The sequence below is a fragment of the Streptomyces sp. NPDC016677 genome (genome assembly GCF_055562815.1).
Window position 1 is genome coordinate 1 of the sequence record NZ_JBVHEO010000025.1, and the last position, 55500, is coordinate 55500.

Consider the following 55500-nt stretch of genomic DNA (forward strand, 5'->3'; position numbering starts at 1 on the left):
GCCCGGTTACATTCCGAACCCGGAAGCTAAGCCTTACAGCGCCGATGGTACTGCAGGGGGGACCCTGTGGGAGAGTAGGACGCCGCCGAACAATTCTTAGAGCGCTGGCTCTTGGGCAGACTGCCCGAGGGCCAGCGCTTTTTTGCGTTGAGGTAAGGTCGGGGAGCATTGTTGGCTTATTTCATCCAGGAGGCCCCCGGGTGGAGGTCCAGGAGACCCGTGTCCAGACTGACCGGGTCCTCACCATCCCGAACATCCTCAGCATGGCCCGCCTCGTCGGCGTGCCCCTCTTCCTGTGGCTGATCCTCAGGCCCGAGTTCGGCGGCCCCAAGAGCGACGGCTGGGCGCTGCTGGTCCTGGCCCTCAGCGGAGTCAGCGACTACCTGGACGGCAAGCTCGCCCGGCGCTGGAACCAGATCAGCAGCCTCGGCCGGCTGCTGGATCCCGCGGCCGACCGGCTCTACATCCTCTCCACCCTGGTCGGGCTGACCTGGCGGGAGATTCTGCCGCTCTGGTTGACCGCTGTACTGCTGGCGCGCGAGCTGGTCCTGCTGGTCATGGTGGGCATCCTCAGGCGCCACGGCTATCCGCCGCCGCAGGTGAACTTCCTGGGGAAGGCCGCGACGTTCAACTTGATGTACGCCTTCCCGCTGCTGCTGCTCAGTGACGGCAGTGGATGGATCTCGTCACTCGCTGCTATTTTCGGATGGGCGTTCGCCGGATGGGGTACAACGCTGTATTGGTGGGCAGGAGTCCTCTACATGGTTCAGGTCCGCCGCTTGGTCCGCGCGGACACCATGGCCGATTGAACTCGCCCACTGTGCGGCCGTGACGGCCCCCGATGGCCCGTGCTGGAAAAGTGCGGGACAATCAAGGCGGGTGAAGTCGGTCAGACCGTCGTCTCTTAGAGGAGGACGCTTCCGACATGAAGGCCGTCGTGATGGCCGGAGGCGAAGGCACGCGCCTTCGTCCAATGACCTCGAGCATGCCCAAGCCGCTCCTGCCGGTGGCCAACCGGCCGATCATGGAGCACGTTCTGAGGCTGCTCAAAAGGCATGGGCTCAACGAGACCGTCGTCACCGTTCAGTTCCTGGCCTCCCTGGTCAAGAACTACTTCGGTGACGGTGAAGAGCTCGGAATGGAGCTCACCTATGCCAATGAGGAGAAGCCACTCGGTACCGCCGGAAGCGTCAAGAACGCCGAAGAGGCGTTGAAGGACGATGCCTTCCTCGTCATCTCCGGCGATGCGCTGACCGACTTCGACCTCACCGAGCTCATCAATTTCCACAAGGAGAAGGGCGCGCTGGTCACCGTCTGTCTGACGCGGGTGCCGAATCCGCTTGAATTCGGTATCACCATCGTCGACGAGGACGGGAAGGTCGAGCGCTTCCTGGAGAAGCCGACCTGGGGGCAGGTCTTCTCGGACACCGTGAACACCGGTATCTACGTCATGGAGCCGGAGGTCTTCGACTATGTCGAGGCCGATGTGTCCGTCGACTGGTCCGGCGATGTCTTCCCGCAGCTGATGAAGGAAGGCAAGCCGATCTACGGCTATGTCGCCGAGGGGTACTGGGAGGACGTCGGCACCCACGAGAGCTATGTGAAGGCCCAGGCGGACGTCCTGGAGGGCAAGGTCGACGTCGACATCGACGGCTTCGAGCTGTCGCCCGGAGTGTGGGTGGCCGAGGGCGCCGAAGTGCACCCCGACGCCGTGCTCCGCGGGCCGCTGTACGTCGGTGACTACGCCAAGGTCGAGGCCGGTGCCGAGATCCGGGAACACACCGTCATCGGGTCCAACGTCGTCGTGAAGAGCGGGGCCTTCCTGCACAAGGCCGTCGTGCACGACAACGTGTACGTCGGGCCGCACAGCAACCTGCGTGGCTGTGTCGTCGGCAAGAACACCGACATCATGCGTGCCGCGCGGATCGAGGACGGCGCGGTCATCGGTGACGAGTGCCTGGTCGGTGAAGAATCGATCGTTCAGGGCAATGTGCGGGTCTATCCGTTCAAGACCGTCGAGGCCGGCGCGTTCGTCAACACCTCGGTCATCTGGGAGTCGCGGGGGCAGGCGCATCTTTTCGGTGCGAGAGGCGTGTCCGGCATCCTGAACGTCGAGATCACGCCGGAACTCGCCGTGCGGCTCGCCGGTGCCTACGCGACGACCCTCAAGAAGGGCTCCACCGTCACCACCGCCCGCGACCACTCGCGAGGCGCGCGGGCGCTCAAGCGCGCGGTCATCTCCGCGCTGCAGGCCAGCGCCATCGACGTACGGGACCTGGAGAACGTACCGCTGCCCGTGGCGCGGCAGCAGACCGCGCGGGGAAGCGCCGGCGGCATCATGATCCGGACGACGCCCGGGGTACCGGACTCCGTCGACATCATGTTCTTCGACAGCCAGGGCGCCGACCTGTCCCAGGGCAGCCAGCGGAAGCTGGACCGGGTGTTCGCGCGGCAGGAGTACCGGCGGGCGTTCCCCGGGGAGATCGGTGACCTGCACTTCCCGGCCAGCGTTTTCGACTCGTACACCGGGTCGCTGTTGCGCAATGTCGACACGGCGGGGATCGCGGAGTCGGGGCTGAAGGTCGTCGTCGACGCGTCCAACGGAAGCGCCGGCCTGGTGCTGCCCAGTCTGCTGGGCAAGCTGGGTGTCGACTCGCTGACCATCAATCCCGGCCTCGACGAGTCCCGGCCGACCGAGTCGGCCGACATGCGGCGGTCCGGGCTGGTGCGGCTCGGTGAGATCGTGGCGTCCTCGCGGGCCGCGTTCGGCGTGCGGTTCGACCCGGTCGGTGAGCGGCTGTCGCTCGTCGACGAAAAGGGCCGGATCATCGAGGACGACCGGGCGCTGCTGGTGATGCTGGACCTGATCGCCGCCGAGCGGCGCAGCGGGCGGGTGGCGCTGCCGGTGACCACCACCCGGATCGCCGAGCAGGTGGCGGCGTACCACGGCACCCAGGTGGAGTGGACGACCACCTCGCCCGACGACCTCACGCGTGTGGGCGGCGAGGAAGGCACCATCTTCGGCGGTGACGGCAAGGGCGGGTTCATCGTCCCCGAGTTCAGCAGTGTCTACGACGGCACGGCGGCCTTCGTACGGCTGATCGGGCTGGTGGCGCGGACGCAGCTCACCCTGAGCCAGATCGACGCCCGGATCCCGAAGGCGCACGTCCTCAGGCGGGATCTGGCGACCCCGTGGGCCGTGAAGGGGCTCGTCATGCGGCGCGTCGTGGAGGAGGCGGGAGACCGCTCCGTGGACACCACCGACGGGGTGCGGGTCGTGGAGGCCGACGGGCGCTGGATCATGGTGCTGCCCGACCCGGCCGAGGCGGTCACCCACCTGTGGGCCGAGGGTCCCGACGACGCCTCCGCGCAGGCGCTGCTCGACGAGTGGTCGGCGGTCGTGGACAGCGCGGGCCGGTAAAACACGCAGTACGCGCGCGTGCCGGACAAGTGCCTCCAAGGGGGCCTGTCCGGCACGCCGGTGGGGCCGTTCGGAAGCAGAGGCGGCGGCGTGCGACGATGTGCGGCATGCCGCAGCAACCCCCCGTTCGGAGCACAGCCACGCGGCCCGCGCGCCCGGACGCGTCCATGTCGTTGCTCACCAACGTCATGGACCACAGCCTCGACGACGGTTACGCCGAGGCCGCGGCGCGCAAGCGGGCCGAGGGCACCGGAGGGCTGCCCAAGACGCTCAGGGCCAAGCTGGGCCTGGCCGCCGGGCTGGTGCTCGCCGCCCTGGTGGTGACCGTCGGAGCCGCCCAGGCACGGGTCGCCGCCCCGGCCGCCGCCAAGGAGCGCGAGGAACTGCTCGACCGCATCGACCAGGAGACCTCGGCGGCGGACGGCCTGGAGGACGACGTCGACGCGCTGCGCGCGGACGTGAGCGCGCGCCAGCGTGCGGCGCTCCAGCACACCGGGGACGGCGGACGGGGCGAGCTGGTCGGGATCCTGTCCGGGGCCGTCGCCGTGCGCGGGCCGGGGGTGAAGCTCGTGGTGAACGACGCCAAGGACGCCTCCACGGGCGGTGACGGCGAGCCGCGCGGGACCTCCGGGTTCTCCGACACCGGCCGGGTCCGCGACCGGGACCTGCAACGGGTCGTCAACGGGCTCTGGGCCTCGGGCGCCGAGGCGATCTCCATCAACGGGCAGCGGCTGACCGCGCTCTCCGCGATCAGGGCCGCGGGTGACGCGATACTGGTCGACAACAGGCCGCTGGTGCCTCCCTACACGGTGCTCGCCGTGGGGGACGGAAAGCGGCTCGGCACCCGCTTCGGGAACAGCGCCGACGGGCTGTATCTGAACGTGCTGAAGGAGAACTACGGCATCCGGGCCGGTATCTCCACGGAGGACGACCTCCGGCTGCCGGCCGCGCCGAGTGTGATCGTACGTACCGCACAACCGAAAACCGAGAAGGGCACATCGTGATCGCCGTACTGGGCCTCGTCGTGGGAGTCGTGGCCGGCCTGCTGGTCCGGCCGGAGGTTCCGGCCGCCGTCGAGCCTTATCTGCCGATCGCCGTGGTCGCGGCGCTGGACGCCGTGTTCGGCGGTCTGCGGGCGATGCTCGACGGCATCTTCGACGACAAGGTCTTCGTGGTGTCGTTCCTGTCGAACGTGGTCGTGGCCGCGCTGATCGTCTTCCTGGGCGACAAGTTGGGCGTCGGCGCCCAGCTGTCCACCGGTGTCGTGGTCGTGCTCGGCATCCGGATCTTCTCCAACGCCGCGGCGATCCGCCGGCACGTGTTCCGGGCGTGAGGCCGATGACCGCCGACGACGACGAGCAGCAGGGAAAGACCGGGAGCCGGCTCCGTGCCGAACTGCCTCGGGAGGTGGCGCCGGTCCCTCGGCCGAGCGCGCAGCAGGGACCGGCGGCTCGGCAGGAGGCAGGACCGACCGGCCGGCAGCGACTGGTGCAGGGGTTGTGGCCGCCGCGGGTGACCCGGGCTCAACTGATCGTCGCGCTGCTGCTGTTCGGCCTCGGTTTCGGCCTGGCCGTTCAGGTGGCGTCCAACAGCGACGGGGACAGCGCGCTGCGCGGCGCCCGGCAGGAAGATCTTGTCCGCATCCTCGATGAACTCGATGACCGTACGCAACGTCTTCAGGACGAGAAGCAGGGTCTCGAAGAGCAGCGCGACGAGCTGGAGAACAGCTCCGACCAGGCGGAGGAGGCCCGTAAGCAGACGATCGAGAAGGAGCGGCAACTCGGCGTCCTGGCGGGCACGGTGGCCGCGCAGGGGCCGGGCATCACGATGACGATCGCGGACACGAAGGGGACGGTCGAGGCGGACAGGCTGCTCGACGCGATCCAGGAACTGCGCGCCGCCGGCGCGGAGGCGATCCAGGTCAACGGGGTACGGGTCGTCGCCGGTACCTATCTGACCGACTCCGGTGACGGAGTGAGCGTCGACGGGAACAAGATCGACGCGCCCTATCGTTTCAAGGTCATCGGCAAGCCGCAGGACCTCGAACCCGCGCTGAACATCCCTGGGGGAGTGGTGCAGACTCTGGAGAAGGAACAGGCCACCGCTACTGTTGAGCGGTCGGGCGAGATCGTCGTGGACGCCTTGCGAGCGGCGAAGCGGCCTGACTACGCTCGGTCGTCCTCCGAGTGAACCGGGGGCGCATGGGCGCTGTCCGGCGGGGGCATGAGGTTGCGGGGGGTCGGCGCACCGAATGGGTGGTGCGTGGTGGAAACTGTCTGGTGGAGACGGACGTTGTCAGGATGTCCGGGTCGGCCAGTACGTTCAGTCAGGGTTCGTCCTGCCCCACGGGCGGGTCTGTTTCGGTCAAGGGGAATCGCCCGTGAAGTTGTTTGCGAAGTTGTTCGGCAAGAGCGCGCGAGAGAGCGGCGAGAACGCGACCGCTCGCCATCGCGCGCAGCCCGGCGCGGAGGGCCAGCGTCCACTGTTCCGCGACCAGGTGGGTGGTCAGGGCGCGCCGTCTGTTGACCCTGCGCAGTCCGGCGGCATAGGTTTCGGGCAACCGTCGACCTCAAGTACGGGTTCAGGGTTCGGCCCCGGTCCGTACGCGTCCAACACCCCGGCGGGACAGCCGCCGCAGGAGGATCCGTCCATGTCGGCCCTGGTGTGTACGAGGTGCGGTAACCGCAACGCGGAGAACAGCCGCTTCTGCTCCAACTGCGGCGCGCCGCTGCGGGCCGGGGCGCACCCGGAGCGTCCCTCGGAGACGACGTCCACGATCTCGATCTCCGGCCTGGAGGCCTACGACGCCGAGGTCACCGGACAGACGCAGATGCCGACGCTCTCCCCGGAGGCGCAGGCCGCCGTGGAGGCGCTGCCGCTGGGCTCGGCGCTGCTGGTCGTGCGCCGGGGTCCGAACTCGGGCAGCCGGTTCCTGCTGGACGGGGAGCTGACCACGGCCGGGCGGCACCCGCAGAGCGACATCTTCCTGGACGACGTGACCGTCTCCCGCCGGCACGTGGAGTTCCGCCGGCAGCCGGACGGGTCGTTCACCGTCGCCGACGTGGGCAGCCTCAACGGCACGTACGTCAACCGGGAGCGGATCGACGAGGTCGCGCTGTCCAATGGCGACGAGGTGCAGATCGGCAAGTACCGGCTGGTCTTCTACGCGAGCCAGCGGGGCTACTGAGCCGCCCCGGGCTCCGTCCGGGGAGATCCCCAGGGAAGGGCCATGCTGCAAACACCGAGCGGTGGTGCCGGTCACGGCACCACCGCCACGGATGGACTGATGAGCATCGGCGCGGTGCTGAACGTGCTGCGCGACGAGTTCCCCGACATCACGATCTCGAAGATCCGTTTCCTGGAGTCGGAAGGGCTCGTGGAGCCGCGGCGGACGCCCGCCGGATACCGCAAGTTCAGCGCCCGTGACGTCGAGCGGCTCGGGCATGTCCTGCGGATGCAGCGGGACCACTATCTGCCGCTCAAGGTGATCCGCGAGCACCTGGACGCCATGGAGCGCGGGGAAGCGGTGCCGCTGCCCACGCTGGGGCGGCAGCGCGACGGGGAGGCGGCGCCCGAGCCCTCCGCCGGGGCCGCGCCGGCTCGGATCGGGCGGGAGGAACTGCTCGCCGCCGCCGGGATAGAGGAACGGCAGCTCGACGAGTGGGAGGCGTACGGGCTGATCGCGCCGCTGCCCGACGGAGCCTATGACGCGGAGACGGTGACCGTGGCCACTCTCGTGGTGGAGCTGGGACGGTCCGGGATCGAACCGCGGCACCTGAGGGTGATGAAGGCCGCCGCCGACCGGGAGGCCGGGCTGGTGGACCAGGTGGTGGCCCCGCTCAAGCGCCATCGGAACCCGCAGACCAGGGCACACGCGGAGGCCCGTACCAAGGAGCTGGCGGCGCTCGCGGTGAAGCTGCACGCGGCGCTGGTGCAGACCGCTCTCGGGGTGCGGCTGCCCTGAGGAGGGACCCGGATCGGTCACCCGTTCCCGGCCCGACTACCCAAACGTCCCGGGCACGGCCTAGGGTTGCTGTGTGAACGAGCTCGATGTCGTAGGTGTCCGGGTCGAGATGCCCTCCAACCAACCGATCGTGCTGCTGCGTGAAGTGGGAGGAGACCGTTACCTCCCCATCTGGATCGGTCCCGGGGAGGCGACGGCGATCGCCTTCGCCCAGCAGGGCATGGCTCCCGCACGGCCGCTGACCCACGACCTGTTCAAGGACGTGCTGGAAGCCGTCGGCCAGGAGCTCACCGAAGTGCGCATCACCGACCTGCGGGAAGGTGTCTTCTACGCGGAGCTGGTCTTCGCCAGCGGGGTCGAGGTGAGCGCCCGGCCGTCCGACGCCATAGCGCTGGCGCTGCGCACCGGGACGCCGATCTTCGGCAGTGACACGGTGCTGGACGACGCCGGTATCGCGATCCCGGACGAGCAGGAGGACGAGGTGGAGAAGTTCCGCGAGTTCCTCGACCAGATTTCGCCGGAGGACTTCGGCAGCAGCAATCAGTGACAGCCGTCCGAAAAGGACATTCGGCTAGCCTTTCCCCACGAGAGGGCACGGCAAACCACTCTTAGGGTGATTATCACTCGGCGTGCCGAGTGTGGCGATCGTTGACGCACCCTTGGTGACTGCCTACCTTCGAGGAGGCAGGTCAAGGACGGAGGTCGGCGTGAGAAGCAGCGGCGACGGTACGGTGGGGCGTGTTCCGGCACGCGGTCTCGGGGCGAGCGCTCCGTACCCTCCCGAGGGTTCTCGGATTCGTCCGGGCGGAGGATGCCCGCAGCCCGGCGGTACGGCCGACCACGCCCCGCGGCGGCCCGCGGTGGTGCCGAGCGGCGAAGGGGCGGCGTCCATGGCGTCCGAGCAGATCGGTTACCGGGGGCCCACGGCCTGCGCGGCCGCCGGTATCACCTACCGGCAGCTCGACTACTGGGCCCGTACCGGACTCGTCGAACCGAGCGTGCGGCCGGCCCACGGGTCCGGGACGCAGCGTCTGTACAGCTTCCGTGACGTGGTCGTCCTGAAGATCGTCAAGAGGTTCCTCGACACCGGCGTGTCGCTGCAGAACATCCGGACCACCGTCCAGCACCTCAGGGAGAGCGGGTTCCGCGACCTGGAGCGGATGACGCTCATGAGCGACGGCGCGACGGTCTACGAGTGCACCTCGCCCGACGAGGTGCACGCCCTGCTCCAGGGCGGCCAGGGGATCTTCGGGATCGCCGTCGGCGTGGTGTGGCGGGACGTGGAGGGCGCCCTGTCGCAGCTGCACGGGGAGCGGGTCGACACGGGCGAGACCCTCGTCGGCCACAACCCGGCGGACGAGCTGGCCCGGCGGCGCAACCGGGCGGTCTGAGCCCACGCGGGCGTACCGCGGGCGGGGCCGTTGTCAGTGGCGTAGGGCAGCATCGGAGATGTGAGAACCGCGCCCACGATCCTGCATCTCGACATGGACGCCTTCTACGCCTCGGTGGAGCAGGCGTCGAAGCCGAGCCTGCGCGGGAAAGCCGTCGTGGTGGGCGGGCTGGGGCCGCGTGGCGTGGTGGCGACGGCCTCCTACGAGGCACGGGTCCACGGCGTCCACTCGGCGATGCCCATGGCCCAGGCCCGACGGCTCGCGCCCAACGCCGCCTATCTCGTACCGCGCTTCCAGCTGTACCGGGCGGTCAGCGAGCAGGTGATGGGGCTGCTGCGGGCGCTGTCGCCGCTGGTGGAGCCGCTGAGCCTGGACGAGGCGTTCGTGGACCTGGAGGCCGGCGGGGCCGCCTGGGACGCGGAGTCGGCGCGGCTGACCGGGACACGGCTGCGGGCGGACATCCGGGCCGTCACCGGGCTCACGGGCTCGGTGGGGCTCGCCGCGTCCAAGATGCTCGCCAAGATCGCCTCCGAGGACGCCAAGCCCGACGGGCTGGTGCTGATCGAGCCCGGCACCGAGCGGGACCTGCTCGCGCCGAAGTCGGTGCGGATCCTGCCCGGCGTGGGCCCGGCGACCGGCGATCACCTGCGGCGGGCCGGCATGACCACGGTCGGGGAGCTGGCCGAGGCGGGCGAGGACGAGCTGGTCCGGCTGCTGGGCAAGGCGCACGGACACGCGCTGTACGCGATGGCGCTGGCACACGACGAGCGGCCCGTGGTGGCCGAGCGGGAGGCCAAGTCGGTGTCAGTGGAGGACACCTACGACGTGGACATCCACGACCGCACCCGGGTCGGTCTGGAGGTGCGGCGGCTGGCCGGCCGGTGTGTGCGGCGGCTGCGCGACGCGGGGCTGTCCGGGCGCACCATCGTGCTGAAGGTACGGCGTTACGACTTCTCCACCCTGACCCGGTCCGAGACGCTGCGCGGGCCCACGGACGACCCGGCGGTGGTCGCGGAGGCGGCGGCGCGGCTGCTGGACGCCGTGGACACCACCGGCGGGGTGCGGCTGCTCGGCGTCGGGGTCACCGGGCTGGCCGACTACACGCAGGAGGACCTGTTCGCGCAGGCGGCCGGGGAGCGGGCGGAGGCGGAGGAGCCGGCTCAGCCGTCGGCGCCGGCCGAGGAGACCGACCGGCGCGGGCCCGCCGAGCCCGACCTCCCGCCCGCCGAGCGCCGCTGGCCGTCGGGGCACGACGTACGGCACGCCGTGTACGGGCACGGGTGGGTGCAGGGCAGCGGTCTGGGGCGGGTCACGGTGCGCTTCGAGACGCCGCTGTCGACCCGGCCGGGGCGGGTGCGGACCTTCCGGACCGACGATCCGGAGCTGGAGCCGGCGGAACCGCTGCCGTTGGTGGAGCGAAGACCCTCGGCTGCCGCCGGTCCGGTGGACGCGGTGGGGCCGTCCGGTGCGGGGTGACGGTCGGGCGGCGTGGGCGCGGGCGGCCTCGCCGGCCGTGCCGGAGGAGCGGGAGGAGCAGGGGCGGTCGGCGCCTGCCGGGGCCGGCGGCGCGCGCCGTGGACGCCGCGGAAGGCGCCGAGGTGCCGGGGCGGGTCGGCCGGACGCCCGCGAGCCGCGTTGATCCCGAAGGAGCGGTGCCACTCATCGTCGCTGGTCCCCCGCGCGGGCCAGGCGGGTGGCCGACGCCGCCACGTCCGGCGGCTCGGCGGTGACGGACGCGCCCCGTACCCGTACGCCTCAGGTCGTCTCCTCCTGGCCCGCCAGCTTGCCGAAGTCGCGGTCGGGCAGGGGGGACGGGGCGGCGATGTCGAGGCCGTAGTGGTGGTAGAGCTGGAGTTCCTGTTCCGGGGAGAGGTGGCGGCCGACGCCGAAGTCGGGGGCCTCCTTGATCAGCGCGCGGTCGAAGGGCACCCGCAGCGTGCCGTCGACCAGTTCGCTGGGCTCCAGGGGGACGAAGGCGTCCCGGCCGAAGAGGCCGGTGCGTATGGCCGCCCATTCGGGTACGCCGGTGGCGTCATCGAGGTAGACCTCGTCGACGGTGCCGATCCTCGTGCCGTTGCGGTCGAACGCCTTGCGGCCGATCAGGTTGCGCGGGTCGATGTCGGTACGCACGGGCCCTCCAGGTGGTCGCCAACCATCCGGTACATCATCCGTAAGCACTACAAAAGAGCACATTCGGATGTGCGGCCACTCGAAAGACCGTGCGTGGGCCTCGCTGGTAGGCTGGCGAGCGGCTGCTGACCCCGTGCGGGAGAGTCCTCCGGATACATCGGAGGCGCCGAAGGAGCAAATCCTCCCCGGAATCTCTCAGGCCCACGTACCGCACGGACGAGGTCACTCTGGAAAGCAGAGCGGGTGTCGACGGCTTCCGCTCTCACCGACGGTGAAAGCCGGGACGGCCCGACAGGATCCCGGTGAAGCTCTCAGGTCGAGATGACAGAGGGGGAGGCCGTCGGGGCACCCGTGCCGTGGGTGTCCCTCGCAGGTCGCGTCAGACCAGGAGGCCTCCGCACCATGACAGCCCACCGCACTCCGCTCTCCGAGCTCGAACAGGGAATTCCGTTCGAGCAGCGTCACATCGGCCCCGACCACGAGGCCCGGGCCAAGATGCTCGCCCAGGTCGGGTACGGCTCGCTCGACGAGCTGACGTCCGCCGCCGTGCCGGACGTGATCAAGAGCGCCGGCGCACTGGACCTGCCCCGGGCGCGCACGGAGGCCGAGGTGCTGGCCGAACTGCGCGCGCTGGCCGACCGCAACCAGGTGCTCGACTCGATGATCGGGCTCGGGTACCACGGCACGTTCACGCCGCCCGTGATCCTGCGCAACGTCATGGAGAACCCGGCCTGGTACACCGCGTACACGCCCTACCAGCCGGAGATCTCCCAGGGGCGCCTGGAGGCGCTGCTCAACTTCCAGACCATGGTGGCCGAGCTGACCGGGCTGCCGACCTCCGGGGCCTCGCTGCTCGACGAGGGCACGGCCGCCGCCGAGGCGATGGCGCTGTCGCGGCGGATGGGGAAGAACAAGAAGGGGCTGTTCCTGGTCGACGCGGACGCGCTGCCGCAGACCATCGCCGTGATCCGGACGCGGGCCGAACCGACCGGCGTCGAGGTCGTCGTCGCCGACCTCGCCGAGGGCATCCCGGCTCAGGTCGCGGAGCGGGAGATCAACGGCGTACTGATCCAGTACCCGGGCGCCTCCGGTGCCGTACGCGACATCAAGCCGGTGATCGACCGGGCGCACGAGCTGGGCGCGCTGGTCACCGTCGCCGCCGATCTGCTCGCGCTGACGCTGCTGAAGTCGCCCGGTGAGCTGGGCGCCGACATCGCGGTGGGCACGACCCAGCGGTTCGGGGTGCCGATGGGCTTCGGCGGACCGCACGCCGGCTACATGGCCGTACAGGAGAAGATGGCGCGCAGCCTGCCCGGGCGGCTGGTGGGCGTCTCCGTGGACGCCGACGGGAACCGGGCCTACCGGCTGGCCCTGCAGACCCGCGAGCAGCACATCCGCCGCGAGAAGGCCACCAGCAACATCTGCACCGCGCAGGTGCTGCTCGCCGTCATGGCCGGGATGTACGCCGTGTACCACGGTCCCGAGGGGCTGCGCGGCATCGCCCGGCGCACCCACCGGTACGCCGCCGTCCTCGCCGCGGGGCTCGCGGCGGGCGGTGTCGAGATCGTCCACGGCGACTACTTCGACACGGTCACGGCACGGGTGCCCGGGCGGGCCGCCGAGATCGTCGCCGCGGCCCGGCAGAACGGGGTCAACCTGCGGCTCGTCGACGCCGACCACGTCTCGATGGCCTGCGACGAGACGACCACGCGCGCGCAGATCGGCGGGGTGTGGAACGCGTTCGGGGCCGAGGGCGACATCGAGGCGCTGGACGCGGCGACCGGGGACGCGCTGCCCGAGGGGCTGCTGCGCACCGACGAGTTCCTGACCCACCCCGTCTTCCACCAGCACCGCTCCGAGACCGCGATGCTGCGCTACCTGCGCCGGCTGGCCGACCGGGACTACGCGCTGGACCGCGGCATGATCCCGCTGGGCTCCTGCACCATGAAGCTCAACGCGACGACCGAGATGGAGCCGGTGACCTGGCCCGAGTTCGGGCAGCTGCACCCCTTCGCCCCCGCCGAGCAGGCGCAGGGCTACCTCACGCTCATCCGCGAGCTGGAGGAGCGGCTGGCCGAGGTCACCGGGTACGACAAGGTCTCGCTCCAGCCCAACGCCGGGTCGCAGGGCGAGCTGGCCGGCCTGCTCGCCGTACGCGGATACCACCGCGCCAACGGCGACGAGCAGCGGACCGTCTGCCTGATCCCGTCCTCCGCGCACGGCACCAACGCCGCCAGCGCCGTCATGGCCGGGATGAAGGTCGTCGTCGTCAAGACCGCCGAGGACGGCGAGATCGACGTCGAGGACCTGCGGGCCAAGATCGAGCAGCACCGCGACGAGCTGGCGGTGCTGATGATCACGTATCCGTCCACGCACGGTGTCTTCGAGGCGCACGTCGCCGACATCTGCGCGGCCGTGCACGACGCGGGCGGCCAGGTGTACGTGGACGGCGCCAACCTCAACGCCCTGGTCGGCCTCGCCCGGCCGGGCCACTTCGGCGGCGACGTCTCCCACCTCAACCTGCACAAGACGTTCTGCATCCCGCACGGCGGCGGCGGTCCCGGCGTCGGCCCGGTGGGCGTACGGGAGCACCTCGCGCCGTACCTGCCCAACCATCCGCTCCAGCCCGCGGCCGGCCCGCAGACCGGCGTGGGGCCCATCTCGGCGGCCCCCTGGGGCTCGGCGGGCATCCTGCCCATCTCCTGGGCTTACGTCCGTCTGATGGGCGGCGAGGGGCTCAAGCGGGCCACGCAGGTGGCGGTGCTGTCCGCCAACTACGTCGCCAAGCGCCTGGAGCCGCACTACCCGGTGCTGTACACGGGGCCGCACGGGCTGGTCGCGCACGAGTGCGTCATCGACCTGCGGCCGCTGACCAAGGCGACCGGCGTGAGTGTCGACGACGTCGCCAAGCGGCTGATCGACTACGGCTTCCACGCGCCGACGATGTCGTTCCCGGTGGCCGGGACGCTGATGATCGAGCCGACGGAGTCCGAGGACCTGACCGAGCTGGACCGTTTCTGCGACGCGATGATCGCCATCCGCGCGGAGATCGAGAAGGTCGGCTCGGGCGAGTGGCCCGCGGACGACAACCCGCTGCGGGGCGCCCCGCACACCGCCGCCGCGCTGGCCGGCGAGTGGGAGCACGCGTACGCCCGCGAGGAGGCCGTCTTCCCGGCCGGGGTGTCGGCCGCCGACAAGTACTGGCCGCCGGTGCGCCGCATCGACCAGGCCTTCGGTGACCGGAACCTGGTCTGCTCCTGCCCGCCGCTGGAGGCGTACGAGGACTGAGCAGGACACGAGAAGGGGCCCCGCCGACCGGCGGGGCCCCTTCTGTTTGCGTCACGCCGGGAGTTGCGTCAGGCCGGAAGTTCCGTCAGGCCGGGAGCGTAAAGGTTCGCGGTATGAGTCGAATGTTTCGCCTCTCCGGGTGGCTCGGCTCCGACGAGGACAGATTCGTTGTGTACAAGGGGTTGCCACCGATTACGCGTGGTCCTTAGGGTGCGGCAGCAACGCAGCTTTCTGGATTGTCTCCGAAACTTTCGCACTCAAGGAGCACATCATGGGCGACCCGGCACTGTCCCGCCGCGGGTTCCTGGCGGCCTCGGCCGCGGCCGGTCTGGGCATGACGGCACTGAGCGGCTGCGGCGGTGACTCGGACGAAGGGGCGTCCGGGACCACCACCATCGAGTGGTGGAACATCTCCACGACCCAGCCGACGAAGGACGTCTGGGCGGCCCTCGCCAAGAAGTTCGAGGCACAGAACCCCAACGTCAAGATTAAGATCGTCCAGCTGGAGAACGACGCCTACAAGTCGAAGATGACGGCGCTCATCGCCTCCGGGAAGCTCCCGGACATCTTCCACACCTGGGGCGGCGGAGTCCTCAAGCAGCAGGTCGACGCGGGGCTCGTCGAGGATCTCACCGACCGCACCAAGGAGTGGTCCGACGGCATGCTCCCGGTCGCGAAGGAGCCGTACCTGATCGACGACAGGCTCTACGGCATCCCGTTCGACAGCGGCATGGTCGGCTTCTGGTACAACAAGGCGCTCTTCAAGAAGGCCGGCATCACCGCGCCGCCCACCACCTGGAGCGGCTTCCTGGACGCCGTACGGGCGCTGAAGTCGGAGAACATCACGCCCATCGCCCTGGCCGGCAAGGAGAAGTGGCCCGGCATGTACTACTGGGCCTACCTCGCGATGCGGGTCGGCGGTGCCGAGGCCGTGCAGAAGGCCGCCGACGACAAGGACTTCACCGGCGCCGCGTTCGTCCAGGCCGGGCAGCACCTGAAGGAACTGGCCGGGCTCCGGCCGTTCCAGAAGGGCTTCCTCGGCGCCGCCTACTCCGCCCCCAACGGGCAGGCCGCCGCCGTCGGCAACGGCAAGGCGGCGATGGAGCTGATGGGTCAGTGGGCCCCGGTGGTGCAGGCCGACTCGGGCAAGGGGCTCGGGGACGACCTCGGCTTCTTCCCGTTCCCGGCGGTCGAGGGCGGCAAGGGTGCCCTCACCGAGGTGTTCGGCGGGGCCAACGGGCACGCCCTGCGCAGGGACGCCCCGCAGGCGGCCGTCGACTTCCTGAAGTTCTTCGCCTCCGCGGCCACCGACCGGGAGCTGGTCACCAAGACCGGTGTCCTGCCCGTGGTCCCGGCCGCCGAGAGCGCCCTGACCGACGCCGACCTGAAGGCCGTACAGCAGCAGTTGAAGGGGGCCACGGGCTTCCAGCTCTACCTCGACCAGGCCTACGCGCCCGCCGTCGGCCAGGAGGTCAACGACAGCGTCGCCGCGCTCATCGCCGGCTCCAAGTCCCCCGAGCAGGTCGCCGAGTCGGTCACCAAGGTCGCGAAGGAAGAGCAGTAACCACCGATGACCTCCACGATCCTGCCGGACAAGCGGACCGGCCCCGGTGCCGACCTGCCGCCCTCGCCGCCCGCCGCGGCCCGGGCGCGGACCCGGCGCCGTATCACGCACTGGCTCACCGCGGTCGGCTTCCAACTGCCCGCCCTGGTGCTGTTCCTGGTCCTCGTCGTGCTGCCGATCCTGTTCGCGCTGTACGCCGCCTTCTTCAGGTGGGGCGGCTTCGGCATGCCCTCGGACTACATCGGCACCGACAACTTCACCCGCCTCTTCGACGACCCGGTCTTCCTCGGCGACCTGTGGCGCTGCCTGGTCCTGGTGGTCCTCTCCCTGGCGCTGCAACTGCCGTTCGCGCTGGCCATGGCGGTCCTGCTGAACCAGCGGATGCGCGGCCGGGCGGTGTACCGGATGCTGTTCTTCGCGCCGTACGTGCTGTCCGAGGCCATCACCGGTGTGCTGTTCGGCATGATCTTCGCGCCGGACGACGGCCTCGCCGACCGGGTGCTGGGCGGCGTCGGCCTGGACGGTGTCGGCGGGGAGTGGTTCGCCGACCCGTCGACGGTGATGGCGACCCTCTTCCTCGTCATGACGTGGAAGTACTTCGGCTTCCACATGATGCTCTACCTGGCCGGTCTGCAGTCCATCCCGAAGGAGTTGACGGAGGCCGCGCTCATCGACGGGGCGGGCGCCTGGCAGCGCTTCCGCAACGTCACCCTGCCGCTGCTGGCGCCCACTCTGCGCATCAGCGTGTTCCTGTCCGTCATCGGTGCCATCCAGCTGTTCGACCTGGTGTGGGTGGTCACCCAGGGCGGACCCGACCACCACTCCGAGACCATGGCCGTGACCCTGTTCCAGTTCGGGTTCAAGCGCTACCAGGTCGGCTACGCCAGCGCGATCAGCGTGGTCATGTTCGGCATCAGCCTCGTCTTCGCCCTCGCCTACCAGCGGTTCGTGCTCCGGCGCGACCTCCAGGGGGCCACCACGACCATGAGGGGAGACGGCAAGTGAGCGCCAAGTCCCGGGGGCGGACCCTGCCCCTGCACCTCGTCCTGACCCTCGTCGGCGCCGTCATGGCCGTACCGCTGCTGTACGCCGTGCTGTCCGGGTTCAAGTCCTCGGACCAGCTCTCCGACAACCCGGTGGGGCTGCCGAGCCCGTGGGAGGTCTCCAACTACACGGACATCCTCGGCTCAGGCTCCTTCTGGCGGCTGGTCGGCAACAGCACGCTGATCGCGGTGGCGACCACCGTCCTCGTGGTCGCGGTCTCCGCGCTCGCCGCGTTCTCCTTCGCCCGGTTCGCCTTCCGCGGCCGGGAGGCGCTGTTCACGCTGTTCACGATGGGGCTGATGTTCCCCTTCGCGGTGGCGGCGCTGCCGCTGTTCCTGCTGCTGCGCTCGATGGGCCTGCTGGACAACCCGCTCGGTGTCATCCTGCCGCAGGCCGCCTTCGGGCTGCCGATGACCATCATCATCCTGCGCGGCTTCTTCCGGGAGATCCCCGGGGAGCTGGAGGAGGCGGCCACCCTGGACGGCTGCGGGCCGTTCGGATTCTTCTGGCGGGTGCTGCTGCCGATGGCCCGGCCGGCGCTGGGGACGGTGTCCGTGCTGGCCGTGGTCACCAGCTGGAACAACTTCTTCCTGCCGCTGCTGGTCTTCACCGACTCCACCTGGTGGACCATTCCGATCGGTGTCCAGCAGTTCCAGGGCCAGTACTCCGCGGACACCGCCCGGGTCTTCGCCTACCTGGTGCTGGCGATGGTGCCCGCCCTCGCCTTCTACTCGGTGGCCGAGCGGCAGCTCGTCGGCGGGCTCACGGCCGGGGCCACGAAGGGGTGAGGAGGCGGTCAGGCGGCCGTCATCACCTGGCCGGCGCCGAGCGGGCGGTGCGGGGCGATGATCTGGCCGTCCGGCAGGAGTTCGCCGGTGTCCTCGAAGAAGAGGACGCCGTTGCACAGCAGGCTCCAGCCCTGCTCCGGGTGGTGCGCCACGAGACGGGCGGATTCCCGGTCGGCGGAGTCGGCTGACGGACACGGTGGCTGGTGCTGGCACATGGCGGGGTTCTTTCGCTCCGGAGTGATGGGTGGGTGTGCTGTCGTCTCTGTTCCGCGGTGTGATACGTGGTTCATGGCCTCCCCCGTCGCACAAGTCGGTCCGGACCCAGTGTTGCCCCACGGGCGTCGATCCGCAGGTATTTCGCGGCACCGTCTCTCACAGGTTGAGGACGCGTCACCCGCCCGGACGGTTCAGTCCAACTCCGGTCTCCGCGCGGTGGGTTCGCCGGGCCGGGACGGGCTGCTCCCGTTGGGCGCCGGGTCTCGCGAGCGCGGGTGACCCCGCCGCCCTGTACTCGGGCGGCGGGGTCACGTGGCGTTCGGTTCCGGTGGGGATCAGGCGGGGGAGCGGAGCAGGGGCGTCGGCGTGGCCCGGTGGGTCAGGACCGGGAGCAGGTCCGCGACCCGGTGCGGCCGGTGCGCCGCGATGCCGGGCGGTGCCGGTGCCAGCGGCACCAGCAGGTCGGCGGCGTCCGGGTGGCCGACGGCGGCGTCGGCCGTGTGGTCGCCGTGCAGCCACAGGGTGAGCATGTACAGGCCGGGCACCGACAGCAGCCGCGGCTGGAACGGCTGGGCCACCGGCTCGGCCTGGCGCAGCGCGCGTTCGGTCGCGGTGACGTAGGGGCCCTCGAAGAAGTGCGAGAAGGCCCAGCCGTCCGGGGTCAGCATGGTGTCCGCCGCGGCCACCACGCCCTCCCCGCTGCGGATGAGGAAGCGCCACCCGGCGAGCCGGACGGCCGGCACGCCCTCGGCGGTGACGTGGTCCAGGACGTGCACGGGCAGCGGCAGCTCGGGGGTGACCGGGCCGCGGGCACCGAGCAGGGACGGGGTGCGGGCCTCGCGGACCGCGGTGGGCGAGGAGAGCGCGGTGAGGACGGTGCGCAGGGCGGGCGCGGGAGCCGGGGGGACATGCAGCGGCATGGTGGGTCGCCTCTCAATCGAAGGCACGGTGGCGCGAGGGCGGGGCAGGGCGGCGTGGGGGCCGGGCGGACGACGCTGTCAGCTCGCAGGGGCAGAGAGACGAGGCCGGGTCCGAACGCCGGCGAGCGGGGGTGAGGGCTGCTGTACGTCGCCTCGGCGATCTCGACCGTAGGCGCCAGCTCTCTGCCGTGTCCGCAGAGTTTATACGACAGGTGTTCAGGGTGTGTTTCGGCTAGCGCTTTCCGGCAAGACGAACAAGAGCGCATCCGGTCGGCGATATGCGGAGGTTACCCTGATTTCGAACGGCCTGAACGCCGATGACCTCGGAGAATATCCGGGAAGTGGTCGGCCAATTGTCGTCGGGCTTTTCCACGAGTTCCCGCAGTCCGAAACCGTGTGTACGGCATGCCCGGTGAATGTGCCTCCGGTCACATCGCGCCAGCGTAGCGGCTCGCGGGTCCGCGCGGGGACGTTATCGATCGCATCGGCTGGGCATCATCAATCCTGACCGGCACCCACCGGCGGCCGGACCCGGCCGCTGATCCGAGGAGGACGCTTCCATGGGGGAGAAGGTCGCGGCAGGCCAGGTGGACCTGTCCGATCGCCAGCACTACCGCGACAAGCTCCGCCGCTGTCTGACGGGTTTGGAGCGACTCCTGGCGGAGAAGCGGTTCGACCGTCCGAAGAACCTGATGGGGCTGGAGATCGAACTGAATCTCGTCGGTGCCGACGGGATGCCTAAAATGTTGAACGGGCAGGTTCTGGAACGCATCGCGAGCCGGGACTTCCAAACAGAACTCGCCATGTTCAACCTGGAGGTCAACATAGCTCCACACCGGTTGGAGGGCCGGGTATTCGACCGGCTCGCCGAGGAAATCAGCACCTCCTTGGCATATGCCGACCGAAAGGCCGGAGAGCTGGACGCGGGAATCGCGATGATCGGCATTCTGCCGACCCTGGACCGGGACGACCTGGTCTCCTCCAACCTCTCCGACGTGGACCGCTACGCCCTGCTCAACGACCAGATCGTGGCCGCCCGCGGCGAGGACTTCCACCTGGAGATCGACGGCGTCGAACGCCTCAGCTGCACCTCGAAGTCCATCGCCCCCGAGGCCGCCTGCACGTCGGTGCAACTGCACCTCCAGGTGACGCCGGAACGTTTCGCCGGCGTGTGGAACGCCGCGCAGGCCGTCACCGCCGCGCAGATCGCCGTCGGGGCCAACGCGCCCTTCCTGTTCGGCCGCGAGCTGTGGCGGGAGTCCCGCCCGCCGCTGTTCCAGCAGTCCACCGACACCCGCCCGCCCGAGCTCCAGGCGCAGGGCGTGCGTCCACGCACCTGGTTCGGGGAGCGGTGGGTGACCTCGGCGTACGACCTGTTCGAGGAGAACCTGCGCTACTACCCGGCCCTGCTGCCGATCTGCGACGACGAGGACCCCCTCGACGTCCTCGACGCGGGCGGCGTGCCGTCCCTCGCCGAGCTGGTGCTGCACAACGGCACCGTCTACCGCTGGAACCGCCCCGTCTACGGCGTCGCCGACGGCCTCCCGCACCTGCGGGTGGAGAACCGGGTCCTGCCCGCGGGCCCCACCGTCACCGACGTCATCGCCAACGCGGCGTTCTACTACGGTGTCGTCCGCGCCCTCGCCGACGAGCCGCGGCCGGTGTGGACGCGGCTGCCGTTCGAGGCCGCCGCCGCCAACTTCGACGCCGCCTGCCGGTACGGCATCGAGGCGCGCTTCCAGTGGCCCAGGCGCGGTCGGCTGGGGGGTGTCGGCGAGGTCGACGCGGCCGCCCTGGTCCGGGACGAGCTGCTGCCGCTGGCCGAGGCGGGACTGGACGCGTGGGGCGTCGAGCCCGCCGACCGCGACTTCTACCTGGGCGTGATCGACGAGCGGTGCCGGCGCCGGGTCAACGGCGCCGCCTGGCAGGCGGCCACCTTCCACCGGGCGCTGGAGGCGGGGATGTCCCGCGAGGCCGCGCTGGCCGCGACCACCCGGCGCTACGTCGAGCTGACGCACAAGGGGGACCCGGTCCACCTGTGGCCGATCGGGCGGCCGTAGGGGCGACCTCGGCGGGGACGGCCCGGGTCGTTCCGGCCTGCGCCCGCCGAGGTCTGCCTCATGCTGGTGGCGCCCGTGCCCGCCGGTGTCCGCCTCATGCTGGTCGGGCCCGCCCCCGCCGGTGTCCGCCTCATACTGATCGGGCAAGCTTGACGTCCCGGTTGAGGCAGGTGTGCATGGCGGAGGCGGGCCCGGTGGTCGATTCCATCCCTCAGGAGCGGCTCTCGCGACGGAGTCTGCGGGACGAGACGCTGCTCGTCCTGGCTCTCTCGCTGGGCGCGAGCGGGGTCTCCGCCCTGATCAGCTTCATCGGTTCGGTCACCCGGCCGGGCGGCCTGAAGGACCAGGCGGCCACCCTCAACGCCTCCGCCGCGCCCGGCCGCCCCTGGCTGGACCTCGCCTGGCAGCTGTTCGGCATCGCCACCGCGCTGGTGCCGGTCGCCCTCGTCGCCCACCTGCTGCTGCGGGAGGGGCGGAGCCTGCGCGCCCTGGGCTTCGACCGCACCAGGCCGGGCCCCGACCTGCTGCGCGGTGCCGTGATCGCGGCCGTCATCGGCAGCAGCGGCATCGCCTTCTACCTGGCCGCCCGGGGCCTCGGCTTCAACCTCACCGTGGTGCCCGAGGCACTGCCCGAGGTGTGGTGGAAGTACCCGGTGCTGATCCTCTCCGCCCTCCAGAACTCGATCCTCGAAGAGGTCGTCGTCGTCGGCTATCTGCTGCGCAGGCTCGACCAACTGGGCTGGACGCCCCGGGCGTCGCTGGTCGGCAGTTCGGTGCTGCGCGGCTCGTACCACCTGTACCAGGGCGTCGGCGGCTTCATCGGCAACATGGTGATGGGCGTGGTGTTCGTCTGCCTGTACCGGCGCTGGGGCCGGGTGGGGCCCCTGGTGGTGGCGCACTCGCTGCTCGACATCGGGGCCTTCGTGGGCTACGCGCTGCTGGCCGGGAAGGTGAGCTGGCTGCCGACGGCGTGACGGCCGGGCAGCCGGCCCCGCTCGGGTGTCACCAGGCGAGCAGGTCGCCCTCGATCACCGTCACCGCGCGCCCGCTCAGCAGGGTGCGGTCGCCGCGCGGTTCCACGTGGACCAGGCCGGAGCGCGGTGACGCCTGGAGTCCGGTGAGGGCGGGGCGGCCCAGGCGCTCGCACCAGTAGGGGGCCAGCGCGGTGTGCGCGCTGCCGGTGACCGGGTCCTCGTCGATGCCGACGTTGGGGAAGAAGCAGCGGGAGACGAAGTCGTAGCCGCGCGCGGGGTCCTCGGCGCGGGCGGTCGCGATGACGCCGCGCTCGGAATGGGCCGCCAGCGCCCTGTGGTCCGGTGTCAGCTCGCGGACCGTCTGCTCGTCGGCGAGTTCGACCAGCAGGTCACCGACGTTCGGACCGGTGTCGAGGACCGCGCGGGGCTCGGCGCCGAGGGCCTCGGCCAGACCCGCCGGAACCTCGGCCGGGGTCAGCGGCGCGGTCGGGAAGTCCAGGGTGACCGAGCCGTCCGCGCCGGGCGTGGCGACCAGGACGCCGCTGCGGGTGGCGAACCGGACGGGCCCTTGATGGGCGCCGGTGGTGTGCAGGACGTGGGCGGTGGCGAGCGTGGCGTGGCCGCACAGGGCGACCTCGGTGGCCGGAGTGAACCAGCGCAGCGCCCAGTCGGCCGCGCCGCCCTCGGGCAGCGGGTGGGCGAAGGCCGTCTCGGCGTGGTTCACCTCCAGGGCGATCTTCTGGAGCAGGTCGTCGTCCCGGAAGGCGTCGAGGAGCAGGACTCCGGCGGGGTTGCCCGCGAAGGGCCGGTCGGTGAAGGCGTCGACGATTCGGATGCGCATGTCCCGACGCTACGGGAGCGCGAAAAGCGCAGGCCAAGGCCAATGCGCGACCGGTGGACCGGGTTTCGGGCCGCTGCCCGGCCGGCCAGGTGCTCGGTGAGGGGTTGCCGCATCCAGTCTTCCGATATATCGTTGAGGCATCGCGACAGATCAACGATGGAATGGAGTGGTGGCGATGCGTACCCACGGATACGAGCGTGGACACGGTGGACGGGGCGAGGGCGGTCCCTTCGGGCACGGCGGCTTCGACGGGCGCCGCGCGGCCTTCGGCCCCTTCGGGCCGGGCGGTCACGGCGGCCCCGGACCCTTCGGACCGGGCTTCGGTCCCGGGCCCTGGGGTGGCCGAGGGCGGGGCGGTCCCCGGGGCAGGGCGCGGCGCGGCGACGTACGCGCGTCGATCCTGGCCCTGCTCAAGGACCGGCCGATGCACGGCTACGAGATGATCCAGGAGATCGCCGAGCGCAGCGGCGGGGCGTGGAAGCCCAGCCCCGGCTCGGTGTACCCCACCCTCCAGCTGCTGGAGGACGAGGGGCTGATCGCCAGCGAGAGCGAGGGCGGCAAGAAGCTGTTCGCCCTCACGGAGTCCGGCCGCGCCGCCGCCGAGGAAGGGCCCGAGGCCCCCTGGGAAGAGGCGTCGCGCGGGGTCGACTGGGAGGCGCTGAACGACATCCGGCAGGCCGGCTTCGGCCTCATGGAGGCGTTCGGCCAGGTCTGGAAGACCGGCAGCAAGGAACAGCGGGAGAAGGCGCTCGACGTCATCAACGAGTCCCGCAAGAAGCTGTACCGGATCCTCGCCGACGAGGACTGACAGCGAGGATGTGCGGCGCCCCGCGGACGACTCCGCGGGGCGCTCTCGTTCGGGGCAAGAGGACGCGCCGGTCGGGGAGCGAACGGCTTGATCTCATCCGTGAGGAGGAGATCACGGCCCTCGGCGTCCACTTTGCGTGGGACGTCGAAATGCTCCCCGCCGAGGATGACCCGGTGCCAGGGGGACTGATGGGGTGGAGTGGTGCAACCCCGTATCCCCCGGCCGTCGGCCGGTGAGCAAGACGTCCGGCGGCCCGACCACACCGGCCACGATGACCGGCTCGGCCCCGGACTGGTATCGGTGGTCTCCGGCGCGCGCCGCAGGGCGGTACGGGACGGGGACCGGCAGATCGACACGGCGCATCTGCTCCACTCGCTCCTGGAGTACGACCTCGAGGTGGGCGCCGTGCTGGGCGACGGGCCGCAGCTGGCCCGGCTGCTCGGCTATCTGGTGCAGCGCAGCATCGGCTACGGCCTGCGCTGGCAGGGCACCGTCGAGGACTCCGGAGCCGTGCCCGTCGTCAAGGAGGCCGCGGGCTTCTCGCCCGCGGCCGCCGCCGCGGTCGACCGGGCCTGTGAGCGCGCGGTACGGCGCGGCGCCGCCCGGGCCGGTGGGGTGGACCTGCTCGCCGCCCTCGTCGCGGACCCGGGCACGCGGGCCGTCGAGGTGCTCGGCCGGGCCGGCGTCGACCCTCAGGCCTTGCTCGCCCGCGCCGAGGGTCACGCGGAGCCGGGGCACAGGCGCTGAGTCCGCCCCAGTCCCTCTTCGGCTCCGGATACCGTCCCGCGGTTCTCCGTGGTCCGTGCTTCGGCTCCGGATGCCGTCCCGCGGTTCTCCGTGGTCCGTGCTTCGGCTCCGGATGCCGTCCCGCGGTTCTCCGTGGTCCGTGCTTCGGCTCCGGATGCCGTCCTCCGGCTCTCCGTGGTCCGTGCTTCGGCTCCGTGGTCCGTCCTTCGGTGCGGTCGGCGTCCGGTCCGCGAGACAGGTGTCATCGGGGGTGACGGTCATGTCCTGCCCTGTCATCATGTGCCGGTGCACACGACTGACAGCGCCCGGGGCGGCCGGGGCGGCAAGGGCGTCGGGCTCGGCGTCGCGCTCGTCTCCGCCCTCGCCTTCGGCGGATCCGGTGTCGCGGCCAAGCCGCTGATCGAGGCGGGCCTCGACCCGCTCCACGTGGTGTGGCTGCGGGTGACCGGCGCGGCCCTGGTGATGCTGCCGCTCGCCGTGCGACACCGCGCGCTGCTGCGCCGCCGTCCCGGTCTGCTCGCCGGCTTCGGTCTGCTCGCCGTGGCCGGTGTCCAGGCCTGCTACTTCGCCGCGATCTCCCGCATCCCCGTCGGCGTGGCCCTGCTGGTCGAGTACCTGGCGCCCGCCCTGGTGCTCGGCTGGGTGCGGTTCGTGCAGCGGCGGCCGGTGACCCGGGCCGCCGCGCTCGGTGTGGTCCTCGCCGTCGGCGGCCTCGCCTGTGTCGTGGAGGTCTGGGCGGGGCTGGGGTTCGACGCCCTCGGTCTGCTGCTCGCGCTGGGCGCCGCCTGCTGCCAGGTCGGTTACTTCGTCCTGTCCGACCAGGGCAGCGACGCGGGCGACGACACGCCCGACCCGCTCGGGGTGATCGCCTACGGCCTGCTGACCGGCGCGGCCGTGCTCACCGTCGTGGCCCGGCCCTGGGGCATGGACTGGCAGGTGCTCGCGCACACCGTGCCGGTCGACGGCACACCGGTCGCCGCCGCGCTGCTGCTGGCCTGGATCGTGCTGATCGCCACGGTGCTCGCCTACGTCTCCGGCATCGTCGCCGTACGTCGGCTGTCGCCGCAGGTCGCGGGCGTCGTGGCCTGCCTGGAGGCGGTCATCGCGACCGTCCTGGCCTGGGTGCTGCTCGGTGAGCGCCTCTCCGCCCCGCAGATCGCCGGCGGCGCGGTGGTCCTGGTGGGCGCCTTCATCGCCCAGGCGTCGGCACCCGCCACGGGATCGGCGGAGCCGGTGGCGGCGGGCGGCCCGGGACGGGAGTTGTCCCGCCGGGGACCGGTCGCCTAATCTGCCGATCATGCATTCGGACGCCCTCGTTCTTCCGCCTCCGGCCGCCTGAGGCGGGTCCACCGGTGAGCAGCCCGGCGCGTAGCCGCCGGGCGCGGCGGTGCTGCCCGCGGACGAGGTCCGTAGGGCCCTGACGGTTCGTTCCCGCCGTTCCAGAGGCCCTTGCCGAACTTCCGCGCTCATCGCGCGACTGCGGAGTGAATCATCGTGTCGAATGCACAGTCAGGCCTGCCCGTCGGGCGCGGCCTCCTCTTCCTGATCGTCGCCGGCGTCGCCTGGGGCACCGCGGGCGCCGCCGCCTCGCTGGTCTACCGGGTCAGCGACCTGGGTCCCGTCGCCCTGTCCTTCTGGCGCTGCGCGGCCGGCCTCGCGCTGCTGCTCGCCGCCCGGCTGCCGCGCCGCCTGGCACGGGCGGCCCGCCATCGGCGACGGCCGGCCGGCCGCCGGGCAGGGTCCGTCGGCCCTCGGCCACGGTGCGCCGGCCGCCCGGCACGGCCCGCCGTGCCCGAGTCGCTGGGCCGCAAGGTGCTGCGGACCGCCGCCACCGGCGTCGGCCTCGCCGTCTTCCAGACCGCCTACTTCGCCGCCGTGCGGTCCACCGGACTGGCCGTGGCGACCGTCGTCACCCTCGGCGCCGGTCCGGTGCTGATCGCGCTGGGCGCCCGGCTCGCCCTCGGGGAGCGCCTGGGCCGGGGCGGCGTCGGCGCGGTCGCCGGGGCGCTGGCCGGGCTCGCGGTGCTCGTCCTGGGCGGGGGCGCCGCGACCGTACGCCCCTGGGGTGTGGTCCTGGCGCTGCTGTCCGCGGCCGGGTACTCGGTGATGACCCTGCTGACCCGCTGGTGGGGCCGGGAGGGCGGGGCGGACGCCGCGGCCACGTCGGCCGGCGCGTTCGCCGTCACCAGCCTGTGCCTGCTGCCGTTCGCCCTGGCCGAGGGGCTGGTGCCGCAGACCGCGGAGCCGGGGCGGCTGCTGTGGCTGCTGGCCTACGTCGCGGCCGTGCCCACCGCCCTCGCCTACGGCCTGTACTTCGCGGGGGCGGCCGTGGTCCGGTCCGCCACCGTGTCCGTGATCATGCTCCTGGAGCCGGTCGCCGCGGCGGTGCTGGCCGTCACCCTGCTCGGTGAGCACCTCACGCCGGCCACCTCGGCCGGCACGCTGCTGCTGCTCGGGTCGGTCACCGGCCTCGCGGTCGCGGAGGCGCGTCAGGCGCGGGGGCGGCCGGCGCTCGTCTGACCGGGACAGGGGCCCTTCCCACGGGGAGGGCCCCTGGGAGGGAGGCCCCGGCGGACGCTGTCACGGCGCGCAGAGGTAGTCCGGCAGCGCGGTGCCGGGGGCCAGACCGGGGTCGGCGACCGGGGCGTCGTAGCCCTTGCGCAGGGGGAGGAGTCCGGCCCAGTGGGGGAGGGCGAGGTCCTCGGGCTCGTCGTTCACGCCGCCGGAGCGGGCCTTGGCGGAGACCTCGCGCAGGTCGAGGCGGAGGACGGCGGTGGCCGCCAGTTCCTTCCGGTTCGCGGGCCGGGAGTCACGGGAGCGACCCGCCACGACATGGTCGACCAGGGCGTCGAGGGCGGTGCGCTTCTCCTCGGGGTCCGTGACGTCGTACGCGGTGCCGTGCACCACCACCGACCGGTAGTTGACCGAGTGGTGGAAGGCGGAGCGGGCCAGCACCAGCGCGTCCACGTGCGTGACCGTGAGGCACACCGGCAGCCCCGGGTCCGCCTGCCCGGCCATGCGCAGTGGGCGCGAGCCCGTCGAGCCGTGCACGTAGAGCCGCTCACCGACCCGGCCGTACAGCGTCGGCAGCACCACCGGGGCGCCGTCCCGGACGAAGCCGAGGTGGCAGACGTACCCCTCGTCGAGGATCGAGTGCACCACGTCCCGGTCGTACGAGGCGCGGCCCGGGGAGCGGGTGGGGACGGTGCGGTCGGTCGCGGGGTAGGCGGTGGTGGGCTGTGACGTGAGGCCTGTGGTCTCTGTGGTGGTCGTGGGCCCTGTGGTCTCTGTGGGCCCTGTGGTCCCCGTGGTCTCCTGCATGGCGGTCTCCATTGCACTAGTGCATAATGGGCTTTGTGCTAGGAGACTATCCGATCAGTGGGCGGCGCGCAGCCGACATTTCCGCGAGCGTCGAGCGCGCGGTGGGCGCGGGGAAACTGGAGCCGGGACAACCGCTGCCTCCGATGCGGGAGTTGGCCGAGCGGCTCGGGGTGAACCCGAACACCGTGGCCGCCGCGTACCGCACCCTGCGCGAGCGCGGGGTGATCGAGACGGCCGGGCGCCGGGGCAGCCGGGTGCGGGCGAAACCGGCCACCACGGGGCGCGAGTTCCTCCGAGTGGAGGTACCCGAGGGCGTCCGTGACGTGTCCGACGGCAACCCGGACCCGGCGCTGCTGCCCGCGCTCGCCCCGGTGTTCGCCGCCGCGGCCGAGCGCAACGACCGGGAACCCGTGCTGTACGGGCACGAGCCGGCCGAACCGGAGCTGGTCCGCCTGGCGCGGGCCGAACTGGACGCCGACGGCGTCCCCGGCGGCCCGGTGGCCGTGACGTCCGGCTCGCTGGACGCCATGGAACGGGTGCTGGCCGCACACCTGAAACCCGGGGACGCCGTCGCCGTCGAGGACCCGGGCTGGGGCAGCCTCCTCGACCTCGTCCCGGCGCTCGGGCTGCGCACGGTGCCGGTCGGCGTCGACGACGAGGGGCCGCTGCCCGCCGACGTGCGCCGCGCGCTGACGTCCGGCGCCCGCGCCCTGGTCGTCACGGACCGGGCGCAGAACCCGACCGGCGCCGCGCTGAGCGCTCCACGCGCGCGTGCCCTGCGCTCCGTGCTCCGCGAGCACCCGCAGACCCTGCTGATCGAGGACGACCACGGCCACCGGATCGTCGACCTGCCGCTGTGCCCGCTCGCCGGTACGACGCGCCGCTGGGCCTTCGTCCGCTCGGCCGCCAAGGCGTACGGACCCGACCTCAGGCTCGCCGTCCTCACCGGCGACGCGGTCACGCTCGACCGGGTGCGCGGGCGCCAGCGGCTCGGCCCCGGCTGGGTCAGCCGGATCACCCAGCGCGCCGTGGCCCGGCTGTGGGCCGACGGCGCGGTGGACCCGGCGGAGGTGGCCGCGGCCTACGGGCGGCGTCGGGAGGCGCTGCTCGACGCGCTCGCCCGGCGGGGCGTCCCGGCGCACGGCCGCAGCGGTATGAACGTGTGGATCCCGGTGCCGGACGAGACCGGCGTCGTCGCCCGGCTGCTGGGCGCCGGGTGGGCGGTCGCGCCGGGGGCGCGGTTCCGGATGAGCGCGCCCCCGGGGGTGCGGGTCACGGTCTCGACGCTGGCGGAGGGGGAGGCGGTGGTGCTGGCCGACGCGGTGGCCGGGGCGCTCGGCCCCGGCCCGGCGCGGAGTTATGTGTAGCGCGGGTGCGTGGTGACTGGGCGCGCGGCTCCCCGCGCTCTCGCGGGCGCGGTCTACGGTGGTGTCAGTTTGCGGAAGTCCCAGGAGACCGTCTGCCGCGGGGTGAGGCGGAGCCAGGCGTGGCGGCCGTCGTGGGGCAACTCGTCGACACCGAAGTACTTGCGGGCGAACAGCGTCTCCGGCAGATCCAGTTCGGCGCACAGCTCACCCGTGCGGGGCACCTCGCCCACGGACTCGACGCCGCCCGACAACTCCACGCCGCGCAGTTCGTCGTACTCCTCCCCGGTGTCGATCACGACCGCCACCCGCGGGTCGCGGCGCAGATCGGCCCAGCGCCTGCTGCGCACCACCGAGTACAGCCACAGTGAGCCGCCGTCCCAGACGAACCACAGGGTGCTCACGTGCGGGGCGCCGTCGGCCGACACCGTGGCGACCCGGCAGGTGCGCTGGGTGGTCAGGAACGCGTCCAGCTCACCGGGCGTCATCATGATCCGGCGGCCCCGGCGCTGTGTCACGGTCATGCGGCTCCCTCTCGTCCCGGGTGGTGCTGTGCCGGCCGTCCTGGTCACACCAGTGAGATCGACTCCCCGTCGACGGCGATCTCCACGGCGGGCAGCGGCTCGCGCGCGGGGCCGCTTTGCACACTGCCGTCCGTGATGGAGAAGTTGCTGTTGTGGCAGGGGCAGTTGATGACGCCGTCGGCGACATCCTTCACGGCGCATCCCTGGTGCGTACAGGTCGCCGAGAACGCCTTGAACTCACCGGCCGAGGGCTGCGTCACGACCACCTTCTGCTCGGCGAAGACCACGCCGCCGCCCTCGGGGATGTCGGAAGCCGTGGCGAGGGCCTGTGCGGTGGCACCCTCGGCGGGGGAGGACGCAGGGCCGGTCGCGTCCGGTGCGCCGCCGGAATCCGAGCCGGTGCCGGAGCCTGTGCTGGAGCCGGAGCCCGTGTCGGAGTCGGAGCAGGCGGACAGCGCGACGGCGAGTCCGGCCGCTCCGGCCGCCGCCACGACGGTGCGCCGGGCCGGTCCTGCCGAGGGGTGAAGCGAAGCGCGGGTCATACTGACGTTCCCTTCCGGGGGACGACGGTGGGTGATCTGCCGTGGGGTACGGCCGTGGGGCACGTGCTGTTCAGACCGTGCCGAGATGCTGGCGCCCGCGCGGTAGGACCGGCGTGAGCCACAGCTGTCGTCGAGCTGTCGGGCGGCCCCGGTGGCCGGTCGTGCCGCCGGTAGCCTGGGGCGATGCTCAAGGAAGTCATCGCGACCCGTTACATCACGCCGCTGCGTGAGGGCGGTTCGCTGCCGGGACTCGTCGAGGCCGACGACTTCGGGACGTACGTCCTGAAGTTCCGCTCGGCCGGCCAGGGCCGCAAGACGCTCGTCGCCGAGGTCGTCTGCGGGGAACTGGCCCGCCGGCTGGGCCTGCGGGTGCCCCGCCTGGTGACCGTCGGCCTCGACCCGGTGCTGGGGCTCGGCGAACCCGACCCGCAGGTGCAGGAGCTGCTCAGGTCCAGCGGCGGCACCAACCTCGGCATGGAGTTCCTCTCCGGCGCCCTCGGCTTCGACCCGCTCGCCTTCGCGGTGAGCCCCGAGGAGGCCGGGCGGATCGTCTGGTTCGACGCGCTGGTCAACAACGTCGACCGCTCCTGGCGCAACCCCAACCTGCTGCGCCACCGGGGCGACCTCTGGCTCATCGACCACGGCGCCACGATGATCTGGCACCACAACTGGCCCGGCGCCGAAGCCTCCGCCGCCCGCCCCTACGACGCCGCGGACCACGCCCTGGCCTCCTTCGCGCCGGATGTCCGCGCAGCCGCCGCGCAGCTCGCGCCCCGCGTCACCGAGGACCTCCTCGCCGAGGTCACCGCCGAGATCCCCGACGCCTGGCTGGACGGCGAACCCGGCTTCGACGCGCCGGACGAGCTGCGGCGGGCCTACGCGCGGCCCCTGCTCGCACGGGCCGCCACCGTCCACGAGCGGATCACCGGGATCGAGGGGGAGAAGTGAGCGAGCGTCACATCCACATGGCCGGCAGCGTCGTCGAACGGCACATCATCCGGGGCGGTGAGACCAACGAGCGGGACGTCTACGAGTACGTCCTCCTGCGCGTCGTCCCCCGCGTCGAGCGCGGCGAACGCGTCAATGCCGGGGTGCTGCTGTACTGCCGCGCCAAGGCGTTCGTCGCCGCGCGCACCCACCTGGACGAGGCCCGGCTGCTCGCCCTCGATCCCCGGGCGGACGTCGAAGGGGTGCGCGCCGCCCTGCGCGCCGTGGAGGCCGTGTGCGCCGGCGGCACCTCGGCCGGACAGGCCGCCGGCGACGACCCCGGCCGCCGCTTCCGCTGGCTGATCGCCCCCCGCTCCACCGTCGTCCAGCCCGGTCCGGTCCACACGGGCCTCACGGCGGACCCGGCGGCGGAGATCGAACGGCTGCTTGAGCTGCTGGTGCGCTGAGCGGCCGGTGGGCCGGGGCGCACGGGGGTGATGGATCACACCGGCACGGTGTCCCGTTGACACCGCGTGCCAGGGCTTCTAGCGTCACGTCTGCCGAAGGTACTAAGCGGTCGCTCACCCGCACGAGGGCGCGGCCGCCGCAGCCGCATCCCCAGGACGAGGAGAAGCAGCATGTCCACCACTGAGCAGCGGGTCGCCGTAGTCACCGGTGCCGCGCGCGGCATCGGTGCCGCCACCGCCGTACGCCTGGCCGCCGAAGGCCACGCCGTCGCCGTGATCGACCTCGACGAGGCCGCCTGCAAGGACACCGTGGAGAAGATCACCGCGGCCGGCGGCAAGGCCCTCGCGGTCGGCTGCGACGTCTCCGACGAGGCCCGGGTCGAGGCGGCCGTCACCCGGATCGCCGAGGAGCTGGGCGCGCCGGTGATCCTCGTCAACAACGCGGGCGTGCTGCGCGACAACCTGCTGTTCAAGATGAGCGTCTCCGACTGGGACACCGTCATGAACGTGCATCTGCGCGGCGCCTTCCTGATGTCCCGCGCCTGCCAGAAGTACATGGTGGACGCCAAGTTCGGCCGCATCGTCAACCTGTCCTCCTCCTCCGCCCTCGGCAACCGCGGCCAGGTCAACTACTCCGCCGCCAAGGCCGGTATGCAGGGCTTCACCAAGACCCTCGCCAAGGAACTGGGCAAGTTCGGCGTCACCGCCAACGCCGTCGCCCCCGGCTTCATCGCCACCGACATGACCGCCGCGACCGCCGAGCGCGTCGGCATGGGCTTCGAGGACTTCAAGGCAGCCGCCGCCACTCAGATCCCGGTGCAGCGCGTCGGCGAGCCCGACGACATCGCCAACGCCGTCGCCTTCTTCACCGGCGAGGCGGCCGGCTTCGTCTCCGGCCAGGTGCTGTACGTGGCCGGCGGACCGCTCGACTAGGGAAGCTGGGGACAGACGGACATGACTGAACTCTCGGGCAAGGTCGCGCTGGTCACCGGTGCCAGCCGCGGCATCGGCTACGGCGTCGCCGAGGCCCTGGTCGCGCGCGGCGACCGGGTCTGCATCACCGGACGCAACGAGGACGCCCTGAAGGAGGCGGTCGAGAAGCTCGGCGCGGACCGGGTCATCGGCGTCGCGGGCAAGGCGCACGACGAGGCCCACCAGGCCGTCGCCGTCGAGCGGGTGATGGAGGCCTTCGGCCGGGTCGACTACCTGGTCAACAATGCCGGGACCAACCCGGTGTTCGGGCCGATCGCCGACCTCGACCTGAACGTCGCGCGCAAGGTCTACGAGACCAACGTGATCTCCGCGCTCGGCTTCGCCCAGAAGACCTGGCACGCCTGGCAGAAGGAGAACGGCGGCGCGATCGTCAACATCGCCTCCGTGGCGGGCATCGCGCCCTCGCCCTTCATCGCCGCGTACGGGGTCAGCAAGGCCGCGCTGATCAACCTGACCGGTCAGCTCGCGCACGAGTTCGCGCCCAAGGTGCGGGTCAACGCGATCGCCCCGGCCGTGGTGAAGACCAAGTTCGCCGCCGCGCTGTACGAGGGCCGCGAGGAGGAGGCCGCAGCGGGCTACCCGCTGGGCCGCCTCGGCGTGCCCTCCGACGTCGGCGGCGCCGCCGCGTTCCTCACCTCGGAGCAGTCCGCCTGGGTCACCGGGCAGACGCTGGTGCTCGACGGCGGCATCTTCCTCAACGCGGGCGTGAGCTGAGCGCCGGCGGGGGCGTTCTCCGGTAGCGGACGGCGCCCTCGCCGCGCGGACGCCTGCCTCTTCCGCGCGGGACACCTGCTTCTCCGTGCCGGAACACCTGCCCTCTCCGTGCCGGAGCATCTGCCTTCTCCGCGCCGGGACGGCCGGTTCCCCGCGCGGGACGGCCGATTCCTCGCGCGGAATGATCTCCTCCAGGACATGACAACGTAGTCACCCGTCGAAACGATCAAAACGCCTGTTCAAAGCGGGTCCGGAGGGGCAGCCGCTGCGATATGGTCGCCCGAGTTCGGCACCGCCACACGGGGGATCGATGAACGTGCGCGTGTTCAACCGGAACCGGAACCGACGCCTGTGGTGCGTGGCCGCGGGCGCGTCCCTGTCCTTGGCGGCCGCAGGATGCGGCATCCTCTCGCCCGACGACCCGGACCGGGACGAGCCGATCGTCGTCGGCACCACCAGCGCGCCCAGCACGCTGGACCCCGCCGCCTCCTGGGACGGCTCCTGGGAACTGTTCCGCAACGTCTACCAGACCCTGCTGAGCTACCCCAACGGCGCGACCACGCCCCGCCCCGACGCCGCGCGGAACTGCGCGTTCACCGACAGTTCGAACCAGGTGTACCGCTGCGAACTGCGTACCGGACTGACCTTCTCGGACGGGGACCCGCTCGACGCGGCGGCCGTCAAGTACTCGATCGACCGGATCAGGACCATCGACGTCGACGGTGGGCCGGCCGGACTGCTGGGCAGCCTGGAGCGGGTCCAGGCACCGAGCGAGCACGAGGTCGTCTTCCACCTGAACAAACCGGACGCCACCTTCCCGTTCGTGCTCGCCACCCCCGCGATGTCCCTCGTCGACCCCGACACCTACCCGGCCCGGGCGGTGCGCCGGGACGGTGAGGTCGTCGGGTCCGGGCCGTACGTCCTGAAGTCCTTCGAGGACGGCGAGCGGGCCGAACTCGTCCGCAACGACCGGTACGAGGGCTACGCGGAACGCCGGAACGACGCGGTGACCATCGAGTACTTCGACACCTCCCAGGCCATGGTGAAGGCGCTGCGGGCCGGACGCATCCAGGTGACCTTCCGCGGTCTCGCGGCGGACGACGTCATCGACCTGGAGAGCGGCACCGCCGAGGAGGAGGACCTCCAGCTGTTCGAGGGGACCGGGGCCGACATCAGCTACCTCGTCTTCGACCCCGACGACCCCTGGACGGGCCGCAAGCCCGTACGGCGGGCCGTCGCCCAGCTCATCGACCGGGCGGCGATCGCCCACGATGTCTACCGGGACACCGTCGACCCGCTGTACTCGATGGTGCCGCAGGGCGTGACCGGGCACACCACCGGCTTCTTCGACGAGTTCGGCGACCCCAGCGCCGACAAGGCCCGCGCCATCCTCACCCGGGCCGGCATCGACGAACCCGTCCCCCTCACCCTCTGGTACACCACCGACCGCTACGGCTCCGAGACCGCCCTGGAGTTCAAGGCGCTCGAACGCCAGCTGGAGGCCTCGGGCCTGTTCACGGTCACGCTCAAGAGCCGCCCGTGGAAGACGTACGTCGCCGGCTACCAGAAGGGTGAGTACCAGGTCTTCGGCCGGGGCTGGTTCCCCGACTTCCCGGACGCCGAGAACTTCATCGCCCCGTTCGTCGGGGAGCAGAACGCCCTGGGCACGCCCTACCGCGTCCCCGCGATCACCGACGACCTGCTGCCGCGCTCCCGCCGGGCGAGCGACCGGGCCGAGGTGGTGGAGGAGTTCGAGGAGGCGCAGCGCGTCCTCGTCGACGACGCCCGGCTGCTGCCGCTGTGGCAGGGCCGGCAGTACGTGGCGGCCAGCGAGGACATCTCCGGCGCGGAACGGGCGCTCGACCCGTCGACGATCATGATGGTGTGGGAGCTGCACCGCAAGACGAGCTGGTAGACCCGGCTCCCGGCCTCCCCGGCACCGGTTGTCAGTGGTCGCCTGTAGGTTCTGAGGTGCTGGAGCGACCGCACACCGTAAGGAAGTTGACGTGACCGACATCGCCATGCTGCCCGAGTCCTGGCGCGAGGTGCTCGGCGGCGAGCTGGAGCAGCCCTACTTCAAGGAGCTGACGGAGTTCGTCGAGGAGGAGCGGGCGAACGGTCCCGTCTACCCTCCGCGCGAGGAGGTCTTCGCCGCCCTGGAGGCCACGCCGTACGACCAGGTGAAGGTGCTGGTCCTCGGGCAGGACCCGTACCACGGCGAGGGGCAGGGGCACGGCCTGTGCTTCTCGGTCCGCCCGGGCGTGAAGATCCCGCCGTCCCTGCGGAACATCTACAAGGAGCTGCACGCGGAGCTGGACGTCCCGATCCCGGACAACGGCTATCTGATGCCGTGGGCGAGGCAGGGCGTCCTGCTGCTCAACGCGGTGCTCACGGTCCGGGCGGGCGAGGCCAACTCGCACAAGGGCCGCGGCTGGGAGCTGTTCACGGACGCGGTGATCCGCGCGGTGGCCGACCGGCCCGACCCGGCCGTGTTCGTGCTGTGGGGCAACTACGCGCAGAAGAAGCTGCCGCTGATCGACGAGGAGCGGCACGTGGTGGTCAAGGGCGCGCACCCGTCCCCGCTGTCGGCGAAGAAGTTCTTCGGCTCCCGGCCGTTCACGCAGATCAACGAGGCGGTCGCGGCGCAGGGCCACGAGCCGATCGACTGGACCATTCCCGACCTGGGCTGATCTGGCCGCGTCTGCGGGGTGATCGGCGGGCTGGGGCCTAACGTCGTCGGCAACAGCCGGATGAGTGGCGCGGAGTACGCGGAGGACGCGGTGGCCCAGGGACAGGAGCGGACGGCACCGGACGCCGTACCGACCCGGATCGCGCAGGTCGTCATGTTGCATCACGCGGGCGACCGCGAGGAGGCCCGGCACCGGTACCTCGGCCTGTGGGCGGAGATCGGCGAACACGGGGACCCGCTGCACCGCTGCACCCTGGCCCACTACCTCGCCGACACCCAGGACGACCCGGCGGACGAACTGGCCTGGGACCTGCGGGCCCTGTCCGCCGCGGAGGAACTCACCGCCGGGTGCCCGGCGGACCACGAGGGCGCGCTCGCCGCGCGTTCCCTCTATCCCTCCCTGCACCTGAACCTGGCGGCCGACTACGACCGCCTCGGCCGCCCCGAGGCCGCCCGGCTGCACCTGTGGCGGGCCCGCCGCGCGGCCCAGTCACTGGGGGACGACCGCTATGCCGCGGGCGTCCGTGCGGAGATCGGCCGACTGGAGCGCAGCCTGGGGGAGGGCGGTTCCTCGCCGGACGGCCCCTGGGGGCCACCGCGGCAGCGGCCCTGAGCCGGGAGGCGGAGGTGTGCGGGGACGGGGGCGGGGAGGCGGGGTGGCTCCCGGCCAGTGCCGGTGGTTTCAGCGGCCGTACGTCTGCCGGCAGATGGACGCCTCGGGGCTGTCCGGCTGCCAGCGACCGTACGTCCGGCCGAGGGCGCACACGTCCGCGCCCTCGCCGCGTTGTCCGGGGGCGGCCGAGGGGGCTTCGGGGAGCGCCGGGGCGGGCCGAGGGGGCCGGGCCGGTCGCGGCCGGGCCTTCGGCGGGGCGGCCGGCGGGGGCCGTCGGGGCGGGGCGGCGGACGGTGCCGGGCCGCGTACCGCGTCGTTCCGCCCGGAACGTGGCCCGGCCGGTCCGTCCGGTCCCCTACGTCCGTCGGTCTCCTCCCGCCCCACCGCCGCGCCGGTCTCCTCCGCCCCGCCCGGCTCTTCCGGTCGTGAGGAGGGGCCGGTCGACTCCAGCGACTCACGGGCCGGGGCCTCGACGGGCGGGGGCCGCCGGGAGCCGTCCGGGCGCGGGGCGGAGGGGCGGGCCTCGCCCGCCGCCGTGCCGGGGGCGGGCGGACGCTGGACCGTCACACAGCCGGTCACGGCCGTGACGGCGGCGGTTATGGCCGCGGTCATCAGGAGCGTCGCGGTCGTCGTCGTTCGCTGCACCCGCGCCACTCTGCTGGCCGCCCGCTCCCCGCGGCGCCGGACCGGCCCAGGATGCCCCGCACGGGTGATGCCCGGCCCGCACACGCGGCCCCGGCCCCGCAGCGGCTGACGCGACCGGCCGCCTGCGGCCTCCGTCATCCTGCGGCCTCCGTCCGCCCCGTCTGGCGCGTGGCCGCCGTCCGCCCTCGCCCTCCGCTGGTCCCTTCCCGCCCGCCGCTGCCCCCCGCCCGCGCCCCGCCCGCCGCCCCCGTATGCTGCCGAGCGCACCCGGGTCGGCGACCATGGGGCGACCAGCAGAACAACCCCCTTGAGGAGAACGCCCGTGAAGGTCGGCTGCATCGGACTCGGTGACATCGCGCGCAAGGCGTACCTCCCCGTGCTCGCCTTCCAGCCCGGCGTCGAACTGCACCTGCACACCCGGACCCCGGCGACCCTCACCCGCGTCGCCGACGGACTGCGCGTTCCGCCGGCCCAGCGCCACGCCGACCTCGACGCGCTGCTCGCCCAGGACCTCGACGCCGCCTTCGTGCACGCCCCGACCGAGGTCCACCCCGGGATCGTGACCCGGCTCCTCCAGGCCGGTGTCCCGACCTACGTCGACAAGCCCCTCGCCTACGAACTGGCCGACTCCGAGCGGCTGGTGGCCCTCGCCGAGGAACGGAACACCAGTCTCGCCGTCGGCTTCAACCGGCGCCACGCCCCCGGCTACACCCAGTGCGCCGAACATCCCCGCGAGCTGATCCTCCTGCAGAAGAACCGCATAGGGCTGCCGGAGGAGCCGCGCACGATGATCCTCGACGACTTCATCCACGTCGTCGACACCCTGCGCTTCCTCGTCCCGGGCGAGGTCGACGACATCACCGTGCGGGCCCGCGTCCGGGACGGTCTGCTCCACCACGTCGTGCTGCAGCTCGCCGGCGACGGCTTCACCGCGCTCGGCGTCATGAACCGGCTCAGCGGCTCCGCCGAGGAGGTCCTCGAAGTCTCCGGGCAGGACACCAAGCGCCAGGTGGTCAACCTCGCCGAGGTGATCGACCACAAGGGCCAGCCGACGGTGCGGCGGCGCGGCGACTGGGTGCCGGTCGCCCGGCAGCGCGGCATCGAACAGGCGGTGCTCGCCTTCCTCGACGCGGTCCGCGCGGGCAAGGTGCTCAGTGCCCGGGACGCGCTGCTGACCCATGAGCTGTGCGAGCGGGTGGTACGCGAGGTCCAGGAGCGCTCCGCCTGAACCGCAGCGTCCGTACGCCCTCGACGGCACCCCAGACGACGAGGACGGCGAGCGCCCCGTACGGCGGCCAGTCGCCGAGGCGGACGTAGGGCGTGGTGCCGTGCGCGAGCGGCACGTCGTACACCTGGGCGCCGCTCGTGCCGGTGCCGAGCCGCGGCCCGGTCCGCGCGCCGCTCGCGTCGTACACGGCGGAGACCCCGGTGAGGGTGGCGTGCACCATCGGCCGCCCGGTCTCGGCGGCGCGCAGCGCGGCCAGCGACGCGTGCTGCGCGGGCGCCCAGCTCTCCTGGAACGTCGACGTCGACGACTGGGCGAGCAGCACCTCGGCACCGTCCTCGGCGAGATGGCGGCTCATGTCGGGGAACGCGCTCTCGAAGCAGACCATCGGACCGACCCGCAGGCCGTCCCCGGCCTCCATCACGACCTGCGAGCCGCCCCGTCTGCGGTCCTCGCCCGCCGCCTCGCCGACGGAGGTGGCCCAGCCGAGCAGCGAGCGGGCCGGGACGTACTCGCCGAACGGGACGAGCCGCATCTTGTCGTAGCGCGCGCCGGTCGGTCCGTCCGGGCCGACCAGGACGGAACTCTTGAAGATGCCGGGCCGGTCCGAACGCCGCGCGTCCACGTTGACCAGGACATCGGCACCGGTCTGCCGGGAGAGCGCCGCGAGCCGCCCGGCCAGGTCGGGCCGCTCGCCCAGGTCGAAGCCGACGCTGCTCTCGCCCCACACCACCAGGTCGACGTCCTGCCCGGCCAGGCGCCGGGTCAGCTCCTCCTCGCGGTCGAAGCGGCGGGCGGGGCTGCCGGTGCCGGCCACCACCCCGGGCTGTACGACGCCGATCCGCACCCGGCCGTCGGCACCCGACGAGGAGGCGGGCGGCGGCGACCACACCCAGGCCGCGGAGCCGGCGGCGGCCGTGGCGAGGAGCCCGGCCACGGCGGTCACCCGGGCCCGCCGCACGGCGACCAGCACGACGACGGCGGCGTTGACGGCCACGATCAGGAAGCTGACCAGCCACACCCCGCCGACCGAGGCCAGCCGCAGCGCCGGCGCGACCTGCCACTGGCTCGCGCCGAGCACGCCCCACGGCCCGCCGAGCCCTTGCCAGGAACGGACCAGTTCGATCGCCAGCCACCCCGACGGCACCACCACGAGCGCCGCCGCCACCCGGCCCGGCCCGGGTGTCCCGCCCAGCAGCCGGCGCACGAGCCATCCCCACGGGGCCCACAGCGCGCCGAGCAGCGCGGCGATGACGAAGGTGAACACGTGCAGGTTCGGCAGCAGCCAGTGGTGCATCGCCAGCATGAACCCGAACCCGCCGCACCAGCCGTCGTACACCGCCCGCCGCCCGGTCGGCGCCGCGCGCACCAGCAGCAGCCAGGGGACCAGGGCGAACCAGGCCCACCACCACAGCGACGGCGCGGGGAAGGCGAGGACCGGCAGGGCGCCCGCGAGCACCGCGAGGAGGGAGCGGTGCCAGGGGGTGGTGATCCAGTGGCCGAGGGTCTTCATGGGCGCCTCCCTACCCCGCGGTGCCTCCAGTGTGCGCCGTCGCGGTGAACCGGTCAGCAGGAGACCCGTTCAGTTGATCACACCGGGGCCGTGGCCGCCGTTCGTCACTAGGATGATCGATGATCGATCAAAAATCTCGGTAGGAGGTACTCGTGGCGCGTCCCATCACGGTGGTCACCGGCGGCAGCCGGGGCATCGGCGCGGCGACCTGTCTGCGGCTGGCGGCGGACGGGCACGACGTGGCCGTGGGCTACGTCCGGGACCCGGCCGCCGCCCAAGCGGTGGCGGACGGGGTGCGGGAGGCCGGCGGGCGGGCCGTCACCGTGCGGGCGGACACCTCGGAGGAGGCGGACGTCGAACGGCTCTTCGCCGAGGCCGAGACGCGGCTCGGGCCGGTGACGGGGCTGGTGAACAACGCGGCGGTGACCGGTCGCCTGGGCAAGCTCGCCGACAGCGACACCGCCGATCTGCGCCGGGTCCTCGACGTCAACCTGCTGGGCACCCTGCTGTGCGCGCGCCGCGCGGCGCAGCTGATGTCCGCCCGGGGCGGCGGCGCGATCGTGAACGTCTCCTCGGGTGCGGCGACCCTCGGCAGCCCCGGTGAGTACGTGCACTACGCGGCGAGCAAGGCGGGAGTCGACGCCCTCACGGTGGGCCTGTCCAAGGAGCTGGGCCCGGAGGGCATCCGCGTCAACGCGGTCGCGCCCGGCCTCGTCGACACCGACATGCACGCGGCGATGGGTGCCCCGGACCGGGTGCGGCGGATGGCCCCGGGCATCCCGCTGCGCCGGGCCGGTCGGGCGGAGGAGATCGCCGCGGCCGTCGCCTGGCTGCTGTCGCCGGACGCCTCGTACACGACGGGCGCGGTGCTGCGGGTGGCGGGCGGACGCTGAGACGCTCCCGTCACGGGACAGGGACAGGGACAGGGACAGGGACAGGGACAGGGACAGGGACGGGGACAGGGACAGGGGCGGAGACGGAGCGAGGCCCTGCCTGGGGCCCCGCCCGGCGCCCACCTCGTGCCCATGAGGCAGGCACCGGCCGGCGGGACGGCGAGATCGCCGCCCAGGCCGGCGGCGCGGCAGTCCGGGCAAGGGGCTCGCCCTCACGCCGCCTCGATCACCTCGCCGCGCATCGCCGCCGCCCACTCCACCACCAGCAACTCGTACTCCTCGCGCTCCTGGGCCGACAGCGACCCGCCCGCGCGCTGCCACAGGGCGCGTATCCGCTCGTTCAACTCGGCGGCGGAGCACGCGGAATCGAGGATCGGGGCATCGGGGAACATGCCGACAAGCCTAGGGGCAAGCACTGACAGTCCGCTACCGGACGACTACGGAGGCCCGAGTGGCCCTAGTGGGCCGGCTCGCCCGCGTCCGGGCTCAGTACGCCCATGCTGACCAGCACGATGAGCACGATGCCGAGGGCGACGCGGTAGTAGACGAAGGGCATGAAGCTCTTGGTGGAGATGAACTTCATGAACCAGGCGATCACGGCATATCCGACACCGAACGCGATGACCGTGGCGAAGATCGTCGGGCCCCAGGAGATGTGGTCGCTCTCCAGCGCGTCCTTCAGCTCGAACAGACCCGAGGCGAGCACGGCGGGGACGGCGAGCAGGAAGGAGTAGCGGGCCGCGGCCTCGCGCCGGTAGCCCATGAACAGGCCGCCGCTGATGGTGGCGCCGGAGCGGGAGACGCCCGGGATGAGCGCCGCGGCCTGGCAGAGCCCGAAGATCAGACCGTCCTTGACGCCGAGGTCGGTCAGCTCCTTGCGCTGCTTGGCCACCCGGTGCCGGCCGCCGCTCTCGTCGCGCGCCGCCAGCCGGTCCGCGACGCCGATCACGATGCCGACGACCACCAGCATGGTGGCGGTGATCCGCAGGTCACGGAAGGGGCCCTCGATCTGGTCCTTGAGGGTCACGCCGAGCACACCGATCGGGATCGAGCCGACGATCACCAGCCAGCCCATGCGCGCGTTGTGGTCCTTGCGCATCTCCTTGTCGGCCAGCGACTTGCTCCACGCCCCGATGATCGACGCGATGTCCTTGCGGAAATAGATCAGCACGGCGGCCTCCGTGCCGATCTGCGTGATCGCCGTGAAGGCCGCTCCGGGGTCGTGCCAGCCGGAGAACGCCGCGGTCAGCCGCAGGTGCGCGCTGGAGGACACGGGGAGGAACTCGGTCAGCCCCTGGACGAGTCCGAGGATGAGGGATTCAAACCAAGACATGAGGTACGGAGTCCAAGTGCCGATCGTGAACGGGCGACGACGGACACACCTGGCCGACGCCTGTGATGATCAGGATCGAGGGGTGTCGAGGGCAGCGTAGCGCCCCCGGATGACAGCCCGGGCACAGGGCCCGGTCAGGGCCCGGTCAGTACTCGGTCGGTACCCGGTCGTCCCGGTCAGCGGGCGCGCAGCCGGTTCCGCTTGCGCCAGGCCACCACGGCACCGGCGAGGCCGGGCACCGCGATGCAGGCCAGGGCGATCAGGAAGGCGGGGGAGGTCGGCGTGGAGGCCCGGGCGCCGGCGACGACGTACGCGGCGGTGTTCGGGATCGACCCGAGCGCCGTCGCCAGCAGGAACGCCGGGAGGCTCATCCGGGAGACCGCGGCGCAGTAGTTCGCCGCCGCGAACGGAACGCCCGGGAACAGCCGGGCCGCCAGCATCGACCGGAAGCCGTGCCGGCTGAGCTGCCCGTCCGCGGCCTTGAGCCACTTGCCGCGCAGCAGCGGGCGCAGCGCCTCCTGACCTAGGACGCGCCCCAGGCAGAAGGCGATCCCGGCCCCGAGCACCGTGCCGGCCAGCGCCGCGCCGAGGCCCAGCGAGGAGCCCAGCAGCGCGCCGGCCGCCAGGTTGAGCAGTGGACGGGGCACGAAGGCGACGGTGCACAGTCCGTACGCGACCGCGTACGCCAGCGCCGCCGCGGCCCCGCCCAGGTGCGGTGGCCAACCGTGCACCAGCAGCTTCTGCGGCTGGAACAGCAGCACCGCCGAGGCGGCCGAGACCAGGAGCAGGACGAGCAGCGACAGCCGGGACCAGGGCGACAGCAGGATTCTCGTCGCGCGGGCGGAGATCCCGGTCCGAGCGGCCGGGGCGGATGTGGCGGTGGTGGCCCGGGGAGAGGCCGTGGCGGTGCCCCCAGAGCGGGTGGTGGCATCGAGCATCCGGTGACACTAACCGACGAATCCGTGTGATCGCCGTATGGTGCGTGTCATGACTGTCACAGGCGGGCGAACTCCGGCCGTGCCGAGCAGTCCGCTCGCCGACCGCGTCCTGGAGCGGCTCACCGCCGTGTACCCGGCCGACGCCGACCCGGAGCGGGCCTCGCCGATGCGCGCGTACATGCGGGACGTGGCCCCCTTCCTGGGCCTGACCAGCCCGGTTCGGCGCGCACTGTCCCGTACCGTACTGCGGGACGTGCCGCGCCCCGGCGAGGCGGACTGCGCCGCGATCGCGCTGCGCTGCTGGCGGCTGCCGGAGCGGGAGTACCACTACTTCGCCGTGGATCTGCTCCGCCGTCATGTGTCGGTACTCACCCCCGGTTTCCTGCCGGTGGTCCGGCATCTGGTCACCACCGTCCCCTGGTGGGACACCGTGGACCTGCTCGCCGCGCACGTCGTCGGCGGCCTGGTGGCGGCCGGTCCGCGGCTCGGGGCGGAGATGGACGCCTGGATCGAGGACGACGACCGGTGGCTGGTCCGCGCGGCCCTGCTGCACCAGCTCCGGTACAAGGAACGCACCGACACCGCCCGCCTCTTCGCCCACTGCCTGCGCCGCGCGGACCACGCCGACTTCTTCGTCCGCAAGGCGATCGGCTGGTCCCTGCGCGAGTACGCCAAGACCGACCCGGAGGCCGTACGCGGCTTCGTGGCCGCGCACCGGGAACGGCTCGCTCCGCTGTCCGTACGGGAGGCACTGCGGGCCGTCGGCCCCTGAGCCGCACCGGATTGTCGAACTCCCGTGCCGTAAAAAACCATTCGACGTGGGGCAAAGCGTCGGCGATGATCGGCGTCATGTTCCGGTACGCCTTCCACCTCGTCGCCTCCGCGGTCGCGGATGCCCCGAAGGCTGCCGTCCCCTTCTTCCCGGGGTCCTTCCCGGCCACCGCCGGCGGCGCCCGAGGCTGACCCTCTCCGGATCGTCCGGCGGACCCCGCAGGGGGAGGGTCGGCGCGACACCGGGGTCCCCACCTTTCCTTCGAGCGAGGCTTCGAGGTACCGCCATGTCCAAGACGGCGTACGTCCGCACCAAACCGCATCTCAACATCGGCACCATGGGCCATGTCGACCACGGCAAGACCACCCTGACCGCCGCCATCACCAAGGTCCTCGCCGAGCGCGGCTCCACCTCCTTCGTGCCGTTCGACCGCATCGACCGCGCCCCGGAGGAGGCGGCGCGCGGCATCACCATCAACATCGCGCACGTCGAGTACGAGACCGACACCCGCCACTACGCGCACGTCGACATGCCGGGCCACGCCGACTACGTCAAGAACATGGTCACCGGCGCCGCCCAGCTCGACGGGGCGATCCTCGTCGTCTCCGCGCTGGACGGGATCATGCCGCAGACCGCCGAACACGTGCTGCTGGCCCGGCAGGTGGGCGTCGACCACATCGTGGTCGCGCTCAACAAGGCCGACGCCGGGGACGAGGAACTGGCCGACCTGGTGGAGCTGGAGGTCCGCGAACTGCTCACCGCCCACGGCTACGGCGGCGACACCGCGCCCGTCGTACGGGTCTCCGGGCTGAAGGCGCTGGCCGGCGACCCCCGCTGGACGGCGTCCGTGGAGGCGCTGCTCGACGCGGTGGACACGTATGTGCCGATGCCGGAGCGGTATCTGGACGCGCCCTTTCTGCTGCCGGTGGAGAACGTGCTCACCATCACCGGGCGGGGGACGGTCGTCACCGGAGCCGTCGAGCGCGGCACCGTGCGGGTCGGCGACCGGGTCGAGGTGCTCGGGGCCGGCGTCGAGACGGTGGTCACCGGCCTGGAGACCTTCGGCAAACCGATGGCGGAGGCGCAGGCCGGGGACAACGTGGCGCTGCTGCTGCGGGGCGTCCCCCGGGACGCGGTCCGGCGGGGGCACGTGGCGGCGGCGCCGGGGAGCGTGGTGCCGCGGCGGACCTTCACGGCGCGGGTGTACGTGCTGCCGGCCCGGGAGGGCGGGCGGTCGACGCCGGTCGCGACCGGGTACCGGCCGCAGTTCTACATCCGTACGGCCGACGTGGTGGGGAACGTCGACCTCGGCGAGGCGGGCGTGGCCCGGCCCGGGGAGACGGTGACGATGACCGTGGAGCTGGGGCGGGAGGTGCCGTTGGAGCCGGGGCTCGGGTTCGCCGTCCGGGAGGGCGGACGGACGGTCGGGGCCGGGACCGTGGCCGGGGTCGCGTGAGGTGCGCGGGACAGGGACCGTGAGTGGTGTCGCGTGAGGCGTGCGGGGTCGCGTCGCACGCGGGCGCTGCTGAAGGCGCGCCTCACCCAGGCACAATGAACGCGCCTCGCCCAGGCGGCACGATGACTGCGCCTCGCCCAGGCGGCACGATGAGTGCGCCTCACCCAGGCACAATGAAGAGGTGAACGAAGCCATACCCGTCTCCCGCGTCACCGGCCAAGGCACCGTCAAGCTCATGCCGGACGTCGACCGGGAGCGGGCGTGGCTGCTCACGGTCGACGGGGCGCCGCAGTCGTACGTCGACCTGGACGAGCCCGAGCACCTGGAGTTCGAGTACGCGCGGCGGCTCGGGCACGTGCTGGACACCGTGGCCGAGCCGGGCCGGCCGCTGGACGCGCTGCACCTCGGCGGGGGCGCGCTCACCCTGCCCCGGTACCTGGCGGCGACCCGGCCCGGCTCCCGGCAGGACGTGGTGGAGTTCGACCGCGGACTGCTGGAGCTGGTCGCCGAGTGTCTGCCGCTCCCGGACGGCGCCCGGATCGCCCGGCACGCGGCCGACGCCCGCGCATGGCTGTCGGCCGCCCCGGCGGACTCGGCGGACGTGCTGGTCGCCGACGTCTTCGGCGGCTCCCGGGTGCCCGCGCACCTGACCTCCGCGGGGTACGCCGAGGAGGCCGCGCGGGTGCTGCGGGCCGACGGCGTCTACCTGGCCAACCTCGCCGACGCCGCGCCGTTCGCCTTCCTCCGCTCCCAGCTGGCCACCTTCGGGGCCCTGTTCGCGGAGCTGGTGCTGATCGCCGAGCCGGGCGTGCTGCGCGGGCGCCGTTTCGGCAACGCGGTGCTGGCCGCCGCCCACCGGCCGCTGGACGTGGCCGCGCTGGCCCGGCGCACCGCGGCCGACGCCTTCCCGGCGCGGGTGGAACACGGGCCGGCGTTGCGGAGGTTCATCGGTGACGCGCGTCCGGTGCGGGACGCGGACGCGGTGCCGTCACCCGAGCCCCCCGACGGGGCGTTCGGCATCGGCTGATCCGGCGTCGGCGCCGGCGGCCGGTGTGCCCAGGGTCACCGGTTCCGTCCGGCGGCGCAGATCGCGTACCTCCGGGACGAACAGCACGGCGGTCGTGACCACCACGACCAGCGCCGCGCAGCCCCACAGCGACTCCGGCCGCCCGAACGCGGCCTCCGCGGGACCCGCCAGGGCGGTCGCCGCCGGCACCAGCGCGACCGAGCCGAACCAGTCGTACGCCGAGATCCGTGACAGCTTCTCCTCGGCCACCTCCTGGTGCAGCGCGGTCATCCAGCTCACGCCGAACACCTCGACGGACAGGCCGGTCACGAACATCACCGCGCACAGCGCGCCGGCCGGCACCGGGACGGCCAGCGCGGCGGCGGGCAGGGACAGCGGGAAGACGCACAGGGTGCCGGCGAGCAGCAGGCGGCGCGGTTTCCAGCGGGTCATCAGCAGCGCGCCGCCGACCGTGCCGGCGCCGAAGCAGGCCAGCGCCAGGCCCCACGGCCCGGCCCCGCCCAGGTGGTCGCGGGCGACCAGCGGGCCGTAGACCGCCTCGGCGGCGCCGACCACCGCGTTGGCGATCGAGAACTGCACCACGATGCCCCACAGCCACGGCCGTCCGCTGAACTCCCGCCAGCCCTCCCGCAGATCGGCGAGGAGGCCGTCGCCCGGAGTGCGCGGCGGGATGTGCTTCACGTCCAGCAGCGCGCGCAGCGCCGCCGCGCACGCGAACGCCGCCGCGTCCGCCGCGAGCACCCAGCCGGGCCCGATCGCGGCGACCATCGCCCCGCCCAGCGCGGCGCCGCCCAGGCCAGCGCCGTGCATCGCCATCCGGAACACCGCGAAGGCCCGGGCGGCGTGTTCGCCCTTGACCGAGGCCATCAGCATGCCCTCCGCCGCCGGGGCGAAGAACGCCTGGCCGGTGCCGCCGAGCCCGGACAGCAGCATCATCTGCCACAGCCGCGGCTCCCCGGCGAGGACGAGCACCGCGAACGCCGCCTGCGACAGGCAGTTGAGCGTGTTGGCGGCGACCATCACCCGGTGCCGCGGCAGCCGGTCGGCCAGGGCGCCGCCGATCAGCAGGAAGAGCACCAGCGGAACGGTGCGGGCGGCGGCCACCAGGCCCACGTCGCCGCCGTCGCCGCCCGCCTCCAGCACGGCGAAGGCGGCGGCGATCAGCGCGCCGTTGCTGCCGAGGCTGGTCACCACGGTGGCGGCGGTCAGCAGGGAGTAGTTGCGGCTCGCCCAGTCGGGGGACCAGGCGGCGCGGCGGCGGGGACGCGAGACGTACGGCACCTGGCGACTATCGCCGGGGCGGGGCCTTTTCGCCAATGCCGCGTACCGGCGTCCCGCGCCGGCGCCTCGCCGGGCCCGCCCTCGCGGGCCTGCTCGGCGGGGTCTGGCCCTCGAAGCTACTTACGGGTAACTTGTTGTCCATGAGCGCAGACCAGATGTCGATCGGCGAGATGCTCGCCGCCACGGTGCCGATGGTGCGGACCCTGAACCTGGAGTACCTGGAGACCGGTCCGGACCAGGCCGTGCTGGCCCTCCCGGACCAGAGCGAGTACCGCAACCACGTCGGCGGCCCGCACGCCGGGGCGATGTTCACCCTCGGCGAGTCGGCCAGCGGGGCCGTCGTCCTGGCCGCGTTCGGCGACCAGCTCTCGCGTGCCGTACCGCTGCCCGTGCACGCCGAGATCGCGTTCAAGAAGATCGCCCTGGGCCCGGTCACGGCCACCGCGAGGCTCGGGCGGCCCGCCGCCGAGGTGGTCGCGGAACTGGATGAGGGGCTCCGTCCCGAGTTCCCGGTGACCGTGGCCATCCGGCGCGAGGACGGTGCCGTCACCGGGGAGATGACCGTGACCTGGACGCTGCGGCCGAGCGGCTGAGGCGCGGCACGCGGCACCGTTCGAGGGCCCGGCCGGGTGGTGCCTGGCCGGGCCCTCGGTTCATGGGGGCGTCAAGCGGCGAGACGGTTCCCGGCGTCGCGGGTGCCCGTTCCGTCCCCGGCGTTCTCCAGCCCGGCCACGAACTCCTTCAGCCAGGACGTGAACGCCGGTCCCAGATCGGGCCGTTCACAGGCCAGCCGTACCACCGTGCGCAGGTACTCGCCCTTGTCGCCGGTGTCGTAGCGCGGTCCGTCGAAGACCACCCCGTGCACCGTGCCGTCCGCGGCGAGTTCCTGGAGGGCGTCGGTGAGCTGGATCTCCCCGCCCCGGCCCGGCGGGGTGCGCTCCAGGACCCCGAAGACGGCCGGGTCCAGGACATAGCGGCCGATGACCGCGTACCGGCTCGGCGCCCGCTCGGGTGCGGGCTTCTCCACCAGCCCGGTGACCCGGATCACCCCGTCCTCCCCGGCGGGCGCGACGGCGGCGCAGCCGTAGAGGCGGATCTGATCCGCCGGCACCTCCATCAGGGCGACGACGCTTCCCCCGCGCCGGCCCTGGACGTCGAGCATCCGGCTGAGCAGCGTCTCGCGCGGGTCGATCAGGTCGTCGCCGAGCAGCACGGCGAACGGCTGGTCACCGACGTGCCGGCGGGCGCACAGGACCGCGTGGCCGAGGCCCAGGGGTTCGCCCTGCCGGATGTGGTGGACGGCCGCGAGCCGCGCCGGATCGCGGACCGCGTCCAGTCGTAGGGTGTCGCCCTTCGCCGCGAGGATCTGCTCCAGTTCGAGGGCGTTGTCGAAGTGGTCCTCGATGGCCCGCTTGTGCCGTCCGGTGATCATCAGTACGTCGTCCAGACCGGCCGCCGCGGCCTCCTCGACGACGTACTGGATGGCCGGTTTGTCGACGACCGGCAGCATCTCCTTCGGGGTGGCCTTCGTGGCGGGCAGGAACCGCGTGCCGAGCCCGGCGGCCGGCACGACCGCCTTGCGCACGGCACGGGCGGGACCGGTCGTGGTCGGAGTGGGGGAGGCGATCATGCGGTCATGCTGACCCGGCCGGATGGGAACCGGCCCGGAGCCGCCTCTCAATGACCTGTGGGTGCGGCCGGGCGCATGGTTCGGGAGGGCGACGGCCGGGTGCGTTGCCGGAGGGGTGATGCGGGCGGTTGCCGGCGAGGGGTGATGCGGGCGGTTGCCGGCGAGGGGTGATGCGGGCGGTTGCCGGCGAGGGGTGATGCGGGCGGTTGTCGGCGAGGGGCGATGCGGGCGGTTCCGCTGGGGTCGATCCGGGCGGGTTGTCCGCGCCGCGCCGGGGCGCCTGACGGCGTGTCAGCCGCCCCCTGACGCATAGTGCCTGCGTGCACACACCCGAGGAGCCCCGGACCGTGACCCGCGCCGCCTCCCGGCGGTCCGCCCTGCGCCTGCTGGCCGGCGCCGCCGTCACCGCGACGGCCGCCGGCGCGGGGGGACCCGCTCACGCCGGTCCCGGCGTCACCGCGACGGCGGCCGGTACCGGGAAACGGACCCACGCCGCCCCCGGCACCCGCGTCGACGGCCTGGTCGCCCGGCTCACCCTCCCCGAGAAGATCTCCCTGCTGCACGGAGCGTCCGACCCGCACCCCCTGGGCCAGGCCGGCCACGTCCCCGGCGTCCCCCGCCTCGGCATCCCGCCGCTGCGCCTGGCCGACGGCCCGGCCGGCGTCCGGGTCACCGCCCACGCCACCGCGCTCCCCGCCCCCGTCCTGCTGGCCGCCGCCTTCGACCCCGGCCTCGCCCGCCGCTACGGCCAGGTCATCGGCCGGGAGGGCCGCGCCCTCGGCCAGGACGTGCTGCTCTCCCCGATGGTCAACCTGATCCGCACCCCTTGCGCGGGCCGCAACTTCGAGACGTTCGCCGAGGACCCGCTGCTCGCCGCCGACCTGGTCGCCGCCGAGATCGAGGGCATCCAGGGCGGGGGCCTGATCGCCACCGTCAAGCACTTCGCGCTGAACAACCAGGAGAAGGACCGCGAGACGGTCGACGTCCGCGTCGGCGAACGCACCCTCCACGAGGTCTACCTGCGCGCCTTCGAGGCCGCCGTCGCCGCCCGTACCGGCGCCGTGATGGCCGCCTACAACAAGGTCGGCGGCACCCACGCCGGCGAGAACGCGGACCTGCTCACCGGCGTGCTGCGCGAGCGCTGGGGCTTCGACGGCCTGGTGATGAGCGACTGGTCCGCCACCCACTCCACCGCCGCCGCCCTCGCCGCCGGCCTCGACCTGGAGATGCCGGACGGCACGCACTACGGCGCCCCGCTGCTGAAGGCCGTGACGGACGGCACCGTCCCCGAGGCGCACGTCGACCGCGCCGTACGCCGCGTCCTGACCGTCATGGACCGCTTCGGCCTCCTCGACGCCGACCCGCCGCCGCGCCCCGCCCGCGACGCCGCCGCCGGTGCCGCCGTCGCCCGCGAGGTCGCCGAGGCGGGCGCCACCCTGCTGCGCAACGAACGCGGCACCCTGCCCCTCACACCCGGCCGCACCGTCGCCGTGATCGGCCCCACCGGCGACCGTCCGCTGGTCGGCGGCGGGGGCAGCGCCCATGTCGTCCCCGACCGCGCCGACCGCCCCCTGGACGCCATCGGCGCCCGCGCGGCGCGGGTCACGTACGCGCTGGGCGAGGACGTCTTCGGCAAGCGCCTGCCCGCCGACGCCCTCGCCCCCGCAGTCGACACCGAGTCCCGGCACGTGCCCGCCGGCGGGACCTGGACCTACGACGGGACGCTCACCGTCCCCGAGGCCGACGAGTGGACCTTCCTCCTGCACTGCTCCGCCGAGCCCACCCGCCGCCCCGAGGTCCGGCTCGGCGACGAGAACCTCTTCCCGCTCGCCCCCGGCTACACCGAGTACTTCGCCGGCGGCCTGGTCACCGTCGCGCCCGACGGCCTGGCCGTGCGCCGCCGCACACTGCGGCTGACCGCGGGCCGGCACCGGCTGCGGATCACCGCGGCGGGCGGGAAGGACGGGCAGACGTTCCGGCTGCGCCGGATCACCGGCGCGACCCGCGCGGCCGACGTCGCCGAGGCCGTGCGCGCCGCCCGCGCCGCCGACGACGTGGTCCTGTTCGCCTACGAGGACGCCACCGAGGGCCAGGACCGCACCGCCCTCGCCCTCCCCGGCGGCCAGGACCGGCTGATCGACGCCGTGACCCGGGCCAACCCCCGCACCACCGTGGTCCTCAACACCTCCTCGGCCGTCACGATGCCGTGGCTGGCGCGGACCGGCGCCGTGCTCCAGATGTACTACCCGGGCCAGGAGGGCGCCGCCGCCACCGCCGCCGTCCTGTACGGCGAGTGCGACCCCGGCGGCCGGCTCACCCAGACCTTCCCGGCCGACGGCGACCGCCACCCGGTCGCCGGGGACCCGCGCCGCTACCCGGGCACGGACGGCACCGTCGAGTACGCCGAGGGCCTCCACGTCGGCCACCGCTGGTACGACGCCCGGGGCGTGCGCCCGCTCTTCCCCTTCGGGCACGGGCTGTCGTACACCTCGTTCGCCTACACGGACCCGGAGGCGCGGCCGGTGCGGGGCGGAGGGCTCGACGTCTCCTTCACCGTCCGCAACACCGGGCGCCGGGACGGCGTGACGGTGGCGCAGGTGTACCTGGGGCCCTCGCCCGACCTGCGGCTCGACCAGCCGGTACGGGTCCTGGCGGGGTACCGGCGGCTCGCCCTGCGGGCGGGGGAACGGCGCCGGGCGACGGTCCGCGTCACCTCCCGCACGCTCTCCTGCTGGGACCCGCGCCGCCGCGACTGGGTGCTCGGCACCGGGCGGCGCGCGGTGTGGATCGGGGCGTCCTCGGCGGACCTGCGGCTGCGCACCGGCGCGGACGCGGGTGCCCTCGCGTGACCCAGTAGGCTTCCCGGGACAGCAGGAGCAGAAACCGCGAGGAGCCCGCAGTGCACGTCCAGGAATGGCTCGACACCGTGCCCGCGGCGGCCGTCTACGCCGTGGTGGGACTGGTCATCGGTCTGGAGAGCCTGGGCATCCCGCTGCCCGGCGAGATCATCCTGGTGTCGGCGGCCCTGCTGTCGTCCCAGCACGGCGGCATCGACCCGGTGATCCTCGGCGCCTGCGCCGTGGCCGGCGCGGTGATCGGCGACTCCATCGGCTACGCCATCGGCCGCAAGGGCGGACGGCCGCTGCTGGCCTGGCTGGGCCGCAAGTTCCCCCGGCACTTCAGCGAGGGCCACGTCGCCACCGCCGAACGGTCCTTCACCAAGTGGGGCATGTGGGCGGTCTTCTTCGGCCGTTTCATCGCCCTGCTGCGCATCTTCGCGGGGCCGCTGGCCGGGGTGCTGCACATGCCCTACTGGAAGTTCCTGACCGCCAACGTCCTCGGCGGCATCGTCTGGGCCGGCGGCACCACCGCCGTCATCTACTACGTCGGTGTCGTCGCCGAGTCCTGGCTCAAGCGCTTCTCCTGGCTGGGCCTGGTGGCGGCGGTGCTCATCGGCGTGGTCTCCATGCTGGTGCTGAAGCGGAAGGCGAAGAAGGCGGAGCCTGTTCCCGCCGCCGAGTAGACGTGCCTCAGGAGCGCGGGGCCGTAGCGGCGTCCGGCTCCGCCGCGTGGGCGCGACCGGCCGCGACGAGCGCGCGGACGCCCGGGACGGTCAGTCCCCGTACGCTCCCCGGTGCGCCTTCGCCAACTCCGCGTAACCGGTGCCGTTGAGCGTGACGCCCGCACGCTCCTCCTGGGTCAGCGCGCGCTTCACCTTCGCCGGCACCCCCGCGACCAGCGACCCCGGCGGCACCACCATGCCCTGCGGGACCAGCGCCTGGGCCGCGACCAGCGACCCCGCCCCGATCACCGCCCCGTTGAGCACGGTCGCCCCCATCCCGACCAGGCAGTCGTCCTCGACGGTGGCCCCGTGCACCACGGCGTTGTGCCCGATGGACACCCGCTCCCCGACAGTGACCGGGAAGCCGGGGTCGGCGTGGAGCGTGCAGTTGTCCTGGACGTTGCTGTCCGCCCCGACCGTGATCCGCTCCACGTCACCGCGCAGCACCGCCCCGTACCAGACGCTCGCCCCCGCGCGCAGCGTCACCTCCCCGATCACCGAGGCCGTGGGCGCCACAAACGCCTCCGCGTCCACCTCGGGTACCCTGCCGCCGATGCCCGTGATCAGTGCCTGGTGTGTCATCGTCGCCTCCTGGTCGGTGATGTCACCGGCACGGTAGTCCACCCGGTGGGGTGAAGATCACAGTCCTCCCCGGTCAAGGCCGCGCGGCGCGCTGAGTACCGTGAGCGGGTGCCGAAGCGCGAGAACACCCCTCCGTCCCGGCGGCGCCGCCTCGCCCAGCGGGCCGTCCACGCCGTCTGGGCCTGGGCGCAGCGCACCGGTTCGGTCACCGCCGAGCACCCCGGCCGGTTCCGCTTCGGCGCCCTCGGCCACGGCACCCGGCTGGCCTTCCCGCTCGGCACGGTCTTCGGCGAACCCTGGATCCACCTCGGCGCCCACTGCGTCATCGGCGAGCAGGTCACGCTGACGGCCGGTCTCATGCCCGACCTGGACCTGGGCCCGGAGCCGATCCTGCGCGTCGGCGACGGCGTCGTCCTCGGCCGGGGCACCCACGTCATCGCCGACACCACCGTCACCATCGGCAGCGACTGCTACTTCGGCCCGTACGTCTACGTCACCTCCACCAACCACTCCTACGACGATCCCCACCAGCCCATCGGCAAGCAGTGGCCCCGGATGGAGCCCGTCGAGATCGGCCCCGGCTGCTGGATCGGCACCGGCGCGGTGATCCTGCCGGGCGCGCGGATCGGCCGGAACGTGGTGGTGGCCGCCGGCGCGGTGGTCCGGGGCACGGTCCCCGACCACGCCGTGGTGGCGGGCGCCCCCGCCCGCGTCGTACGGCGCTGGACGCCCGACGGCGGCTGGCAGCCGCCGCTGCGCACGCCGGCCCCGGTGCCGATCCCGGACGGGGTCACACCGGAGCAGTTGCGGGCGCTGTCGGACCTCGGCGAGGAGGCCGTCGCCCACCTCGCGCGCCTGGACGCGGAGTCCTGACAGGCCCGGCCGCGCAGTACAGTTCACTGAACGATCTGGTACAGCCACGCATCACCCTGGACGGAACGTGTCGGACCTCGACCTGCTGACCCAGTCCCTCGCGCGCAACGTCAGGCGCTGGCGCACCGAACGCGGCTTCACCCTGGACGCCCTCGCCGGACGGGCCGGGGTCAGCCGCGGCATGCTGATCCAGATCGAACAGGCCCGCACCAACCCGAGCCTCGGCACCGTCGTCAAGATCGGCGACGCGCTCGGCGTCAGCATCACCACACTCCTCGACCGCGAGCAGGGCCCCCGGATCCGGATCGTCCCCGCCGAGCAGGCGGTACGGCTCTGGCACACCGAGGGCGGCAGCTACAGCCGCCTCCTCGCCGGGACCGAGGCGCCGGGTCCGCTGGAGATGTGGGACTGGCTGCTGATGCCGGGCGAGCGCAGCACCTCCGACCCGCACCCGGCGGGCACGGTCGAGCTGGTGCACATCACCACCGGGGAGCTGACGATCACCGTGGACGGCACGGATCACCGGGTGCCGGCCGGGGCCAGCGCCTCTTACGCGGCGGACACCCCGCACACGTACGCCAACACCGGCACCGTACCGATGCGGATGATCCTGGCCGTCTCGGTGCCGCCGCCCCGCTGAGCCCCTTGTTACCGTGCGGGCATGCAGCCACCCATCGGACACTTCGACCGTGCCGTCCCCGCCCCCGACTGCCTCGACGAGCTGACCCGCCCGGTCGCCGACGCGGTACGCCACTGGCACGGCGCCGTCCCCGCCGAACAGATCCTCTACGTCGACACCGACCCGGAGTGGGCCGACACCGCCACCTTCGTCGAGCACTACGGCCGCGAGCTGCTGGAGCAGTCCGCCAACTGCGTCGTCGTCAGCGGCAAGCGGGGCGGCGGGACCACCCTCGCCGCGTGCCTCGTCCTGTCCACCACCCGGGTCGACGTCAATGGCGCGGTCCGCCGCCGGCTCGGCGCCCGCAAGGCGTCCTTCGCGCCGATGGACACCGCGACCGGCGAGACCGGCATGGAGTACGGCGGCATCACACCGGTCGGCCTGCCCGGCGACTGGCCGGTCCTGGTGGACTCCGCCGTCGTCGACCTGCCGTACGTCCTGGTCGGCAGCGGACGGCGGCGCGGGAAGCTGCTGGTACCGGGGAAGGCGCTCGCGGAACTGCCGGGAGCGGTCGTGCTGGAGGGTCTCGGCGTCGCCTGACGGCCGTCGGCCCGCGTTCGTCCGACGGTCGTCAGACGGTGGTCCGCGTCCCGAGGTACGGCTCGGCGAACGCCGCCGCGGCGACGGGGGAGTCGAACAGGCGGCGCAGCCGGGCGAGCACGGTGGCAGCCCGGTACAGGTCGCCGGGCGACGTGCCGTGGTACACCCCCGACAGCCGCTCCGAGAACTCCTGGCAGTCCCAGACCAGCCGCAGGCAGGTGTCGGAGTAGCGGGCGAGGAT

Annotated in this window: 54 protein-coding genes, 1 rRNA gene, 1 pseudogene and 1 riboswitch (1 of these 57 only partly in view); of the genes and pseudogenes, 40 read left to right on the forward strand and 16 right to left on the reverse strand. The window is 72.7% G+C overall.

Annotation, left to right across the window (positions count from 1 at the left end; all coding sequences use genetic code 11):
* The 11 genes from rrf to ACZ3IG_RS34895 form a co-directional block, all read left to right on the forward strand.
* Positions 1-91: ribosomal RNA gene (gene rrf, locus ACZ3IG_RS34845) — 5S ribosomal RNA — on the forward strand; the annotation flags it as partial.
* Positions 92-200: 109 nt separating this feature from the next.
* Positions 201-809, forward strand: coding sequence for a CDP-alcohol phosphatidyltransferase family protein (locus ACZ3IG_RS34850; protein ID WP_403544566.1), 609 nt, complete (start codon positions 201-203; stop codon positions 807-809).
* 116 nt (positions 810-925) lie between these two features.
* Entirely contained in the window at positions 926-3421 is a 2496-nt protein-coding gene (locus ACZ3IG_RS34855; RefSeq protein WP_467437177.1) for a sugar phosphate nucleotidyltransferase, read from the forward strand.
* 107 nt (positions 3422-3528) lie between these two features.
* A complete protein-coding gene (locus ACZ3IG_RS34860; protein WP_467437178.1) occupies positions 3529-4425 on the forward strand; it encodes a DUF881 domain-containing protein in 897 nt (298 codons plus the stop codon).
* A complete protein-coding gene (locus ACZ3IG_RS34865) occupies positions 4422-4754 on the forward strand; it encodes a small basic family protein (protein WP_003977440.1) in 333 nt (110 codons plus the stop codon). Before ACZ3IG_RS34860 ends, ACZ3IG_RS34865 begins: the two co-directional genes overlap by 4 nt.
* Before the next feature lie 5 nt (positions 4755-4759).
* Entirely contained in the window at positions 4760-5611 is an 852-nt protein-coding gene (locus ACZ3IG_RS34870) for a DUF881 domain-containing protein (protein ID WP_467437179.1), read from the forward strand.
* 61 nt (positions 5612-5672) lie between these two features.
* Positions 5673-6608 carry an FHA domain-containing protein gene (locus ACZ3IG_RS34875; RefSeq protein WP_467437180.1) on the forward strand — a complete coding sequence of 312 codons (936 nt, stop codon included), beginning with the start codon at positions 5673-5675 and terminating at the stop codon, positions 6606-6608.
* Positions 6609-6650: 42 nt separating this feature from the next.
* Positions 6651-7385 carry a transcriptional regulator FtsR gene (gene ftsR / locus ACZ3IG_RS34880; RefSeq protein ID WP_467437181.1) on the forward strand — a complete coding sequence of 245 codons (735 nt, stop codon included), beginning with the start codon at positions 6651-6653 and terminating at the stop codon, positions 7383-7385.
* Positions 7386-7458: 73 nt separating this feature from the next.
* On the forward strand, positions 7459-7932 hold the full coding sequence (locus ACZ3IG_RS34885; protein WP_188183535.1) for a bifunctional nuclease family protein: 474 nt from the start codon (positions 7459-7461) through the stop codon (positions 7930-7932).
* 160 nt (positions 7933-8092) lie between these two features.
* Positions 8093-8776 (forward strand): MerR family transcriptional regulator, encoded by a 684-nt coding sequence (locus tag ACZ3IG_RS34890; protein WP_467437183.1) that lies wholly within the window; start codon positions 8093-8095, stop codon positions 8774-8776.
* 60 nt (positions 8777-8836) lie between these two features.
* Positions 8837-10252 carry a DNA polymerase IV gene (locus tag ACZ3IG_RS34895; RefSeq protein ID WP_467437184.1) on the forward strand — a complete coding sequence of 472 codons (1416 nt, stop codon included), beginning with the start codon at positions 8837-8839 and terminating at the stop codon, positions 10250-10252.
* A 279-nt stretch (positions 10253-10531) separates the two neighbouring features.
* Here the strand turns inward: ACZ3IG_RS34895 and ACZ3IG_RS34900 are convergent, their stop codons facing one another.
* Positions 10532-10906: a PRC-barrel domain-containing protein gene (locus tag ACZ3IG_RS34900; protein WP_467437185.1), complete on the reverse strand. Its 375-nt coding sequence runs from the start codon at positions 10904-10906 to the stop codon at positions 10532-10534.
* Between the two features lie 126 nt (positions 10907-11032).
* A riboswitch (glycine riboswitch) is annotated at positions 11033-11127 on the forward strand.
* 181 nt (positions 11128-11308) lie between these two features.
* Here ACZ3IG_RS34900 and gcvP point away from each other — a divergent pair.
* The 4 genes from gcvP to ACZ3IG_RS34920 all read left to right on the forward strand — a co-directional run bounded on the left by gcvP (position 11309) and on the right by ACZ3IG_RS34920 (position 17590).
* Positions 11309-14194 carry an aminomethyl-transferring glycine dehydrogenase gene (gene gcvP / locus ACZ3IG_RS34905; protein ID WP_467437186.1) on the forward strand — a complete coding sequence of 962 codons (2886 nt, stop codon included), beginning with the start codon at positions 11309-11311 and terminating at the stop codon, positions 14192-14194.
* Positions 14195-14465: 271 nt separating this feature from the next.
* Positions 14466-15758 (forward strand): extracellular solute-binding protein, encoded by a 1293-nt coding sequence (locus tag ACZ3IG_RS34910; protein ID WP_467437187.1) that lies wholly within the window; start codon positions 14466-14468, stop codon positions 15756-15758.
* 6 nt (positions 15759-15764) lie between these two features.
* Positions 15765-16763 carry a carbohydrate ABC transporter permease gene (locus ACZ3IG_RS34915; protein ID WP_467437189.1) on the forward strand — a complete coding sequence of 333 codons (999 nt, stop codon included), beginning with the start codon at positions 15765-15767 and terminating at the stop codon, positions 16761-16763.
* A gap of 62 nt (positions 16764-16825) precedes the next feature.
* Entirely contained in the window at positions 16826-17590 is a 765-nt protein-coding gene (locus ACZ3IG_RS34920) for a carbohydrate ABC transporter permease (RefSeq protein WP_467437240.1), read from the forward strand.
* A gap of 8 nt (positions 17591-17598) precedes the next feature.
* On the opposite strand, the gene ACZ3IG_RS34925 is transcribed toward ACZ3IG_RS34920, so the two are convergent.
* A complete protein-coding gene (locus ACZ3IG_RS34925; protein WP_467437190.1) occupies positions 17599-17805 on the reverse strand; it encodes a DUF5999 family protein in 207 nt (68 codons plus the stop codon).
* A gap of 336 nt (positions 17806-18141) precedes the next feature.
* Positions 18142-18726 (reverse strand): hypothetical protein, encoded by a 585-nt coding sequence (locus tag ACZ3IG_RS34930; protein WP_467437191.1) that lies wholly within the window; start codon positions 18724-18726, stop codon positions 18142-18144.
* Positions 18727-19286: 560 nt separating this feature from the next.
* On the opposite strand from ACZ3IG_RS34930, the gene ACZ3IG_RS34935 reads away from it, so the two are divergent.
* Together ACZ3IG_RS34935 and ACZ3IG_RS34940 are read left to right on the forward strand one after the other, a co-directional pair.
* Entirely contained in the window at positions 19287-20786 is a 1500-nt protein-coding gene (locus ACZ3IG_RS34935) for a glutamate-cysteine ligase family protein (protein ID WP_467437193.1), read from the forward strand.
* 176 nt (positions 20787-20962) lie between these two features.
* Positions 20963-21760: a CPBP family intramembrane glutamic endopeptidase gene (locus ACZ3IG_RS34940; protein ID WP_467437194.1), complete on the forward strand. Its 798-nt coding sequence runs from the start codon at positions 20963-20965 to the stop codon at positions 21758-21760.
* Positions 21761-21788: 28 nt separating this feature from the next.
* Here the strand turns inward: ACZ3IG_RS34940 and ACZ3IG_RS34945 are convergent, their stop codons facing one another.
* The gene (locus ACZ3IG_RS34945) at positions 21789-22601 is read right to left on the reverse strand and encodes a PhzF family phenazine biosynthesis protein (protein ID WP_467437195.1); all 813 of its coding nucleotides are present in this window, start codon (positions 22599-22601) and stop codon (positions 21789-21791) included.
* A gap of 175 nt (positions 22602-22776) precedes the next feature.
* Here ACZ3IG_RS34945 and ACZ3IG_RS34950 point away from each other — a divergent pair, with 175 nt between their 5' ends.
* From ACZ3IG_RS34950 to ACZ3IG_RS34965, 4 genes are all read left to right on the forward strand, one after another.
* Positions 22777-23409 (forward strand): PadR family transcriptional regulator, encoded by a 633-nt coding sequence (locus ACZ3IG_RS34950; protein WP_467437197.1) that lies wholly within the window; start codon positions 22777-22779, stop codon positions 23407-23409.
* Between the two features lie 201 nt (positions 23410-23610).
* Positions 23611-24156, forward strand: coding sequence for a Clp protease N-terminal domain-containing protein (locus ACZ3IG_RS34955; RefSeq protein ID WP_467437198.1), 546 nt, complete (start codon positions 23611-23613; stop codon positions 24154-24156).
* 279 nt (positions 24157-24435) lie between these two features.
* Positions 24436-25443, forward strand: coding sequence for an EamA family transporter (locus ACZ3IG_RS34960; RefSeq protein WP_467437199.1), 1008 nt, complete (start codon positions 24436-24438; stop codon positions 25441-25443).
* Positions 25444-25650: 207 nt separating this feature from the next.
* Positions 25651-26676, forward strand: coding sequence for a DMT family transporter (locus ACZ3IG_RS34965; RefSeq protein WP_467437201.1), 1026 nt, complete (start codon positions 25651-25653; stop codon positions 26674-26676).
* A 60-nt stretch (positions 26677-26736) separates the two neighbouring features.
* On the opposite strand, the gene ACZ3IG_RS34970 is transcribed toward ACZ3IG_RS34965, so the two are convergent.
* Positions 26737-27477 carry a pyridoxamine 5'-phosphate oxidase family protein gene (locus ACZ3IG_RS34970; RefSeq protein ID WP_467437202.1) on the reverse strand — a complete coding sequence of 247 codons (741 nt, stop codon included), beginning with the start codon at positions 27475-27477 and terminating at the stop codon, positions 26737-26739.
* 35 nt (positions 27478-27512) lie between these two features.
* Between ACZ3IG_RS34970 and ACZ3IG_RS34975 the strand changes: the two genes are divergently transcribed.
* Positions 27513-28844, forward strand: a complete 1332-nt coding sequence (locus ACZ3IG_RS34975; protein WP_467437203.1) for an aminotransferase class I/II-fold pyridoxal phosphate-dependent enzyme — start codon at positions 27513-27515, stop codon at positions 28842-28844.
* Between the two features lie 53 nt (positions 28845-28897).
* Here the strand turns inward: ACZ3IG_RS34975 and ACZ3IG_RS34980 are convergent, their stop codons facing one another.
* Both ACZ3IG_RS34980 and ACZ3IG_RS34985 read right to left on the reverse strand, forming a co-directional pair.
* Complete coding sequence (locus ACZ3IG_RS34980) at positions 28898-29365, reverse strand: pyridoxamine 5'-phosphate oxidase family protein (protein ID WP_467437205.1); 468 nt, start codon at positions 29363-29365, stop codon at positions 28898-28900.
* 44 nt (positions 29366-29409) lie between these two features.
* Positions 29410-29907, reverse strand: coding sequence for a Rieske (2Fe-2S) protein (locus tag ACZ3IG_RS34985; protein ID WP_467437206.1), 498 nt, complete (start codon positions 29905-29907; stop codon positions 29410-29412).
* 183 nt (positions 29908-30090) lie between these two features.
* On the opposite strand from ACZ3IG_RS34985, the gene ACZ3IG_RS34990 reads away from it, so the two are divergent.
* The 7 genes from ACZ3IG_RS34990 (at position 30091) to ACZ3IG_RS35020 (ending at position 36310) form a co-directional block, all read left to right on the forward strand.
* Positions 30091-30855 carry a HipA family kinase gene (locus ACZ3IG_RS34990; RefSeq protein WP_467437208.1) on the forward strand — a complete coding sequence of 255 codons (765 nt, stop codon included), beginning with the start codon at positions 30091-30093 and terminating at the stop codon, positions 30853-30855.
* Positions 30852-31301: a DUF3037 domain-containing protein gene (locus ACZ3IG_RS34995; protein ID WP_467437209.1), complete on the forward strand. Its 450-nt coding sequence runs from the start codon at positions 30852-30854 to the stop codon at positions 31299-31301. Before ACZ3IG_RS34990 ends, ACZ3IG_RS34995 begins: the two co-directional genes overlap by 4 nt.
* A 171-nt stretch (positions 31302-31472) precedes the next feature.
* On the forward strand, positions 31473-32234 hold the full coding sequence (gene fabG, locus ACZ3IG_RS35000; RefSeq protein WP_215168830.1) for a 3-oxoacyl-ACP reductase FabG: 762 nt from the start codon (positions 31473-31475) through the stop codon (positions 32232-32234).
* A gap of 21 nt (positions 32235-32255) precedes the next feature.
* Positions 32256-33008, forward strand: coding sequence for an SDR family oxidoreductase (locus tag ACZ3IG_RS35005; RefSeq protein ID WP_403544610.1), 753 nt, complete (start codon positions 32256-32258; stop codon positions 33006-33008).
* A 310-nt stretch (positions 33009-33318) separates the two neighbouring features.
* Positions 33319-34923, forward strand: a complete 1605-nt coding sequence (locus tag ACZ3IG_RS35010; RefSeq protein WP_467437210.1) for an ABC transporter substrate-binding protein — start codon at positions 33319-33321, stop codon at positions 34921-34923.
* Between the two features lie 91 nt (positions 34924-35014).
* Positions 35015-35698 (forward strand): uracil-DNA glycosylase, encoded by a 684-nt coding sequence (ung, locus tag ACZ3IG_RS35015; RefSeq protein WP_467437211.1) that lies wholly within the window; start codon positions 35015-35017, stop codon positions 35696-35698.
* A gap of 60 nt (positions 35699-35758) precedes the next feature.
* Complete coding sequence (locus ACZ3IG_RS35020) at positions 35759-36310, forward strand: hypothetical protein (RefSeq protein ID WP_467437212.1); 552 nt, start codon at positions 35759-35761, stop codon at positions 36308-36310.
* A 69-nt stretch (positions 36311-36379) separates the two neighbouring features.
* On the opposite strand, the gene ACZ3IG_RS35025 is transcribed toward ACZ3IG_RS35020, so the two are convergent.
* On the reverse strand, positions 36380-36922 hold the full coding sequence (locus ACZ3IG_RS35025; RefSeq protein ID WP_467437213.1) for a hypothetical protein: 543 nt from the start codon (positions 36920-36922) through the stop codon (positions 36380-36382).
* A 355-nt stretch (positions 36923-37277) separates the two neighbouring features.
* Between ACZ3IG_RS35025 and ACZ3IG_RS35030 the strand changes: the two genes are divergently transcribed.
* A complete protein-coding gene (locus ACZ3IG_RS35030; RefSeq protein WP_467437214.1) occupies positions 37278-38183 on the forward strand; it encodes a Gfo/Idh/MocA family protein in 906 nt (301 codons plus the stop codon).
* Here ACZ3IG_RS35030 and lnt read toward each other — a convergent pair.
* On the reverse strand, positions 38107-39693 hold the full coding sequence (gene lnt / locus ACZ3IG_RS35035; RefSeq protein ID WP_467437215.1) for an apolipoprotein N-acyltransferase: 1587 nt from the start codon (positions 39691-39693) through the stop codon (positions 38107-38109). The genes ACZ3IG_RS35030 and lnt overlap by 77 nt on opposite strands.
* 152 nt (positions 39694-39845) lie before the next feature.
* On the opposite strand from lnt, the gene ACZ3IG_RS35040 reads away from it, so the two are divergent.
* Positions 39846-40586 carry an SDR family NAD(P)-dependent oxidoreductase gene (locus tag ACZ3IG_RS35040; protein WP_467437216.1) on the forward strand — a complete coding sequence of 247 codons (741 nt, stop codon included), beginning with the start codon at positions 39846-39848 and terminating at the stop codon, positions 40584-40586.
* A 212-nt stretch (positions 40587-40798) separates the two neighbouring features.
* On the opposite strand, the gene ACZ3IG_RS35045 is transcribed toward ACZ3IG_RS35040, so the two are convergent.
* The 3 genes from ACZ3IG_RS35045 to ACZ3IG_RS35055 all read right to left on the reverse strand — a co-directional run bounded on the left by ACZ3IG_RS35045 (position 40799) and on the right by ACZ3IG_RS35055 (position 42857).
* The gene (locus ACZ3IG_RS35045) at positions 40799-40978 is read right to left on the reverse strand and encodes a hypothetical protein (RefSeq protein ID WP_467437217.1); all 180 of its coding nucleotides are present in this window, start codon (positions 40976-40978) and stop codon (positions 40799-40801) included.
* Between the two features lie 65 nt (positions 40979-41043).
* Positions 41044-41919: an undecaprenyl-diphosphate phosphatase gene (locus ACZ3IG_RS35050; RefSeq protein ID WP_467437218.1), complete on the reverse strand. Its 876-nt coding sequence runs from the start codon at positions 41917-41919 to the stop codon at positions 41044-41046.
* 176 nt (positions 41920-42095) lie between these two features.
* The gene (locus ACZ3IG_RS35055) at positions 42096-42857 is read right to left on the reverse strand and encodes a TVP38/TMEM64 family protein (RefSeq protein ID WP_467437219.1); all 762 of its coding nucleotides are present in this window, start codon (positions 42855-42857) and stop codon (positions 42096-42098) included.
* A 49-nt stretch (positions 42858-42906) separates the two neighbouring features.
* On the opposite strand from ACZ3IG_RS35055, the gene ACZ3IG_RS35060 reads away from it, so the two are divergent.
* The 3 genes from ACZ3IG_RS35060 (at position 42907) to ACZ3IG_RS35070 (ending at position 46112) form a co-directional block, all read left to right on the forward strand.
* Positions 42907-43629: a DNA alkylation repair protein gene (locus ACZ3IG_RS35060; protein ID WP_467437220.1), complete on the forward strand. Its 723-nt coding sequence runs from the start codon at positions 42907-42909 to the stop codon at positions 43627-43629.
* A gap of 286 nt (positions 43630-43915) precedes the next feature.
* Positions 43916-45085 carry an elongation factor Tu gene (gene tuf, locus ACZ3IG_RS35065; RefSeq protein WP_467437221.1) on the forward strand — a complete coding sequence of 390 codons (1170 nt, stop codon included), beginning with the start codon at positions 43916-43918 and terminating at the stop codon, positions 45083-45085.
* Positions 45086-45266: 181 nt separating this feature from the next.
* Positions 45267-46112, forward strand: a complete 846-nt coding sequence (locus ACZ3IG_RS35070; RefSeq protein ID WP_467437223.1) for a spermidine synthase — start codon at positions 45267-45269, stop codon at positions 46110-46112.
* Here ACZ3IG_RS35070 and ACZ3IG_RS35075 read toward each other — a convergent pair.
* Positions 46074-47393 (reverse strand): MFS transporter, encoded by a 1320-nt coding sequence (locus ACZ3IG_RS35075; protein ID WP_467437224.1) that lies wholly within the window; start codon positions 47391-47393, stop codon positions 46074-46076. The genes ACZ3IG_RS35070 and ACZ3IG_RS35075 overlap by 39 nt on opposite strands.
* Positions 47394-47548: 155 nt before the next feature.
* Between ACZ3IG_RS35075 and ACZ3IG_RS35080 the strand changes: the two genes are divergently transcribed.
* Positions 47549-47986, forward strand: coding sequence for a DUF4442 domain-containing protein (locus ACZ3IG_RS35080; RefSeq protein WP_467437241.1), 438 nt, complete (start codon positions 47549-47551; stop codon positions 47984-47986).
* Positions 47987-48057: 71 nt separating this feature from the next.
* Here the strand turns inward: ACZ3IG_RS35080 and ACZ3IG_RS35085 are convergent, their stop codons facing one another.
* Positions 48058-49023 (reverse strand): UTP--glucose-1-phosphate uridylyltransferase, encoded by a 966-nt coding sequence (locus tag ACZ3IG_RS35085; RefSeq protein ID WP_467437225.1) that lies wholly within the window; start codon positions 49021-49023, stop codon positions 48058-48060.
* 320 nt (positions 49024-49343) lie between these two features.
* Here ACZ3IG_RS35085 and ACZ3IG_RS35090 point away from each other — a divergent pair, with 320 nt between their 5' ends.
* On the forward strand, positions 49344-51872 hold the full coding sequence (locus ACZ3IG_RS35090; RefSeq protein WP_467437227.1) for a beta-glucosidase: 2529 nt from the start codon (positions 49344-49346) through the stop codon (positions 51870-51872).
* A 50-nt stretch (positions 51873-51922) separates the two neighbouring features.
* A complete protein-coding gene (locus tag ACZ3IG_RS35095) occupies positions 51923-52546 on the forward strand; it encodes a DedA family protein (RefSeq protein WP_467437228.1) in 624 nt (207 codons plus the stop codon).
* A gap of 90 nt (positions 52547-52636) precedes the next feature.
* Here the strand turns inward: ACZ3IG_RS35095 and ACZ3IG_RS35100 are convergent, their stop codons facing one another.
* Complete coding sequence (locus tag ACZ3IG_RS35100; protein ID WP_467437230.1) at positions 52637-53167, reverse strand: gamma carbonic anhydrase family protein; 531 nt, start codon at positions 53165-53167, stop codon at positions 52637-52639.
* Positions 53168-53275: 108 nt separating this feature from the next.
* Here ACZ3IG_RS35100 and ACZ3IG_RS35105 point away from each other — a divergent pair, with 108 nt between their 5' ends.
* From ACZ3IG_RS35105 to ACZ3IG_RS35115, 3 genes are all read left to right on the forward strand, one after another.
* Positions 53276-54040, forward strand: coding sequence for an acyltransferase (locus ACZ3IG_RS35105; RefSeq protein ID WP_467437231.1), 765 nt, complete (start codon positions 53276-53278; stop codon positions 54038-54040).
* A gap of 67 nt (positions 54041-54107) precedes the next feature.
* Positions 54108-54680: a helix-turn-helix domain-containing protein gene (locus tag ACZ3IG_RS35110; protein WP_467437232.1), complete on the forward strand. Its 573-nt coding sequence runs from the start codon at positions 54108-54110 to the stop codon at positions 54678-54680.
* 21 nt (positions 54681-54701) lie between these two features.
* A complete protein-coding gene (locus ACZ3IG_RS35115; protein ID WP_467437234.1) occupies positions 54702-55259 on the forward strand; it encodes a YbaK/EbsC family protein in 558 nt (185 codons plus the stop codon).
* A gap of 31 nt (positions 55260-55290) precedes the next feature.
* On the opposite strand, the pseudogene ACZ3IG_RS35120 reads toward ACZ3IG_RS35115, so the two are convergent.
* A pseudogene (locus tag ACZ3IG_RS35120) lies at positions 55291-55500 on the reverse strand (FAD-dependent monooxygenase) (its annotated part continues 505 nt past the right edge of the window); the annotation flags it as partial.

Excerpts from the sequence above, each read along its gene's own strand:
- ACZ3IG_RS34920 (WP_467437240.1), top strand. The coding sequence starts at position 16,826 with ATGGCCGTACCGCTGCTGTACGCCGTGCTGTCCGGGTTCAAGTCCTCG.
- ACZ3IG_RS35025 (WP_467437213.1), bottom strand. The coding sequence starts at position 36,922 with ATGACCGCGGCCATAACCGCCGCCGTCACGGCCGTGACCGGCTGTGTG.
- ACZ3IG_RS34950 (WP_467437197.1), top strand. The coding sequence starts at position 22,777 with ATGCGTACCCACGGATACGAGCGTGGACACGGTGGACGGGGCGAGGGC.
- ACZ3IG_RS35045 (WP_467437217.1), bottom strand. The coding sequence starts at position 40,978 with ATGTTCCCCGATGCCCCGATCCTCGATTCCGCGTGCTCCGCCGCCGAG.
- ACZ3IG_RS35020 (WP_467437212.1), top strand. The coding sequence starts at position 35,759 with ATGAGTGGCGCGGAGTACGCGGAGGACGCGGTGGCCCAGGGACAGGAG.
- ACZ3IG_RS34980 (WP_467437205.1), bottom strand. The coding sequence starts at position 29,365 with ATGACCGTGACACAGCGCCGGGGCCGCCGGATCATGATGACGCCCGGT.
- ACZ3IG_RS34985 (WP_467437206.1), bottom strand. The coding sequence starts at position 29,907 with ATGACCCGCGCTTCGCTTCACCCCTCGGCAGGACCGGCCCGGCGCACC.
- ACZ3IG_RS34855 (WP_467437177.1), top strand. The coding sequence starts at position 926 with ATGAAGGCCGTCGTGATGGCCGGAGGCGAAGGCACGCGCCTTCGTCCA.
- ACZ3IG_RS34930 (WP_467437191.1), bottom strand. The coding sequence starts at position 18,726 with ATGCCGCTGCATGTCCCCCCGGCTCCCGCGCCCGCCCTGCGCACCGTC.
- ACZ3IG_RS34970 (WP_467437202.1), bottom strand. The coding sequence starts at position 27,477 with ATGCAGGAGACCACGGGGACCACAGGGCCCACAGAGACCACAGGGCCC.
- ACZ3IG_RS35050 (WP_467437218.1), bottom strand. The coding sequence starts at position 41,919 with ATGTCTTGGTTTGAATCCCTCATCCTCGGACTCGTCCAGGGGCTGACC.
- ACZ3IG_RS34860 (WP_467437178.1), top strand. The coding sequence starts at position 3,529 with ATGCCGCAGCAACCCCCCGTTCGGAGCACAGCCACGCGGCCCGCGCGC.
- ACZ3IG_RS34870 (WP_467437179.1), top strand. The coding sequence starts at position 4,760 with ATGACCGCCGACGACGACGAGCAGCAGGGAAAGACCGGGAGCCGGCTC.
- ACZ3IG_RS34910 (WP_467437187.1), top strand. The coding sequence starts at position 14,466 with ATGGGCGACCCGGCACTGTCCCGCCGCGGGTTCCTGGCGGCCTCGGCC.
- ftsR (WP_467437181.1), top strand. The coding sequence starts at position 6,651 with ATGCTGCAAACACCGAGCGGTGGTGCCGGTCACGGCACCACCGCCACG.
- ACZ3IG_RS34940 (WP_467437194.1), top strand. The coding sequence starts at position 20,963 with ATGGCGGAGGCGGGCCCGGTGGTCGATTCCATCCCTCAGGAGCGGCTC.
- ACZ3IG_RS35055 (WP_467437219.1), bottom strand. The coding sequence starts at position 42,857 with ATGCTCGATGCCACCACCCGCTCTGGGGGCACCGCCACGGCCTCTCCC.
- fabG (WP_215168830.1), top strand. The coding sequence starts at position 31,473 with ATGTCCACCACTGAGCAGCGGGTCGCCGTAGTCACCGGTGCCGCGCGC.
- ACZ3IG_RS34875 (WP_467437180.1), top strand. The coding sequence starts at position 5,673 with ATGGGTGGTGCGTGGTGGAAACTGTCTGGTGGAGACGGACGTTGTCAG.
- ACZ3IG_RS34925 (WP_467437190.1), bottom strand. The coding sequence starts at position 17,805 with ATGTGCCAGCACCAGCCACCGTGTCCGTCAGCCGACTCCGCCGACCGG.
- ACZ3IG_RS35010 (WP_467437210.1), top strand. The coding sequence starts at position 33,319 with ATGAACGTGCGCGTGTTCAACCGGAACCGGAACCGACGCCTGTGGTGC.
- ACZ3IG_RS35080 (WP_467437241.1), top strand. The coding sequence starts at position 47,549 with ATGTCGATCGGCGAGATGCTCGCCGCCACGGTGCCGATGGTGCGGACC.
- ACZ3IG_RS35100 (WP_467437230.1), bottom strand. The coding sequence starts at position 53,167 with ATGACACACCAGGCACTGATCACGGGCATCGGCGGCAGGGTACCCGAG.
- lnt (WP_467437215.1), bottom strand. The coding sequence starts at position 39,693 with ATGAAGACCCTCGGCCACTGGATCACCACCCCCTGGCACCGCTCCCTC.
- ACZ3IG_RS35005 (WP_403544610.1), top strand. The coding sequence starts at position 32,256 with ATGACTGAACTCTCGGGCAAGGTCGCGCTGGTCACCGGTGCCAGCCGC.
- tuf (WP_467437221.1), top strand. The coding sequence starts at position 43,916 with ATGTCCAAGACGGCGTACGTCCGCACCAAACCGCATCTCAACATCGGC.
- ACZ3IG_RS35060 (WP_467437220.1), top strand. The coding sequence starts at position 42,907 with ATGACTGTCACAGGCGGGCGAACTCCGGCCGTGCCGAGCAGTCCGCTC.
- ACZ3IG_RS35115 (WP_467437234.1), top strand. The coding sequence starts at position 54,702 with ATGCAGCCACCCATCGGACACTTCGACCGTGCCGTCCCCGCCCCCGAC.
- gcvP (WP_467437186.1), top strand. The coding sequence starts at position 11,309 with ATGACAGCCCACCGCACTCCGCTCTCCGAGCTCGAACAGGGAATTCCG.
- ACZ3IG_RS34990 (WP_467437208.1), top strand. The coding sequence starts at position 30,091 with ATGCTCAAGGAAGTCATCGCGACCCGTTACATCACGCCGCTGCGTGAG.
- ACZ3IG_RS34945 (WP_467437195.1), bottom strand. The coding sequence starts at position 22,601 with ATGCGCATCCGAATCGTCGACGCCTTCACCGACCGGCCCTTCGCGGGC.
- ACZ3IG_RS34935 (WP_467437193.1), top strand. The coding sequence starts at position 19,287 with ATGGGGGAGAAGGTCGCGGCAGGCCAGGTGGACCTGTCCGATCGCCAG.
- ACZ3IG_RS35085 (WP_467437225.1), bottom strand. The coding sequence starts at position 49,023 with ATGATCGCCTCCCCCACTCCGACCACGACCGGTCCCGCCCGTGCCGTG.
- ACZ3IG_RS34915 (WP_467437189.1), top strand. The coding sequence starts at position 15,765 with ATGACCTCCACGATCCTGCCGGACAAGCGGACCGGCCCCGGTGCCGAC.